Origin of the sequence: Tunturiibacter psychrotolerans (assembly GCF_051013365.1) — a bacterium.
Lineage (GTDB): Bacteria > Acidobacteriota > Terriglobia > Terriglobales > Acidobacteriaceae > Edaphobacter > Edaphobacter psychrotolerans_A.
This window is the reverse complement of record NZ_CP132941.1, coordinates 692059-749729: the sequence shown is the minus strand read 5'-3', so window position 1 is coordinate 749729 and position 57671 is coordinate 692059. Positions and strand designations below refer to the sequence as shown.

Sequence of the window (57671 nt, the reverse complement as noted above, 5' to 3'; positions counted from 1 at the left end):
GGAGCCTGAAGGCAAGGCTCTGTACTGAGGGCGTAAACGCCTTACTGCGCTTTTGTGAAGAACACGCCATACCTTACGAGATTTGCGGTAAGGTCATCGTCGCGACTTCACAGGATGAAAGCGCGCAGCTCGATGAACTCTATCTTCGCGGAATAGCCAACGGCCTAAAGGGGCTAAGAATGCTTACCGGAGACGAAATCCGTGAGCTTGAGCCACATGCTTCAGGCATTCGGGGTATACACGTGCCTAGTACGGGCATTGTCGACTATAAGACCGTCGCGAGGAAGTATGCCGAACTTATAGAGCGAGGCGGCGGTGTGATTCATGTTTCGCGCGAAGTAAAAGCATTGAAGCCTTCGGGGAATAATACGGTAATAGAAACAACTCAGGGGCCGATTGAGGCGCGGTTAGTCATCAATTGTGCAGGGCTGCAGAGTGACCGCGTTAGTCACATGGCAAATGCCAAACTCGATTTGACGATCGTTCCTTTTCGCGGGGAGTACTATGACCTGGTTCCGGATAAACACCACTATGTTCGTAGTCTGCTGTACCCGGTTCCCGACCCACGATTTCCTTTCCTCGGAGTGCATTTCACCAAGCGCGTTTCTGGCGGAGTCGAAGCTGGCCCGAACGCTGTGCTGGCATTGAAACGTGAGGGCTATACGAAGACTTCTTTTAATGCAGGCGACGTTTGGGAGTACGCTACCTTTCCGGGTTTCTGGGTTATGGCCGCGAAGTACTGGACCGTGTCCATAGACGAGTACTACCGCTCCTTGAACAAAGCCTCGTTCGTTCGATCTTTACAGCGGCTTGTGCCTGAGGTAACTGCTGATGACTTGGTGCCTGGTGGATCAGGTGTGCGCGCTCAGGCTCTGGGAATCAATGGGAAGTTAATTGATGACTTTCACTTTGCTTACACAAAAGGCGTCGTCCATGTGTGCAATGTCCCATCTCCTGCTGCCACAGCCTCGCTTGCGATTGGGAGACACATCGTAGAAACGGTCTTGCAACGCGACGATGATCTGCTGACGGTACATAGATAACTATCCAGCTTAACAGCGAGAGTGTCGGCTGTGACCGTGATCGGTGCCGTGACCACAGTGGCTACCTCTCTTTATTAGCGAAGGCATCGAACTGACGCAGCTAACTCATTTAAAGGCGACCATTTGCATAACCCATTGGCCGGAGGCCACTGTCGCTGTGGCACTGGTGCTTCCCGAAGTCGTTACAATCTTGTCTTCAGCTATATCTGCGTCCGGGGTTGTGATCAGCCGCTTGGTAAAGCCGCTTCCTGCCGCCTTCGTCGTTGTCGCTACGGTGTTTGCTCCAAAGATCAATTCGTTGGCACTCGTTGTCGTCGCGGCGCCACTGTTCGCGCTCGCACTACTTCCGCTCGCCCCCGCAACCACATCCAGCTTCGTCACTCCCTTGTACTCCAGGATGCGCACATCCGGATACACCGCCGCCTGGCTGAAGATTGCCGTTACCGTGTTGCCGCTGCCACCTGCAATGTTTGCCGCATAGTAGATCGATTGCCGCAATGCTGTACCGCTCGTCGGTCCGATGGCGAGGCTGTAGACATTCCCTGCGCTATCCTTGACCGATTGCACCGTCGCCGTAGTGTCGTTCCATCCCACCACTACCACGTTCAAGTTTCCTGGAGTCTGCGCTGCCGGGTAGCTCACGGTTACCGTTGCTGTTGGTGATTGCGGCGTCGATGAGTTTACCTGCGCGAAGCTAATCGCCGCTGTCGCGGTATAGGTGAACCCGTTGGCCAAGCTTCCGCTCTGACCGCCGGAGTTGGTCACCTTCACCGTCACCGCACCGGTGCTGCCCGGTGGCGTTGTTGCCGTGATCGTTGTGCTGTTCGCTACCGTCACATTCGTTGCAGCGGCACTGCCAAACGTCACCGTCGCCCCGGGTGCGAAGTTCGTCCCCGTGATCGTCACCGCGGTTCCGCCAGCAACTGGACCGTTGTTAGGCGACACGCCGGTTACCGCCGGCTGTCCTATATAAGTAAATGCACTGGCCAGACTCCCACTCTGGCCGTTCACCACTACCGCGACCGTCACCGCACCGGTACTGCCCGGTGGCGTTGTTGCCGTGATCGTTGTGCTGTTCGCTACCGTCACATTCGTTGCAGCGGCACTGCCAAACGTCACTGTCGCCCCGGGTGCGAAGTTCGTCCCCGTGATCGTCACCGCGGTTCCGCCAGCAACCGGACCATTGTTCGGTGACACCCCGGTCACCATCGGCTGTCCTATATAAGTAAATGCACTGGCCAGACTCCCACTCTGGCCGTTCACCACTACCGCGACCGTCACCGCACCGGTACTGCCCGGTGGCGTTGTTGCCGTGATCGTTGTGCTGTTCGCTACCGTCACATTCGTTGCAGCGGCACTGCCAAACGTCACTGTCGCCCCGGGTGCGAAGTTCGTCCCCGTGATCGTCACCGCGGTTCCGCCAGCCACCGGACCATTGTTCGGTGACACCCCGGTCACCATCGGCTGTCCTATATAAGTAAATGCACTGGCCAGACTCCCACTCTGGCCGTTCACCACTACCGCGACCGTCACCGCACCGGTACTGCCCGGTGGCGTTGTTGCCGTGATCGTTGTGCTGTTCGCTACCGTCACATTCGTTGCAGCGGCACTGCCAAACGTCACTGTCGCCCCGGGTGCGAAGTTCGTCCCCGTGATCGTCACCGCGGTTCCGCCAGCAACCGGACCATTGTTCGGTGACACCCCGGTCACCATCGGCTGCACCACTACCGTGAGGCTCACGGTGGCGATGTTGCTGTCGCCTGTTCCGTCGTTGGCCTTGAAGGTGAAGGCGTCGGAGCCGGTATAGCTTGTGTTCGGCGTGTAGGTCAGGTTCGGGGTAGAGCCGGTCAGCGAGCCATGCGTGGGCTCGCTCACCACGCTATAGACCAGGGGTAAGCCACCCGGCGACTGCGCTGTCAGTGTGATTGCTGCCGACGTTCCGGAGCTGACCGTAACCGCCTGGTTGAAAGCCACCGGTCCGACGGGCGCGGGTTTGAGCCCGACGACTGCGGTCTGCCAGCCGATGGAGGAGTTGTACTGGAAGTCGCCGCTGTAGGAGCCGGCGCTGAGAGCTGTCTGGGTCTCGTCCCAGAGATATGTGGTTGATCCGGTCTGGTCGAGGGTGTAGCCGTCGAGCGCGGTGGCGGTGGCATCGGTCTCGTTCTTCACCCAGCTGATTAGCAGAGTGTCGGCGGGGACCGTGATCGGCGCCGTGATTACGCTCGCCGAAGTTACACCCGTTCCCGGATCTGTGATGGCCGAGTAGATCGGCGGGCCGGTGATGTCTGATCCGGATGCAGCGAAGATGTGCATTACCAGCGGCGCCGGGTTGGTCAGCTGCACCGTCACCATGTGCGTCGCGCTAGTTGCTGGAACGTTCACATAATAAATCGCTCCCAGCATAGGCTCCGACTCGCCGATCCACGAGGTTGGGCCGGTCAGAACTTTCCAGCTGTTGCCCAGGTTGTCGCTTACCCCGCTGATACTTACTGGTTGACTGTTCCATGGGGAATGGCTACCCACGAACATCACCAGGGTGGATGCTCCTACTGTGTTGAACGCCGCAGTGGTGTGCGTGGTCAGCGCTGTCGTGTTGATGTAGCCCTGGCTGCTCACTCGCGATGGGGCCGGTGCCACGGTGGTCACGGTGAGACTGACTGTAGCTACGTTGCTGTCGGCCTGGCCGTCGTTGGCCTTGAAGGTGAAGGTGTCGGAGCCGGTATAGCCTGTGTTGGGGGTGTAGGTCCGGTTGGGCCCTGTCCCGGAGGAGACCTGCCCGTGCGCAGGCGGGCTTACCACGGTGTAGGTTAACGCATCCCCGTCGGCGTCGGTGGCGGTGAGCATCACTGCCGTTGGGCCTGCAACCGTCACGCTTGAGTTGCTGGCCACAGGTGCGTGGTTCGGCCCCTTGACCGTGAGGCTCACGGTGGCGATGTTGCTGTCGCCTGTTCCGTCGTTGGCCTTGAAGGTGAAGGCGTCGGAGCCGGTATAGCTTGTGTTCGGCGTGTAGGTCAGGTTCGGGGTAGAGCCGGTCAGCGAGCCATGCGTGGGCTCGCTCACCACGCTATAGACCAGGGGTAAGCCACCCGGCGACTGCGCTGTCAGTGTGATTGCTGCCGACGTTCCGGAGCTGACCGTAACCGCTTGGTTGAAAGCCACCGGTCCGACGGGCGCGGGTTTGAGCCCGACGACTGCGGTCTGCCAGCCGATGGAGGAGTTGTACTGGAAGTCGCCGCTGTAGGAGCCGGCGCTGAGAGCTGTCTGGGTCTCGTCCCAGAGATATGTGGTTGATCCGGTCTGGTCGAGGGTGTAGCCGTCGAGCGCAGTGGCGGTGGCGCTGCTCTCGTTCTTGACCCAGCTCAGTAGCAGGGTATCGACGGGCACCGTGATCGGCGCCGTGGTCACAGTGGCCGAAGTCGCACCTGTTCCCGGATCCGTGATGGCCGAGTAGATCGGCGGGCTGGTGATGTCTGATCCGGATGCAGCGAAGATGTGCATCACCAGCGGGGCCGGGTTGGTCAGCTGCACCGTCACCGCGTGCGTCGCGCTCGTCGCCGGAACGTTCACATAATAAATCGCCGACTGCTGGCCGTATTGGCTGCCCGTCCATGAGGTGGGGCCGGTCAGAACCTTCCAGCTGTTGCCCAGGTTGTCGCTCACCCCGCTGATACTTACTGGTTGACTGTTCCATGGGGAGTCCGTCGATACGAACATCACCAGGGTGGATGCTCCTACTGTGTTGAACGCCGCAGTGGTGTGCGTGGTCAGTGCCGTCCCGTTGATGTAGCCCTGGCTGCTCACTCGCGATGGGGCCGGTGCCACGGTGGTCACGGTGAGACTGACTGTAGCTACGTTGCTGTCGGCCTGGCCGTCGTTGGCCTTGAAGGTGAAGGTGTCGGAGCCGGTATAGCCTGTGTTGGGGGTGTAGGTCCGGTTGGGCCCTGTCCCGGAGGAGACCTGCCCGTGCGCAGGCGGGCTTACCACGGTGTAGGTTAACGCATCCCCGTCGGCGTCGGTGGCGGTGAGCATCACTGCCGTTGGGCCTGCAACCGTCACGCTTGAGTTGCTGGCCATAGGTGCGTGGTTCGGCCCCTTGACCGTGAGGCTCACGGTGGCGATGTTGCTGTCGCCTGTTCCGTCGTTGGCCTTGAAGGTGAAGGCGTCGGAGCCGGTATAGCTTGTGTTCGGCGTGTAGGTCAGGTTCGGGGTAGAGCCGGTCAGCGAGCCATGCGTGGGCTCGCTCACCACGCTATAGACCAGGGGTAAGCCACCCGGCGACTGCGCTGTCAGTGTGATTGCTGCCGACGTTCCGGAACTGACCGTAACCGCCTGGTTGAAAGCCACCGGTCCGACGGGCGCGGGTTTGAGCCCGACGACTGCGGTCTGCCAGCCGATGGAGGAGTTGTACTGGAAGTCGCCGCTGTAGGAGCCGGCGCTGAGAGCTGTCTGGGTCTCGTCCCAGAGATATGTGGTTGATCCGGTCTGGTCGAGGGTGTAGCCGTCGAGCGCAGTGGCGGTGGCGCTGCTCTCGTTCTTGACCCAGCTCAGTAGCAGGGTATCGACGGGCACCGTGATCGGCGCCGTGGTCACAGTGGCCGAAGTCGCACCTGTTCCCGGATCCGTGATGGCCGAGTAGATCGGCGGGCTGGTGATGTCTGATCCGGATGCAGCGAAGATGTGCATCACCAGCGGGGCCGGGTTGGTCAGCTGCACCGTCACCGCGTGCGTCGCGCTCGTCGCCGGAACGTTCACATAATAAATCGCCGACTGCTGGCCGTATTGGCTGCCCGTCCATGAGGTGGGGCCGGTCAGAACCTTCCAGCTGTTGCCCAGGTTGTCGCTCACCCCGCTGATACTTACTGGTTGACTGTTCCATGGGGAGTCCGTCGATACGAACATCACCAGGGTGGATGCTCCTACTGTGTTGAACGCCGCAGTGGTGTGCGTGGTCAGTGCCGTCCCGTTGATGTAGCCCTGGCTGCTCACTCGCGATGGGGCCGGTGCCTGCCCAACGGAAGGAATCGTTGCGAATGTTGCAAGCAAAATAAGAGCAAGAAGATCGCGCATAGATTTCGCGAGGGAATCCACGGATAACCTCCTAAGACGATCTTTCAGTTGATAGATTGCTTTCATAGGGGCACAAATACTAGTGCTGCTCAGATCGCCTTTTGAGGGTAGAAGAGCAGGGAAGGAATGGCAGCAGCGAGGAGTCTTGATAGCTGCAATTTCAACTGGGGCAAACTGAGGTCGGTGTAGGAGAGGCGGTTTACTACGGTCGGCGACGTAGTAATTGATTCAACCGTGTCAAACGCAGCTTAGCGAGCGAAATAGCTTTCGTCGAGAGAGGGCGTCGCTGAATCTTCAACATCGCGCATTTTGTCCTTCAGGCGCTGCGAACGCAAAATTTCCTTGATTTCTTCCCGAACCTGATCCAAGGAAAGCACGTATTTAGCCTTAATCCTATAGATGACATAACCATTGGGATCTGCCAATACGGATGAGATGTCACCAGACTTCAAGTTCATGATTGAAACTTGACTGGGCGGTAATGATACGCGCCTGATCAGCATGCTCGTGGCGGGCGTAGCAGTCTTGATTCCAGCAACCCGATAGGCATCGGCCTGTAGCTCGGTGAAGCCTTCGCCGGCAACCGCACGGCTATACAGAGTGGTTGCCTCGTTCTTCATCGCTTGTTGAGACTCCCCTGAGTACCTTTGTTGATCCGCATCACTTAGTTTTACGTCGGAAGATATAGGTGTAGATCGGATCTTAGGAACAAATACTCTATCTACCTCTGCTTTCTCGAATCTCGCAATGTTGTTGCGGTAATAGTCTTCGATATCACTGTCAGAGATTTGTGCAGCCCACTCCTGAATAAGCTTTTTTAGGTCCTGAGACAATATCTGAACACGAGCGAGTTTCATCTGCTCTTCATAGATCGCCCGTTTGTCGAGGCCCATTTGTTCTGCCTTGTTTGCCATTACCAGTGCATCCGCGTAACGCTCGGCAAACTCACGGCGTCCGCGTGCCGGCAGGTTAGGCTCGACGGCGTCTATGATCCTTTGGAACTGAGACTGGGTGATCACGGTTTTGCAGTTAGACGCCGCTGCTTTGCTGTTCAACGAATTGCTGCAGAGGCCGGTAATTGTGATTGCCGCCTTATCCGACGCGGTGTTTCCGGTTCTCGATTTCGAGTTCAAATCGTGAGCAGCGTCTTCAGCTTTAGGAGCGACCTGCCCTGCTAAAGCTGATGTCGAGTTCACTATCGGATATACAAATAGAAGCCCAAGCAATAGGCAAACCAACCCATATCGTGTCATGTTCGTTGACTCCCCATCCCCAGTTGATAGTTAGATTGGCAGTAAGCCACTGAACCCAGTTCATAGCCGCTGCCGCGTAGTCGAAGGTTGCCTAACTCTTTCTTAGCAGCTACGCATCCTAGTGACGCAACTTAACTCATTTAAACGCGACTATTTGCATGACCCAGGGACCGGAGGTCAACGTTGCCGTGGCACTGTTGCTTCCGGCCGTCGTCACGATCTTGTCTTCAGCAATGTCTCCGTCCGGCGTCGTGATAACCCGCGACGTAAATCCGGTCCCCACCTTCGTCGTCGTCGTCGCTACCATGTCCGCCCCGAAGATCAACTCGTTGGCGGCGGTCGTCGTCGCGGCGCCGCTATTGGCACTCGCGCTGCTCCCGCTCGCCCCAGCCGTCACATCCAGTGCCGTCACTCCCGTGTACTCCAGAATGCGCACATCCGGATAGGCCGCTGCCTGGCTGAACGTCACCGTCACTGTATTGCCGCTGCCACCCGCAATGTTTGACGCATAGTAGATCGACTGCCGCAACGCTGTCCCGCTGGTCGGCCCGATCGCCAGACTGTAGGTGTTCCCTGAGCTATCCTTCACCGACTGCACCGTCGCCGTAGTGTCGTTCCATCCCACTACCACCACGTTCATATCACCCAGCGTCTGCTCTCCCGGGTAGCTCACGCTCACCGTTGCTGTTGGTGACTGCGGCGTCGCCGAAGCCACCTGCGAGAAGCTGATCGTCGCCGCCGCGTAGGTGAACCCGTTGGCCAGACTTCCGCTCTGCGACCCAACGTTGGTCACCGTCACCGTCGCCGCACCGGCACTGCCCGCCGGCGTCGTCGCTGTGATCGTCGTGCTGTTCACCACCACCACGCTGGTTGCCGCAGTACTGCCAAACGTCACCGTCGCCCCGGCTGCGAAGTTGGTTCCCGTGATCGTCACTGCGGTCCCGCCCGCTACCGGACCGTTGTTCGGACTCACACTGCTTACCGTCGGCTTCACCACATACGTGAAGCCGTTGGTCAGGCTCCCGCTCTGCGACCCAACGTTGGTCACGGTCACCGTCACTGCACCGGCACTGCCCGCCGGCGTTGTCGCTGTGATCGTGGTGCTGTTCACTACCACCACGTTTGTCGCTGCCGAACTGCCAAATGTCACCGTCGCCCCGGCTGCGAAGTTCGTCCCCGTGATCGTCACCGCCGTTCCACCCGATGTCGACCCGCTGTTCGGGCTCACACTGCTCACCGTCGGCTGTGCAATATAGGTAAAGGCACTGGCCAGACTTCCACTCTGCCCGTTCGCCGTCACCGTCACCGTCACCGCGCCGGCACTCCCCGCCGGCGTCGTCGCTGTGATCGTGGTGCTGTTCACTACCACGACGCTGGTTGCCGCAGTACTGCCAAACGTTACCGTCGCCCCAGCTGTGAAGTTCGTGCCTGTGATCGTCACGGCCGTTCCACCCGCCACCAGACCACTGCTTGGCGACACCCTGCTCACCGTCGGCGTTGCGATATAGGTAAATGCATTGGACAGGCTTCCGCTCTGCCCGTTCGCTGTCACTGTCACGGTCACCGCACCGGCACTACCTGCCGGCGTCGCGGCCGTGATCGTCGTGCTGTTGACTACCACCACGCTGGTTGCCGCCGTACTTCCAAATGTCACCGAGGCCCCGGCTGCAAAGTTCGTCCCCGTGATCGTCACTGCCGTTCCACCCGAAGTCGACCCACTGGTCGGGCTCACACTACTCACCGTCGGCGCCGGGCCAGAAACAGCCGAGAACGTCACCATCTGCATGACCCAGGGACCGGCCGAGGTCAGTGTCGCTGTGGCGCTGTTGCTGCCCGCCGCCGTCGCCACCTTGTCCTCTGCTATATCTCCGTCCTGCGACGTGATGATCCGCGACGTAAATCCGCTCCCCGCCGCCCCCGTCGTCGTCGCTACCATGTCCGCCCCGAAGATCAACTCGTTGGCGGCGGTCGTCGTCGCGGCGCCGCTATTGGCACTCGCGCTGCTCCCGCTCGCCCCAGCCGTCACATCCAGTGCCGTCACTCCCGTGTACTCCAGAATGCGCACATCCGGATAGGCCGCTGCCTGGCTGAACGTCACCGTCACCGTGTTGCCGCCTGTCACACTGACCGGTGCATAGTAGATCGATTGCCGCAACGCCGTTCCGCTGGTCGGCCCGATCGCCAGACTGTAGGTGTTCCCTGCGCTATCCTTCACCGACTGCACCGTCGCCGTAGTGTCGTTCCATCCCACTACCACCACGTTCATATCACCCAGCGTCTGCTCTCCCGGGTAGCTCACGCTCACCGTTGCTGTTGGTGACTGCGGCGTCGCCGAAGCCACCTGCGAGAAACTGATCGCCACCGGCGCGTTGTAGGTGAAGCCGTTGGCCAGACTTCCGCTCTGCGACCCAACGTTGGTCACCGTCACCGTCGCCGCACCGGCACTGCCCGCTGGCGTTGTCGCTGTGATCGTCGTGCTGTTCACGACTACCACGTTTGTTGCTGCCGCACTACCAAATGTCACCGTCGCCCCGGCTGCGAAGTTCGTCCCCGTGATGGTCACCGCCGTTCCACCCAAAGTCGACCCGCTGTTCGGGCTCACGCTGCTCACTGTCGGCTGTGCAATATAGGTAAAGGCACCGGTCAGACCTCCACTCTGCCCGTTCGCCGTCACCGTCACCGTCACCGCACCGGCACTGCCCGCCGGCGTCGTCGCTGTGATCGTCGTGCTGTTCACCACCACCACGCTGGTTGCCGCAGTACTGCCAAACGTCACCGTCGCCCCGGCTGCGAAGTTGGTTCCCGTGATCGTCACTGCGGTCCCGCCCGCTACCGGACCGTTGTTCGGACTCACACTGCTTACCGTCGGCTTCACCACATACGTGAAGCCGTTGGTCAGGCTCCCGCTCTGCGACCCAACGTTGGTCACGGTCACCGTCACTGCACCGGCACTGCCCGCCGGCGTTGTCGCTGTGATCGTGGTGCTGTTCACTACCACCACGTTTGTCGCTGCCGAACTGCCAAATGTCACCGTCGCCCCGGCTGCGAAGTTCGTCCCCGTGATCGTCACCGCCGTTCCACCCGATGTCGACCCGCTGTTCGGGCTCACACTGCTCACCGTCGGCTGTGCAATATAGGTAAAGGCACTGGCCAGACTTCCACTCTGCCCGTTCGCCGTCACCGTCACCGTCACCGCGCCGGCACTCCCCGCCGGCGTCGTCGCTGTGATCGTGGTGCTGTTCACTACCACGACGCTGGTTGCCGCAGTACTGCCAAACGTTACCGTCGCCCCAGCTGTGAAGTTCGTGCCTGTGATCGTCACGGCCGTTCCACCCGCCACCAGACCACTGCTTGGCGACACCCTGCTCACCGTCGGCGTTGCGATATAGGTAAATGCATTGGACAGGCTTCCGCTCTGCCCGTTCGCTGTCACTGTCACGGTCACCGCACCGGCACTACCTGCCGGCGTCGCGGCCGTGATCGTCGTGCTGTTGACTACCACCACGCTGGTTGCCGCCGTACTTCCAAATGTCACCGAGGCCCCGGCTGCAAAGTTCGTCCCCGTGATCGTCACTGCCGTTCCACCCGAAGTCGACCCACTGGTCGGGCTCACACTACTCACCGTCGGCGCCGGGCCAGAAACAGCCGAGAACGTCACCATCTGCATGACCCAGGGACCGGCCGAGGTCAGTGTCGCTGTGGCGCTGTTGCTGCCCGCCGCCGTCGCCACCTTGTCCTCTGCTATATCTCCGTCCTGCGACGTGATGATCCGCGACGTAAATCCGCTCCCCGCCGCCCCCGTCGTCGTCGCTACCATGTCCGCCCCGAAGATCAACTCGTTGGCGGCGGTCGTCGTCGCGGCGCCGCTATTGGCACTCGCGCTGCTCCCGCTCGCCCCAGCCGTCACATCCAGTGCCGTCACTCCCGTGTACTCCAGAATGCGCACATCCGGATAGGCCGCTGCCTGGCTGAACGTCACCGTCACCGTGTTGCCGCCTGTCACACTGACCGGTGCATAGTAGATCGATTGCCGCAACGCCGTTCCGCTGGTCGGCCCGATCGCCAGACTGTAGGTGTTCCCTGCGCTATCCTTCACCGACTGCACCGTCGCCGTAGTGTCGTTCCATCCCACTACCACCACGTTCATATCACCCAGCGTCTGCTCTCCCGGGTAGCTCACGCTCACCGTTGCTGTTGGTGACTGCGGCGTCGCCGAAGCCACCTGCGAGAAACTGATCGCCACCGGCGCGTTGTAGGTGAAGCCGTTGGCCAGACTTCCGCTCTGCCCGTTCGCCGTCATCGTCACTGTCACCGCACCGGCACTCCCTGCTGGCGTTGTCGCTGTGATCTCCGTGCTGTTCACGACTACCACGTTTGTTGCTGCCGCACTGCCAAACGTCACCGTCGCCCCGGCTGCGAAGTTCGTCCCCGTGATCGTCACCGCCGTTCCACCCGCCACCGGACCGTTGTTCGGACTCACACTGCTCACCGCGGGCTCCCCCACCACATAGGTGAACGCGTTGGCCAGGCTCCCGCTCTGCGACCCAACGTTGGTCACCGTCACCGTCACTGCACCGGCACTGCCCGCTGGCGTTGTCGCTGTGATCGTCGTGCTGTTCAATACCACCACGTTCGTCGCGGCCGTCCCGCCAAACGTCACCGCTGCTCCCGCCGCGAAGTTCGTTCCCGTGATCGTTGCCACAGTTCCGCCTGAGGTCGATCCGTTGGTCGGACTCACACTGCTTATCGTCGGTTGTCCGATATAAGTAAATGCATTGGCCAGGTTTCCGCTCTGCCCACCGGAGTTAGTTACCGTCACCGTCGCGGCGCCGACACTGCCCGCTGGCGTCGTCGCTGTGATCGTCGTGCTGTTTACTACAGCCACGTTCGTTGCTGCAGTACCGCCAAACGTCACCGTTGCGCCTGCTGCGAAATCAATACCCGTGATCGTCACCGACGTTCCGCCCTTTACCGGGCCACTATTCGGTGTAATTCCGCTCACAAATGGTACGGTACTCGCAGCTGCCGCTCGGAACGTGACAGCCTGCATCACCCACGCCCCAGAAGCATTCAGAGGCGCCCAAGAGTGATAGCTGCCAGGCACGTTGACCAGGTAATCTGCTGCAAGGTCTGAGTTCGGAGACGTAATGGTTCTGATTGTGTAAGGCGCACCTGCCATGATGGTGGTGTTGCTGCTCACCATATCTGCCCCGACAATCAGTTCGTTCGCGGCAGTCGTCCCGAAAAACCCACTGTCGGCGACGTTGCTATTTCCGCTGGCTCCGGCAGATACATCAAGTGGATTCGACGTAGCCACTCCGCTATATTCCAAGATTCGCACATCAGGCTTGGTAGCGCCTTGATTGAAGATAACGGTCACTGTATTGGTGTTGCTGCCGACGATATTCGTCGCGTAGTAGATAGATTCGCGTAAAGCAGTGCCCGTGGTTGGGCCGACCGCAAGCGCGTAGTTGTTCCCAGCGGAATCGGTAATCGACTGCACGGTGGCAGCGCTGTCATTCCAACCCACGATTACGACGTTCAGGTCACCAGCCGTCTGCGGTCCCGTATAGGCCACAGGAACCAGTGCCGTAGTAGATTGAGGCGTGGCCGAAGCTACCTGAACGAACTGAACTCCCTGAAAGGGGGGGGGATTAAGGCCATAGACTTGTAACTGTCCAGAAAACGAAGCCGCGTACACTTTCCCGTTTGCGATTGTGGGCGGGACAAACTTGGCATAATTGCCTACGGCGTCACGTGTCGGGTTCTGTGTGCTGTCCCACAGTTCCGTCGCGAGGTCTGTGGCGTCGAAAGCCCGCACGACGCCAGGGACTGGAACGCCAGTCGCTACTCCAGAAAGGGGCGCCGAAGACCATACAATGCCTGAACCTGCAAGGCTCCCGCTGGCTGAGACAGAGAGGGCAGCCGCATTAGAGAATCCGGTAGAATTCTCTATTTTGCCTTCCGAAATGGCAGTTGTGTTAAAACTCGATCCTTTGAACTGGAAGGCTTTCAGAAAATCCGTCCGCCCCCAGACATAGACGACGGGGCCGTTGTTCGGACTGTTCCAGTAGACGGGCGAACTGAAGAAGGGTCCGGTTGTTGCCGTAAACTCCTGTGCATCATTGTCGACACTAGAGTTAAAGTGGCCCATATTGGTGGAATTCACCACGCGAAAGATCGTATCCTTGCCCTGCCCCACCAAAAGTGAAGTGCCGGGCATGAGCATGGGGCCGCCAGCGCCCAGATCAGTGTTATCTGCGTTCAACGTCGCCTGATTGGAAGGGGTGAAATAGTCCGCCACAGTCAGACTCGATCCACTAAACTTCACGAAAGAGTCGCCGTAATCTATGCCGCCTACGACATTTGCGGTGAAGTCTCCATTTCCGGTCATCGTATAGACGTTGCCTGAGGTGTCGCCAACAAGACCCTGCCCCACGGACCAAATGCCACCATCGTCTCCATCTGGCGTGACGTTGAAGATTCCCTCTGGTTGTAAATTGGTAGCGTTATAGCTCATCACCCATCCGTGCCACGTACCAATGTCTCCTTGCGAGCCAAAGGCGACGTAGATCACCCCGTTCTGAAGGAGCAAAGAGGGTCGCTGAAGATGATAAGTCGGATCGAAGGTTACTATACCTCCCTGGCTACCCGTGCCGGTTCCGCTCACCTGTCCAGTGATCTCCATCGGCCCACCGAGCTGCTCGATCCCGGACGTCACATCTAATGCGTGCAGAAAATAGTGATAGGTGTTGTTGCTGGTATTCTTGGTTCTGTTCACCACGTAGATGATTCCCGCAACCGGATCGATTACGGGCGTGCTGGTAATACCGATCTCTGGGCTGATGTCATAGTAAGGGCAATCGTTGGGATTAGTGTCGCCCGTAATGATGCAAATATCTTGACTGGGGACAGACGTCCCCAGGCTCACTTGCCATAAAGGCGCCGGGGAGTTGGGATTGTCGGCATCAAACGCGTAGACGCTGTTATGCTGCGTGGCAACGTAGACTACGTTGTGGGTCGCGCCTTGAATATTGAGCGATGGAACATACAACGGCTGTGCATAGATAAACCCGTCAACCGTGCGCCAAAAGATTTTGCCGAAACTGTTTTGGTTGACGTTTGAAGTGTTCAGGGTAGTCTCACTGAGGTTCTGTCCGGTCCGTGCGTTATCATTATGTTGAGTTAGAACTGGGACTTGTCCAAGTGCGATAATCCCCTGGAACAGGGTCAGGATTAGCAGGCTGATTTTAGCAACTCGCTTGATAGGGTCTTTCATTTTTCTTTGCTCAGAGGCGAAACCTACACTTTGCATCTCGTTGACCCCGCCTTTTTCTCTGCGTATCCCTGCTAAGAGTGAATCCGATTCCTGATCCACAGGGCGAGCGGTACTAGGGAGTCAAGACATTTCCCCTAGTCCGCCGATCCCCTTATGTTCGGGGCCGAGCCATCACTGCAAAAAGCATTTCGTGAAGCTGCATCGCGCAAATCAAGTAAATGTCTTGCGCATCGGACGGATAGTAATTTCCGTTACCTCGGCCGTTGGAGGGAGCAGCAGGGTATGAACAACGACAGAGGCGATGTCCTCTGGCTGCAACAACGCGTCTGGATGATATTCATGTCCTTCTTGTCGAAAAAGCCGCTCCTGCATCGGCGTTGCAGTGCGCCCGAGATAGACCGAAAGCACCCGAATCCCTTTTGGGTTGACCTCTTCGCGTAGACTTTCTGCAATCGCTTTCAAAGCGTGTTTCGTTGCGGCGTATTGCCCAATGTCCGGTCGTTTCGCCGCTAATCCGACGGTGGAGTTGATGAAAACAATTTGCCCGCGCTCGGCAATCAAGAGAGGCAGCAGACGTTGAGTCAATAAGTAGGGCGCGCGAACGTTGGTGGAATATTGCAAATCCAAATTCTCAATACGTGCGCGCTCCATCACATCCTGATGAATGACTCCGGCGCAGTGAATCAGAATATCAAGGCGGCCGGCGCTTTCCAGATGCACTAGAAGTGCTTGGAGGTCCTCTTCCAAAGTTAAATCACCTTGAAACTCAGTAGCTTGTGAATACTCCTGTGCTGCGGCGACCGTCTTCGCCAGGCCAATGGAATTTCTTCCCAAAGCACATACGTGAACGCCCTCTCGGGACAAAGCAACAGCAATAGCCCGCCCAATGCCGCCGCTCGCGCCGGTGACTACAGCTATACGCCCTGCCAGAGAACCGAGCTCTTGCGTTGATTCGCTACCCACGTCAGCCTCTATCTGAATGTTCTAAGCCGGAATGGCATTTATGCTCGCGATTACGGGTGACGATATTTCCTCGCATCCTGGTCCCGGATGGATATAAATCAGCCCGGATTCGGATGCTACTTCGTTTGCTGCTAAGCCGAGGCTGGGGCTTTTTCTTTCGTTGACAAAGATCCGATCAATTCGCGAAATAAACCTAAGTACAATGATCTCTGCGTGGCAACAGACATGAGGGCCCCGAGAAACGTAGTGAGAAGAATAGTGCTCTCGATAACGAGGCGGACTAGAGGAGACAACGATTGACAAAGAGCTAACCCCACTCCGAGAGCCACCCCCCCAGCCACCACGCTCGAAACGAGCGGTGAGCTTGCGGTTCGCACAACATCCAAGAAGGAAATCTCCGTGCCGTGTACGGCCCAGGTAATGAGCGGAATGAGCCAGAGGGTCATCACCACCGAGTAGGCACAAGCGACGCCCCTCGGGCCATACGGCAATCCGATGATGTAGCCGAGAATCATAATCGGTGCAATCACGAGAGACATTCTCATAAGCCGGCCGATCCGGCCGCTCGCAATAAGCAGCCACGATAACGGATTGGCTATCGCGAAGACTAAGATCGTCGGCGCGAGCCAGCGAAAAATAGGTGCGGCATCTTTCCACTTCGCCCCCAAGAGAACGAGCACCACATCATTCGCAAAAAAGGCGCACGCAATTGTGATAGGCAGGGTCAGACCTAGCACCAAAGAAAAGCCCTTCAGGAAATAATTTCTGCGGCGAGCGGGGTCGTCCTGGAGTCGGGACAACGCCGAAAACGCAACTTCGCCTGCCGCTGAATTCAGGTTGCTTGTAGGAATGTTAATGAGTTGGTAGGCCCGTCCATAGAGTCCGACAGCATCAACTCCCCAAAAACGGCCCAACAGAACTTTTTCCAGGTTACTGGCGACATAAACGATGAGGCCTGTCAAGGTAATGGTGCCGCCGAAACGCATCATAGAGCGGATTCCGACCCGTCTGCGTGGCAGCCCCGGAACCCAGGCCGTAGCCAGCCAGAACCCCACAGTACTTACTAGTGGAACTGTCACCGTCATCGCTACGATCGACCAATACCCAAAACCGGCCTTGGCCCCGGCTATAGCCAGAGCCGAACCAGCGATCAGCCCAACGGTATTTATGATCGCTAACGCGGTAAAACGCATTTGGCGTTGCAGAAGCACCGAGTGTTGTATTCCTGCCCCATTGAAAAGAAATCCAAGCGCCACGACAGCTGCGATCCCAGACAATCTAGGCTCGTGATAAAAAGCAGCGATAACCGGTGCGCCCGCTACCGCCAGAAGTCCAAGAAGTATTCCCACGGATAAATTGATCCAGAACAACGTCGAAATCTGCTCATTCGTAACTGTCGGACGCTGAATTGCAGCGGACGAGAGCCCAAAGTCCCGGAATAGTGTCAAGACGTCAGTGAAGGCTGTGACCATGCCCACCAAGCCGAAGTCTTTGGGCCCCAAGAGCCGAGCCAATATCATGAGGGAGATCAAACGAAGGAAAAAGTTGGCGCCTTGGGCGCAAAGTCTCGCCATTCCGCCACGTATTGTTTTCTCTTTCAAATCCTTCATGGGGCTTTTACGACGTAAACCGAGCATCCCATTGTCAATACTCTCTTTTAGTGGAACTCAGATTATTAGCTTGCGACAGTAAAACGCTTCGGCGTAACCGCTGGACGCGGCACACTCCATTCCTCGCAGTCGCATTAGAGAAAGAAAAGTTTCCGGGTGGAACCAATGTTTCGTCCGTTGCGAGTGGAAGGCCTCCATGAGGTAGCCTATTTTTTTTTCGCAGACTTCTTTCTCGAGCGGCACGAAAACGCTGGGCCGCCCCAAGTCGCCGTCGTATTTCGGAATTTCGTACTCTAAAATGAAATGACCACGGAAGGTATTCCAAGTGAGTTGCGAGATCAGGCGGTGGTCTTGATGAGCGTCATTACCATTGTGAGTGAAGATAAGGTCGGGGGAAAGCTGCTTCAGATCATTTTCAAAAACAGCTTTCACTTCGCCACCCACATATGGCATAAATCCGTCTTGGAATGATTTTAGCTGTGGGCCGTTCAGGCGAGAGCCGGCAAACAGCTGCGCCCCACGCCTGGCTTCGGCCTCTCGGATTCCAATCGCATTGAAAACAACCCAGTGAAACTCACATCCAGGGTATTGATCGGCCAACCGTAGGATCGTGCCCCCGCACCCAATTTCGATATCGTCGGAGTGCGCTCCCATACACAGAATCTTTAGGCCGCCCCCAGGTTTCACGTTCAAATTCAGATGCATCATACGTGCGCCGATACCACTATTTGCTGTTCCTTGCGCTGTTCGAGAGGCGGGCAGTTGCAGTCTACTGAGGAATTCGCGGCGCAATTCCAGACCTTCCACGGCGCCGAACCTTGGTTGAGTTCCTCCAGATGCTGCTTGTCTTTGAAAGTATCCATGCATTGCCAGAAACCGTTGTACTTGTGGGCAAGCAACGCCTGCTTATCGATTAATCGCTGGAAAGGCTCTCGAACCAGTTCCTCGCCGGGCAGAATATGACGGAAAATATCATTGCGCATAGCGAAGAATCCGCCGTTGATCCAAATATCAGTACGGGTTATCGGGCGGATTTCCCTCACCATCCCTTCAGGCCCCGCATCAACGATGTCGAAACTCGAGGTCGGCTGCACCAGCAGCAAAGAGGCGATGGCATTACTCTTCCGAAACGTGTCGAGCATCGTTGGAAGAGGTACATCGCTCAATCCGTCTCCATAATTAGCGAGAAACATCTCTTCTCCCTGCACGTAGGGTTCTATGGCCTTGAGACGTTGCCCAATGTTGGCATTCGCCCCCGTCTCGACAAAGGTAATTGTCCAGTCGTCCATGTCACGATTTAGAAGTTCGACGTTCTTCCCACCTTTCGACCAGACAAAATTATTGGAAACAGATTCATCGTAGTGGAGAAAGTAGTCTTTGATGCAGTTGCCCTTGTACCCGAGGCACAGGATGAAGTCTTTGTGGCCGAAGTGGGCATAGTACTTCATTAGATGCCACATGATCGGTCGCGTTCCAATTTGCACCATAGGTTTAGGTACATCATCAGAATATCCACGGAGCCTCATGCCCGATCCGCCGCAAAATAAGACTACTTTCATGACTAGTCACTCCTTACTTTTAGAGAATCGTCGCCTTGGGGATCGGCACTACAAACTTCCCGTCCCACTCACGGATGTACTGCAGTTGCTGCATGATTTCGTTTTGCAAGTTCCAGGGTAAGATCACCACATAGTCTGGCTTCGTCTCGCGGATTCGGTCGGGATGATAAATCGGAATGTGCGTGCCCGGCAAAAATCGTCCTTGTTTGTAGGGGCTTCGATCTACCGTGTATCCGATTAGGTCCTTTCCGATACCACAATAATGCAGCAACGTTGCGCTTTTGCCGGGTGCGCCATAGCCCGCTACACTCTTACCCGCACGAGCGGCGTCAAGCAAGAAGTCTAGAAGTGCCAATTTGGTCTCCTTTACCTGCTTGGCAAAACTCATATAGCCTTCTATCGTGCCAAGCCCAGCTTGCTCCTCGTCTTCAATCAAACGCGCAACGCTTGGCTCTACGAGGTGCGTTTTTGCCTCTACACGGCATGCGAACACGCGCAACGAGCCACCATGCGATGCCAACTCCTCAACGTCGAACACTCTAAGGCCATGTGCCTCCATGAGGCGCACCGTCGTCAACAAGGAGAAATAGGAGAAATGCTCGTGATAAATGGTGTCAAACTCATTGTGCTCAATTAGTTTTAGCAAATGCGGAAACTCGAGTGTGAGCACTCCTTCAGGCTTCAGCAGAACCTTCAATCCTTCGACAAAGTCATTCAGGTCCGGCACCTGCGCGAGCACATTATTGCCGAGAACGAGATCTGCGCTGCGGCCAGCACTCACTAGTTCCTCGGCCAGTTGCGTTCCAAAGAACTTCACTAGTGTCGGCACTCCCTTTTCCACCGCGACCTTAGCTACATTAGCTGCGGGCTCAATGCCGAGCACTGGCACATTGCGCTGAACAAAATACTGCAAGAGATAGCCGTCATTGCTGGCTACCTCGACGACAAAGCTTTCTCCGCGGAGACCAAATCGCGATTTCATGAGGGCACAGTAATTGTCTGCGTGCTTAAGCCATGAGTCCGAATATGACGAGAAATACGCGTACTCGCCGAAAATATTTTGTGGGCTTTCGTATTCTTCCAACTGCACCAAAAAGCACTTCCCGCAAACATACACATGAAGAGGGAAGTAGACTTCGCCGCGGTTTAGGTCAGCTGGAGCAGGGTAGCTTTCGCAGAGAGGGGACATTCCCAAGTCGACAAAAGTGTCCTCTAAACCGGCTCCGCAAAAACGGCATAGTCTAGCGGTAATTGTCTCTTGCTCTGTTGCAGCAGTCATAATCATCGTAGCCATAGGTGTTATCCGAGGTCATAAAATGAATTTCAGTGTATCTTTCAGGCGACAACTGATGCCTGGGCATACCGACTGGTCCATTGCAATGAACTGTCAAGTTGACCTGCGTTCACCAGCTTCTGTATTTGCGCAATTCGAACGTAGTGTCCCTGCTCTATATCCGTTGTAGTAAGCCGTACCGCACTGTATGCCTCATAGAGTTCTCGCGCACCTTCGAGAGCGGTCCACTGGGGCTGAAAACCCGGTAGCATTCGACCGATCTTGTCGAAGTTGACGCGATAGCAGCGGAGATCAGGACCACCACCAGGAGCGAACTCAATTTGGCAACCAGGAACGACTGAAGCAACAATATCGGCGAGTTCGCGTACGCGGAAGTTCTCCTGGTTGCGCCCGACGTTGAAGATCTGGTTGTGCACGGCTTCGCGCGGTGCATCAAGTACTGCAATCACTGCTGCGATAATGTCACGGATGTGGACGATGGGACGCCAAGGCGTACCGTCGCTCTTTATGTAAATCCGACCCGTGGTGAACGCCGACGCTACTAGGTCATTCAGCACGATATCGAGACGAAGGCGAGGCGAAACACCATACGCCGTGGCGTTGCGCATATATGTCGGGGTAAAGTTATCGTCAGCCAGGACCGCAATATCGCGCTCCGACAAAACCTTCGATTCTCCATATGGCGTGACCGGGTTCAATTCCGAATTTTCGTCGAGAAAAGCGTCTCCTGCTGCGCCGTACGTACTACAGGAAGATGCAAAAACAAAACGCTTAGTACCTGCATCTTTCGCAAGCTTTGCTAAATGCACGGAGGCCAAATGATTGATGTCGTAGGTGAGTTGAGGATTAAGGTTCCCCACTGGATCATTGGACAACGCGGCCAAATGCACAACTGCATTGAAGCCTTCGATGTCCGCGTGCTTCAGGTCTCGAAGGTCCTTGCGAATCTCAGGGACCTTTTTTTGATCCGCTCCAAAGATACAGCCTTCATATAATCCTGTATCGAGGCCAACCACATCGTGCCCCGCGGCGAGCAACATAGATACTGCTACTGAACCTATATAGCCTTTATGGCCAGTCAACAACACTTTCATAAGAGTCCTTTAAAAAAACTTCAACTTGATACGATCGATTGGATTTGTTGCTAATATGCTTGCGATGGGGAAAAGCACTCTTGATGGAGCGATTGAGATAAGGACGCGATAAGCGGAAGTTACAGCTAAGTCGCTTATTGTTCCGGTACCTGGGTGATTGCGAGATCCTGAAGTTCAAAAGTCTAGGTCAACGGAGACAACAGGCTAGCATCGCAAAGCAACCGAGCCGCTTCACTTATGGTGAAAAACGGTATTTTGGATCGCTCAGCAATATCTAATAGAGAATGGTCTCCATCAGAAAGACTAAGTACCCAAAGCCTGGCATTGATCTCAGTCCCGATGGAATCCCCGCCCGTAGCCCTGTAGAGATTTCGCTTCCCAAGCTGTGGTTCGCAGTAGGGGTTTTGATTGACGTATCGGCGATTGTTCTCGAGAACGTCCACAATTCCCAAACATGCATGAAGGGATCCAGCCAACGAAGCGGGTTGGATGAAATCGAGGTTGTCGGCGGAGGTGTGATACTCGGGGAAAGTCCCCCAAACGCTTCTCATTAAACAACCGACGGGAAGATTGAAACCTGGCGAACAGTACTGCCGTTCGTCATAGCCATACGGCGAGAAGTCTAGAATCTCCGATGATTCCCCGCAATCTCTGAGAACGCAGGCCACGGCCCTGTCGATCTCCGCATTTCCCCGGCGACTCTTCTTGTAATGAAATCCACCAACGTCCCCAATGCCCGAAAGCACTAAGCCATGGCGGATGTTTCCTACTGCCTTGCGGTTTTGCGCCAGCCAAGTAATAGCGCCGATGGTTCCGGGAATGAAGAGGAACCTGTAGGAGTAGCGGAGATCGCGTCCGGACAGATGACGTGCCAGAAATGTTGATACGGCTAATCCGGAGAGATTGTCATTCGCCAAGGATGGATGGCACGCATGACACGAGATCAAAACCTCGTCGGAGGAACGGCCGGCGAAGTAACATTCCCCATACGTCAAATGTCCCTCTTCGAGCGTAGAGTCGATGCATACCTCGTAGTCGCCGTCGTCGAGCTGCAACATCTGGTTATGGGACAGACAGAATCCCCAATCTTCCTTGTAGTATGACGTTCGATAAGGAATCCAATCTGGCTGCTCAGGAATTGTGGAGAGGTGCGGCCTGATCTCGTTCAATGGCAGGGTGGCGTGCACCGGCGTGCTGTAATTCATCACGTGCAGGTTGCATTGTTGGAAATCGACAACTCGCTTCCCGTCAGGCGCCTTGATATAGGCGTCCCGAATGTTCCACTCCTTGGGCACTCTCCAATCGAAGACGGGCGTTCCCGTTGGCACTTCAAAGATCTGCAGCGGAATCCGATTCTGAATCATCTTCAGGGTCTGGCGAATTCCGTTGCCGGTGATACTGCGGCAGATTGGGTAGAGGTCTGCCGCGAAGCGGTGCAATTCTCCGCCGAGCTCTGATACATTCCTACCGTCGAGTTCCTTCAGGAGATCCACGCTTTATCAAAATTCGGGTAAGTCCGGTCCCGGTCGGAAATCACTTCCACTTTTTCCGGCCAAAGTATCTGAAATGCCGGATCATTCCACCGTACTCCACGGGCGGATTCTACATCATAGAATTCGGACATTTGATACAGAACCTCTGTCTCGTCTTCAATGGTCAGAAATCCGTGCGCGCATCCCTCTGGGACGTAGACCATATGACGGTTTGCAGCCGTCAACGTGACCGCGACCCAGTCCCTGTAGGTTGGCGAGGACGAACGTAGATCGAGCACTACATCCCAGATCGCTCCTCTCGTGCAACGAACGACCTTGGCCTCCGAATGAGGCAGCGCCTGGAAGTGCATGCCACGGAGCGTTCCCTTCCACGTGTTGAATGAAATGTTGCACTGTACCAGTTTTGGGTTAAGTCCATGAGCCTCGAACTCCCTCTGGCACCAAGACCGTGCGAAGAACCCGCGGTTGTCGACATGCGGCTCAACGTGAATCTCGAACACTCCTGATAGCTTCGTTTCGTAAAAGAGCATGTGAGAGCGATATAGCCAACAACTCCGTAAGCGGCTACGAATTCCTCGGTGAACGGATAAAGAAGTATTCCACGCGAACATCCAACTGATCATGTAGATAAGATCGTACTCTTCTCCCCGGGCGATTCCGTTGAGCAGTAGTGCACCCTTGCCTCGGGTTTACCCAATTGGAAAACCGAGGCGTAACGGACACCCCAATGGGGTTTCCTGCGGTCGAATGGCTCCAAACCCCAGTATCTCCACGGCCAGTCTCGCCTCACGGAGGGATCGCCATCGTGTATCTCCTCGATCAACTCCTTAACGGGAACCCAGCCCAATTGGAGCGCAACGCTGGTTCTTAAGTCCAGATCGACTCCTGAAACAAAGAGATGCCCGCCCGGTCTTACCAGCTGCGCCACTCTGTGCAAACATCGCTCTGCCTGTGGTGGATTCATATGGCACAGGAATTTGTTTGCCACCACAATATCCAGTGCTCCCAGACGGAGAGCCAGTTCCCGATCTCCTGCATCTCCGACATGCCACTCGATATTGTCCTTGAGCCACGGCTGGACCTTCATCCAGCCCTCCTCCCGGTCGAAGATCTGCCCAATTTCCTCGCCCGTTAGCCGCTCGAAGATATTAGAACCGATGAGTTGCTGCATTTCCAGCGGGTAGAACCCCTGCTTGGCGATCTCCACAACCTCCCTAGAGATATCAATTGCATGCACTACAAGTTTCAAGTCCGGCCGCGCCGAGCGGATTGCCCAGACGATCGAATAAACCTCAGCTCCATTGCTGCAGGCCACAACGCCGATCTTCAGAGTGGCGCCCCTCTCGCAGTTGCTTGCGATCGCGCGCATCAACTCCAACTCCGGGCGATTGCGGAGGAAAAAAGTTCCGTGGTATTGCCGTCGCTCGGAACGTTGTTTGACAAGCCGATGCAGGAACATGCCATAACGACGGACTGGACGGGTGTCCCGGAAGGAAGACGGCAGACGATTCCAAGCCCATTCGTTTGCGCGCAACAAAGGCCTGCCTACATATGTTCGAAAGAGTCGAACGCTTAATATTCTCGCCAACACCGCTCCAGTTATCGGTTTCGCCACAGAACCGAATGTTCGACACAACCAGTCAATGGTATTTTGACGATTGGCCATTTCTCTAGCAATACCGTTCTCAAGTTTTCTTTTAGGAGCCACGAGAAGGGCATAGCGGCCGCTCGTTCTATACTCCGCTCTGAAATTTTGCGACTACAGTGGCAGAATTCGTCTTAGAAATCTGCGTACTCCAATGGATTTAGATGTCACCCCTCAAACATTTGAGCGTGACCTATAAATAAGGTTAAGCTTCAAGCGTATCCGTGCGGGGCTCTCCTCTTACCAGTTTGCGCGTCGCATCATCCAAGCTATAAACGAGCGAAGATTAGGCTATATTGTTTGTCCAACGCATTACCATAGTCCGCCACTTTCTGGCTAATCCTGCTCTTTAGGTTTTCGGCGTTCTTTTCGAGTTGGCAGAACTGGTCCATCAATATCTCTGCATTTAAGTGGTTGATGTCCTGGCAATATTCCGATAGTCCCATTTCGCTCATCAGGGAGGAGCATTTCTGATGAAAGGAAATGGCGATCGACGGCTTGTTGAGGAGCAACGCAAGGAGGACATTGTGGAAGCGAGTGCCTACCACGAAATCCGTTTCCGCCAATTGCGAGAGTAACTGCTCAGTGGAAGCCACCGAGTCCGTAAGAACCCGATCTTCTGCCTGCGCTATAGACCGCTCCCTCAGCCGAGCCTTAAACTCGCGCGTCACCGGTACGTCCATGAGGTCCCCGATCAATATTCGTACATCGTATTCACGGTCTATTAGCCAATTCACGAATTGCACGAGGGTCTCCAGGTACGCGGAATAATGCGCCTTCGTCGTCTTCTCGTCACCATACATCCCAACGTACTCCATTAGCCCTAGGCCAACAACTAACCTGCGCGCTTTCCTACACTGCCCGGTGGGCAACAGAGCAGGGGGCAGGCTGAATGCGAGGTCCGGATAGACAGGATCAGCGTGGGTCCGAAAGCCGATTGCTTTGAGATACTGTAGTGTCGATTCGTCACGGTAAGATCGGAAGTCTGCCAAAGAAAGTGCTGATTTTACAAGAAGCCTGCCGGCAGCTGACTGCAGGGGGCCCGCTCCGATGCTTACGAAGAAAAGCTGACAGCGGCACACTTTTGCAATCACCGACCATTTAAATGTGCTGTAAGGCCCCCAACCCGCAATGCTGAAGGCATCTGTTAGCAATCCAGTTCCCGGAATGATGACCACGTCCGTTCTCCGTAGCGTTAGAATGCCTTTGAGCCAACGATAGAACTCGCTTGGTACTCCAATGACGAGGTTCCGAATCAGTCGAACCAAGGGATTGCGTAGTTTCCACGGCTTAACCACAACTCCCCGCATTGGGACGACGGCGATGCCATAATCTGCTGCAACGGATTCTGGAGCAGTGCAAATGCAGGTAAGTTCGGCATGAGGCACACAACGATGCAAATGCCATAACATTGCTTGCAACGTACTCTCGTTGCCGAAATTCGCAGCACCAAAGTGGCCGAATAATGCGATCTTCGTCCGGTTATGTTTGTCTTGTCTGCTCAAGTCGTGGGATGGAATATTGTAAGACATCAGAACCAGAGGCCTCTTCGCCCAAAATATTGGGAGTGCCCGATCCTATCGGATCTCGTTGGTATGCATAGCCAATTGACTACCATCAGAGCTTTCCGTAACAGATTCCCCGTTGGAGGCGTTCCTGCGAATGCCCAGCTTTTCAATAGTCTCGTAGGGATTCAGCAAGGCTTTACATATCCTAGCCACTATTGCTATGGCCAGACGGGACCTGCTAAAGCCAAGAATCTCTGCTAGTTTCTTCTGATGATAGTCCCAGAACCTCTTGTCGCGGCGGCCCTTCAAAAGACTTACAGCAAGAAAATTATAATATTCGGTCAAAAGCCGATCCAAGCAGGCGTCGAACTCTTGCTTATTGAGAAAATCCGGGCCATGGGTCACTAGAACATATAACGTGCAATTGTAGTGGGTCATTAAATCCAAGGCCACAGTTGCAGTCAGCGATTGCTCCCCCAATCTCTTAAAGGTTAGTATCTGGTGGACAAAGCCAAAGTCGCATGTCTTTAAGAGTGTTACCGACGCCTCCCTATCAGCTAGAAAATTCGCCTCATTGTAGAAGGCATGTCGGCCTCTGATAAGGTCGGAGCGATATAGGACGGACGTCGACGTCCCAAATACGTAAATACCCTCCAGGAACGTGCGGCGGCAGATGTCGCGGCCTGACACAACCCTACTAGAATAGGGGAGCCCACTCCACGCGACTCTCTCCCCTTCCAAACCGTAAGCTCCAACGATCCCAACTGACGGATGTTCCTCAGCGAGATTTACCATTTCTTCTATACATTGCGGGAAGATCCAGTCATCGGCAAACACCATTTTACAGTACTTGCTCTTTGGGGAAATCTGACGTAACGCATGGTTATGATTAGGAATTGCCTTTAAGAACTGTTCGTTATCGTGAACTCTAATACGCGGGTCTCTCGCGGCATAACGTCGTGCGATCTCTCCCGATCTGTCCTTGCTACAGTTATTGACTATCGTATAATCCCAGTGCGGATAAGTCTGTTTGAGAACGCTTTCAATGCACTCCGCAAGATGCTCCTCGTTGTTATACACGGGAGAGACTATACTCACCAGCGGTAGCGACTCAAGATCCATTTCCTCTCCGGGATTCATATAGTTGATACAGAGTGGAACTATCCGCTTGCTCTCGCTATACGGGTGTATTCTCCGCTGAACGAACTCGTCCCGTGACCCATTCCTGTTTAACCGGGTCGAACTGTCGAACGATCATCGCCGGGTTGCCTGAAAGAACCGAATAGGGCGGAGCACTCCTCGTAACAACTGAGTGAGCAGCCACAACGCAATTGCGGCCCAAAACCAGATCTCCCCTCGAAGCTATGATGGCGGCTCCGTGCCCGATATATGACCCCTGCCCGATTCGAATGGTGCCACCTTCCGTAAATCCCTGGTCCACAATAGGGATTGTGATGTTCTCATACGCGTGGTTCTGGTCGACGATCAAAACGTCCTGTGCAACGAGGACGTCCCGCTCTAAATGGATCCGATTCTTGCCCCCAATTTGCGTACGCCAATGAATGACACAATTGTCGTCGATTACGATTACTGGCTCGCCATCCTCCTCGGGTGGAACACTCAAACCCAAACAGGTATCTTTTTCTATACGAATATGGTTGCCTAGCTTGATCCGGTGTGCATTTTTCCTGTCGATGAAACATGTCGGATGGATAGACACCTTGGAACCAATGGATTCGAATGGGTAGGTCATTCGTAGCCACTCAGTGTAAAGCCTCCTTAATATCCGAGGAATAAGTTTCAATGGGTCCTGGAGTCGAGCGCGAGATGCACTGCTACCGCTCATCGCGTCTACGCCGTCCTCGTTACCACTGTGAGCAAGCCTTATTTTGGGCGAGGATGTATACGATATTTTGTCCATATGGTTAAACGCTAACTATGTAAGATGCCCCTTTCCATTAAGTGCTGCTGTGCGATCCATCGAATCGGCGTCCACTCCATTCTCACAATCTGCCGAACTCCCCCTTTTCACCTGACCCATCCGCCAAGCTCGCTTTTCCGGATCGTATTGTCGAATGATTGTCGCGGGCATTCCAAAAACTACAGAGTAATCTGGGATGCTTCGTGTTACCACTGAATTGGCTGAGACTACACAATGACGCCCTATTCTCAGTTCACCTCTTGAGCAGAGGATGGCTGCTCCACGGCCGATCCAAGATCCTTCACCGATCAGGATTCGACCTCCTTCGGTAATACCTTGATTAATAATTGCCACGTCGATATCCTCATACGCATGGCTATGATCTTGGATGACGACATGCTGACCAACGAGTATGTCACGCTCTAGGTGGACGCTATTTTTGCCCGATATGATAGAGCCATAGCCTATGCTGCAGTTGTCGTCGATGACGACCGTGGGTTCACCGTTCGCGTCGTCAGTGGCTACATTGAGCCAAGCGTACTCCAACAGTCTTACGGAGTTGCCAAGGCTTATCCTGCCCGCCCGTTGCCGACTCACCTTGCTCGTGGGATGAAATGAGACGTTACATCCTATGGAGGCAAATGAATACATTCGTCTGATCCAGATGCCGTTCAATTTTGTAAGTCCCTTGGACAAAAAATTCAAGGGGTCCTCAAACGGTCGACGATTATCTGAATGATGCACGATCTCATCCTTAGGAGTTAATTCGTTTCTTTTTCTTGCGGAATACCGCGTGGATGTATTCAACCCGTACCCACTAGAGGAGTGATCGCGAGCAGGACCCGAAGAAATGCAACTGCACTGTACAAGGCATACCACAGGTTAATGTCAGGTGCCGGCGCCCAGCCAAGCGATTGAAGATGCGAAAGATAGAGTTGGCGCGACACAAGCAATCCGACGCTCTGCTCGACTTAGGATTGCAGCTCTGGATCTTTCCCGGAATCCATACGTAACGAGTCCTGGATACTGGATGGCATCGAAATGCTCCCGGATTGTGCAAGAACTGCTAAAGGTGGGTGCGGTGCACAGGTCTATCGGGCACCTCTGGTGGTTGAGACGGATGAAGTCGAAAATCAGAGTACGTCAACATCTCGACGAGAGAAAATGACATCGGACTGCCCCCCCTCCTGGATTTGCTCGATTCGTTTAGGCCGCGAGGGTGGTTTTAAGGAAATGCGAGATAGGTCACCGTATATATTTTCGATTTGGTAGGGATGAAAACCGAATCTCTTAAAATGCATCTGTACACTTCGGCAGGATTGGCCTTCTTGATGGAGGCTATTCGGGTTGAGCTCTAAGACGATCTCAAGATCCTCTCTACCATTTTCCATCAGCTCATTCATTCCGGAGACTACCCGCCATTCTGCTCCCTCTACATCAATTTTAACTATGCGAGCAGCGTTAATTTCCGCCGCTGTGAGAATCGAAGACAATGGTGCGCAGGGAACTATAACTTTACTCTTGAGGTCAAATTCATCGGCCCGACTCTTGAGGGCACTCGCGGTCCCAAAGATTCCTGTACTAGGCCCGAACATCTCAATGTCACCAAAAGAGTCCCAGACAGCCATGGGTACAATTCTGCCGTTGCGAATCCCGTTTAACTGGAAATTTGCTTTGAGTACATCGCATGTTCTTGGCATGCCCTCGATGGATACTACGCTTCCTTGATCTTTTACAATTCCTGCTGCCAAGGCAGAGAAATATCCAACATTGGCCCCCACATCAACGAACGTGTCTCCCGGACAAAGAGAACGAGTAATCCACGCGGTTAAGTTAGGCTCCCAAACGCCGAAGTAATAGATGCATCTTCCGACGTCGTCCTTAGGATCGACGCGGAGCTTACTCCCGAACAGAGTCGTCGCTGTTGTCCAAGACTCTAGCCATCGAACGTGGCAGGCTACGCTTTTCCAAAGGAAGCGCTTTCCGCCGCTCACCGGAAAGTATCGAAAATAGGATCGGACAGGAGAGAGAATTAAATTACGGCTCGCACTCCAGACAGCGGGCATTGCTTGAATTTTTTCTTTTAGGGCAACCTGGTTCATGCTTATGCTCAACAGTCTTAATCAAGAAGGGACGATGGCTTCGGGGGCTCCATACGGAGTGAGGGGTTGCGTGAGATGTTTACGGAACCTCGTCGTTTTAGAAGCCGGTGCATCTTGGATGCAGATGTCGACGGCTCATGTTCAAGCGGTTCTCCCTTTCGGAAGATCGCATGGATTGCTTCTCCTCCGCCCAGGATAGGCGCCACCGCCAGAAGAAACCGCAAAACAGTCAGGCGTACCAGCTTACGACCTGCTCTCCATGGGAGACTCGCCTGGCCGCGGTAAGCAACAGGCGTTCGTCGTATACCCACGGCGCGGAAGGCATCATCCCAGACATAGCGCAGGCTGGTTCCCACTGCAGGATTACGCCGGGATTCGAGGGCGACTTGCTGGAGTCCTGTTGATTCGGCCAGGAATCTGAGCGACTCAGGCGAATAGTGGAATAGGTGCCGCGGCAATTCCAATCCATGCCAATAGGTTCCGAAGGCACGCGCCTCGGCCGAATCAATGTTGGGGACCTGGACAAAAAAAATGCCCCCAGGCTTCAGCCATGTCGCCACTTTCTCCATCACTTGTCGAGGTTCAAAAAGATGTTCGAGCACATCGAAGCACGTAATCACGTCGAACGACTCAGGTGGGAATGGAGCATCAAGGATATTTCCGACAAATACTTGCGCGCCGCACCTAGCTTCCGCTGCCTTTGCACACTCCGGGGACATCTCGATGCCATACAGTTTCCAGGATTCGCTACGCATCGATTCCAGGAAAGACCCAGAACTGCAGCCCAAGTCGAGCAGAGCGCCAGACCGCTTTTGCTGTACCAGATCTGCCTTTCGCCCCTTCCAGCGCTTAACGGAGTTATCCCCTGCACCCGAAATTAATTTGTGATAAGCCTCTGTATAGTGCAAGTGCATTTCCTCGGGTCTCGGGGGAGAACTAAGCCAGACGAGCGAACATGCCGAACACCGTAACAGTGTGTACTCTTCTGTCCTGCCGTGAAGTCTGTCTGGTCCTTGTGCCCACAGATCCGCGTCGGCTACTCCGCAAATTGGACACTGCTCCTGGTCGCGCTCCCTAACTGCGCTCTCGCTGTTGGCGATAGGTTCCCGCCGTGCGACCGGGGCCAATAATGTACTTTTGTCCATAGTTTTCTCCCGAGCACTTTGTTATACGGTAAATGCCGAAGCTCTGTCATTTTCGCGGCGACGTGCAATTCGGAGGGCGAGCGGTGGACTAATCCAGGTCAGCAGCCACTTCAGTGCGACATTGAACGTTATTCTCATTTGCACTGCCTTGGAAGCGGCGGCGCGTGCTTCCCCGTACTGTCCATTTTTCAAATAGCAGTTGACCCATCCGCTATGAATGGAGCCGAGCTGCTGCCGGATCAAATTGCGAATCTTAGGCGGCTGGCTTTCAGTCAAACGCAAGAGCCCTTCGAGGCGGAGCTGACTATCCCGCAGCCAGAATTCGAAGTTGTTCCATTCTGATTGCACTCCTGTATGGCGAGTCTCCGCAGGCGATCGATCAAATCGTACGAGCGGAAGGTTGACGTAGCAGAAACCAGTCTGTAGCGCCAGCCGAAACAGGAATTCACTATCCTGGCTGTACAGCAGGGTAGGGTCGAATTCCCCCGCCTTTTTCAGCACATTTCTGTGCGCCAAGAAGGAGGATAGACAGACAACCATACCAGCTCCCCCGGGTCTCACCAGTAGTCGAAGTACATCAGGGTTCGTGCCGATCGCATCTTCGTGCCGGTAGCTCTCTTGTGTCAGGTGAAACATGGTGCGCGTTTCGGAGTTGTTATAGAACCGTACGTCGGTGTAACACGCAGTACACTGTGGGGCAAATCGCTCAAGGGCTTTGAATTGCCAATCGAGCTTCTCCTTTTCCCATAGATCGTCTGAATCGAGAAAGGCAATCCATTCGCCTTTCGCTTCCTCGATCCCCTTATTCCGCGCCACGCTGACGCCCTGATTTGGTTGGAAGTAGTAACGAATACGATCGCCGAAGGTATTTTTTAGTGTTTGGCCTGTGTCATCGGATGATCCGTCATCAACCACGATGACTTCCAGATCAGTAAAGCTCTGCTCCAAAACACTTTCGACGCTTTTCTGAACTTGCTCAGCCCGATTATAGGTCGGGATCACCACCGATACCTTTGGGTTCATATAGGCAACTCCTCTATCTGGTGTCGCACAAATCCATTGCGGCGTGGAAATCCTTCAAGCAAATTGGCTCGAGACGGATAGTAGCCAAATCAAAGGAAATTTAGGTCGATATGCCTACCGCAAAATCTTTATAGGCTGATTTTTGAGATGTAGCTATCGCTCGCGGATGCAATCAAGTCAAGTGTTTGCCGTCTGGAGAAGTAAGACGGGCTTAGTCTTTGCCGTCTTCGCGTGCGCAACTCTGACAGTCGCTGCACAGATGCAAGCCAGCAAAGGAAACAAGAGCAACTGCAGCTGAATCATGTAGTTGATTCCAAACTGTGCCACGACATTGGCAAAAAGGCAAGATCCCAGGCACCAGAGGAACCACTCTTGTTTGCCGTCCCCGCTCGCTCGCTTTCTGGCGTTGCCAATGGCTGCGAAGCTTCGTTTGAGAATCAGGATGTAGAGTACCAGCGTCAATAGACCGCCCCTCACTGCTACGTCAACAAACTGGTTGCATGTGTCCCACATTTCCCATCCCCACGTGCCATTGGTCCTTGTGCCCAAGATCCACCAATCTCCGAAGTGGTGTATCAGGGTGTCGATCAGCATATAGCGATGAAAGCTGGAGGAACCGCTGGTCAAGTCAATGTGCTCAATCAGGGACCAAACCGGCCCTTTCATCACAAGGTGCAGTCCCACCAGAGTCGCGACCAATCCCCACCGCAAGAATCGCATTTGTTTGCGCAGAGGCCAGAAGCCCAGCCCAAGGAAACTTGCGCCACAGGCCATGACCGCCGTACTTCCGCCCGACGTTATGACCATCGCCGTCGCTCCGGCGAGTCCCGCACCTGCGATCCAACGGGACTTTCTTTCCGCTCCAAGCCAGAGAAACAAAGGAACCAGGACACCTCCGAACGTCCCGCTCTGGATTGTGCCTAACACTCCACTTGCGCGCACTCTCCCCTCTCTCACCTCTGCATCGAGAGCACACCCTCCGAGATAGCCGAATACGTCCCTACGCGTGAAATGCTCGTAGACCATGCAGGCGCCGAGTATCAAACAAATCAGGCCAAATACTTTGATTGTGGTCCGGACTGCTTCGCCGTCGGGAATCAAAAACCTCACCACCAGGTAGCCACCCAGCGCGTCGATGAAATCCCCCACGAACTTAATCAATGCTGGTAACTCCATCCACTGAAGCGAGACTATGGCCAGGGCTGAAACTGTCCACATCACAACCGCCTGATCGACGGCATTGAAGCCCCCCCCGAACTTGTTCCGTGATGCCTCCTCCCGGTAAGTCATTCTTCGAAGCAATCCTGCCAAAATCAAGATGCGCAACGCCGGGAAGTGCAGGCCTCCGATTATCAAGACTTGGCCGAGAGGGATCGTGAAAAACGCCAAGAGAAATGGAGCGATCGCCTTCCGGCGTGGAAGGACAAAGATCAACACCATGGCGATGATCATCCACGCTGCCACCAGCGGATGCAGCAGCGTAGTATCCGCACCAGCTCCGAATCGAATGTTCGTTGGTTCCATGGATCGAGCCGTACCCGCGGCTTAGGGCTGGGTCTAAAGGCTTTCGTCTAGGTGTGATTTTGTCTAATGCTTCCTAAGAGGATCGGATGTATGCCCGTTCATTTTTCGAATCGGGCATACATGTAAACCGACCTAACGGCGCCTGGCTGACGCCTGCGCGTCCGTACAACAAGTAAAGAAGTTTATTGTGCCGTGAAAGAAAGATTGATGGGTGGTTGCAACTGCGAACTCGCGGCACCGAATTGAAACGCTCCCCTGTCCGTGGTGAACGTATTCCCCTCTGCGTCTACGTTATAGGGAGCACCCAGCGAAGCTCGGTTATTCCAATTGGAACCATCACTCGCCGGAGTGAAATTCCCTGTTGTCCAACTTGTAAACGGGTTTGCAGATCCACTGTTGCAAACGTTGGCGGTTCCGGAAGGACAGGATGTTCCCGACGCGAGATAGGAATTATGATCCTCTGTAAAAGTCCCCCCTGTTGCCAAGTCTCCAATCACCGCATCGCTGTACCAGATATTGTTCTGTACTGTAAAATTGCCACCTGTTTCGCTGTCTATCCCGGTTTGTGCCCCGCTTGGCATGCCCACAATCGTGTTGGCGCTCATTGTGACCCCATTGCAAGTAAATCCGTTGATACAAGCGAGCAAACCGTTGGCACTGGGAAACGCAGGGGTGAATCCGGGCGTGTTCCAGATCAGATTGTCGTAGTAAAGATATGGACCGTTTTCGACCTGGCCACTGCCAACCCAGGCCATCATGATTGCCGTGCCGCCCAGGTCGCGGAAAACATTACGAGCTACCGTGAAATGTCCGCTGTCGCCACCGCTTTCCAGGCATTGGCCATGCGCAGGATCTGATCCTACCGTTACCTGGTTGCGGAACATGTAGTTGTCGGTAAAAACAAAGTTGCTGGCCCCTCCAACGACGACACATACAGAGCCAAAGCGATGAAGATACATGTGCTGGAGTGTAGCCCCTGGACTGTTATCGGCGCGAATCAGATAATTCTCTGTGGTCGCATTTCCGGAGCCGTAGTACTCAACGTATTTCAACGTAAATGGGACGGCGTTTGCCCCATCGCTGATGCCATCCGTATTGCCTGACGCAGAGTTATCTACTTTGATCCCGCAATCGGCGGGAGTGGTTAGCTTGGCGGTAGGATCATTGCCTACCGCGCCACCACACCCTTGCGTGGTTTGCTGGCCATTTCCATTGATGATTAAGCCAGCACTCAGGATAGAGAATTGCCGATTCGTAGCGAAAACAGCCTGCGCCGAACCCATCGTGGAAGCGTTCCATCCTGTCGAAGTGCAGTTATCGTAGGTCTGGGCTTTGCGAATCTCGACCGCTGCCGTTCCTGATTGGCTAAATGTGTAACTGCCGTAACTTCCATCGGCAAGATAATAGATATCTCCCCTCGTCAGAGTTGCGGGTAGATTGGCAAGAGCGTTATTCCAATCAGCACCGGTCCCGGAACCGGAACCGGACGGGGTTACGGTATGGCATGCCGCGTGGAGATTGCCTGAAAGCAGGACGATCAACGCCGCACAACACAGGATCTTATTTTTAGAAAACGAATGTGTGGACCGTATTAAGAGGTTCTTGGCCGAACAGAATGCGATGTGAAAAAACATAAAACTCCCTGGATTGAATTGTTTGCCACTGCTCAAGTTACTTGAGCCTCAGCTTTCTACTAACCAGAGGGCAGATCTAGAACAGGGAAGTTAACCCGAAACCACACCGTCGATTCGAAACGAATCTCTTAGCATTCAACGAATTCCACCACCAGCTTCTTTTGGTCACCGTCGTAGTAGGAAACGAGAGGACAAATGATCGTCGTAGCGACCGATTACAGAACGCGAGGTGCAACTCCAAGTTCTTTAAATGGTAGCACAGGTGGTCCAGACCGCCATGACACCAAAGTGTGATCGAAAATGCTAAAGGATCTAACGAAACCCAAGCAGCGAAATGGAGTTTTTCGAAGAGACGATAACTGGGCGTCATTCCATTCCGCCACCTCAATAAATGCTCGCCCCCCAAAATTCGTCGCGAAAACGTCGAGGATACGATCAATTAGGTACGGATTCATTCCACGTCCGCGATAATGAGAAAACACGTGGAAATCGAAGAGGTGCACGTCATTCTGTGCCAATGGAAAGTAATACGGTTCGATCGTGCGTCCCTGCAGCGTCCAACCGAAACCAGCTAGGTGGGATTCGAATTCAACCAGCCAAAGCGAAGCTCCCTTGTCGAACCGCTCCCGAATATTTCGGCTTGCCAGCCTTGGGTTCCAAAAGCTGGTCATTTCTCGCAAATGCTCGGCGCTGAGTTCAGCTAGAGTGTTGACCCGTTTCACGGCAAGTATGTTTGGGACGCCAATTGGGCGCAGTCTTTGCTCATCGAGATTGCAGTAAAACACCACCATGCGACCTGCAAAAAACGCTTGTCTTCCGGCAACTCCGACGCGGCGTATCGTCGTTCCTAAACCGTGGCGCCTATAGTAATCGGCCAAGCGTGAAACGGAATTTGAAACACGCATGATGATGGCTGCCTTAGCCCTTGTTCGGAACGCTGTTGTACAACAGTTCCCGCAGACAAGCACTGCTCACTTGCTTCCGCACTTCGTATTGCGACTTCTTGTGGGAGCGCGCCGGTAGAGCCGCGATCCCGTAACGCAGCAAATGATGGAAAATCATGATGCTCCGGGCTCCAAGCACACCCAAGAACGTGTGGTGCTTAGTCCAATAGTGCAGTACGGAGCGCTGTTGCGCGACTGCAAAGCGAACGGGAAACGGAGCCGTGGTTTTGCCGCGGTCGTGAATAGCTCGCGCATCCGGACAAAAAGCTACCTGCCATCCGGCATTCCACGCACGCCGGCACCAATCGACGTCATCGCCATACATAAACAACCCTTCGTCGAGCAGTCCCACGTCATCAAAAGCCTCTCGACGAATCATTGAGAAACAACCCACGATGACATCTACGGTGACCGTCCGGTCATACGGGAAATAGAACATGTGCTCACCGGCGAAAAAAGGGGAACCCCTAAATATGCTTTCCAATCGGGTCGCGGAACAAAAATTGTTCCAGAGAGTGGGGAATCGTCGGCAGGTGCTTTGCTGAGTCATATCCGGATTGAAAACGCGAGGGCCCACATTCCCGACTTTCGGATTTTGATCAAGAAAGTCGGCGAGCGTGTCCAAGCAACCCGGGAACACTATCACATCCGGATTTACGAGCGCGATGTAGCGTCCCTGACACTGCCGGATAACCACGTTGTTTCCCTTAGCGAAGCCCAGGTTCTCCTTGCTCTTGATTAACTTCACCCAAGGAAACCTGGCTTCAGTCATTTCAACCGAATCATCCTCGGACGCGTTATCGATGACCAACACTTCCATGCTGCGTCGGGGAGGAGCTTCGGCCAAGCTTTCCAAGCATAACTCCAGATAGCGCTTAGCGTTCCATGCGACGATGACGACGGAGATATCCACGGACATGATGGAGGAGGACACTTGCTTAGCTTTTTGCCGACGTCTGTCCACCCGAACGGGCAAGGTTGAAACGGGCAACGCTTAGAGGTCTGAAGGAGGCGCGAAACGTGCGGCGGATCACCAAGCCCGCCTTAACCATCCCGGAAGAGACAGCGCTGTCTGATGCGGCGAATTGGCTAATCTGACAAACGTCTGCACCCGATAGCCCCTTTTTGAAATGATAGACACCCGGGTTTTCTTCGGGATCAATGCCTCCGAGGTCGTACGACCGAATGCCGCGTTCCTTGAGCCAACAAATCGCGGTCCACTGCAAGAGATAGGCTCCCTTGGAATTCAATCCGGCATCGCTGGTGGCGCCGAGCAAGTAAATAGCGGAATCGCCTATCGCCGAAACAACAAGGCCAGCCACGGGAACGCCCTTATCTAGACAGATTAGAGTATGCATGCGTTGGGATTCCGTTAAAGCTTCCTGTATGCGTCCGAATTCGTCAGCATCCACTGTAGTTTCAAACCTCTTGCGGTTGCGCATCTGGGAGTAGATCGCGCAGAAGGCCCTGTACTCTTCGCAATTCTGCCCGGAGACGACTGTAAGGTTATTTTTTTCAGATCGCGTAAGCTGATTTCGCCATTTCTTATCGAGCCTGCTCCGCAACTCTTCAAGAGAAGGAGCGAGATCCAGAACAAAAGTTCTATACGTCTTATCGCCTTCCCGTCGTTCTTGTGTGAATTTTGAAAAAGCACATTGGAACGCCTCGCCGCGTCGCGAACCGATAACCGCGTTAGGCAGGATACTCAAGAACAATCTCCTTACCTTAATGTATTCATCCTCGATGGCGTGTGCTAGGCGAGCGAGAATCTCGGGATCGAGCAGTTTACCGCGTCGCTCCCAGAGGGGCCCCCAGCGCAAATAGGCCATACCAAACCTCAGCGGAGTGGGGCGAACAATCCTGAGCTGTGCCATTCCCATAACATCGCCGTCTCGCTTCAACACAAGCCGACTGAGACTTTTCTCTCCCCAGCGAACTCCGCCGTACGCGGATGTCTGGTAAATGTTCGCGTCTTTAAAGAGATCAAGCATCTGCGACCATTCGGCAGCTGTCGCGCGATCGACTTCGATTTGCCACGTAGAATCGGTCATCGGAATTTAAATTGTCCGCGGGCCATATTTAAACTTGCGGTAGTGGCAGGTCTTCGCCGAAAGGATCAAGTTCAAGGATTTCGGAGTTGTCGGAGACATTGTCGGCTGCCAATTCGCGATCGTGACTCGCACCTGCTGGGTTAGTGATTCTACGAATGCACCGTGCTTCTTGCGTGTAGAACTGCGGGACGTCGTAATGCCACAGTTGCCGGGTTTCAGAGGCTCCTTCAACTTTAGTAAATCCGAGATTCATGTAATGCCCCGCAACCATAATGTTCTTTCTTGATGGTATATAGATGCCCACGATCCTGCGTATTTTGCGCGCCTGACACTGTTCGACCAGTGCATCAAACATCGTGAGTTCCATCTCGCGGCCTAAAACGCGACAACTCATAAGCCAAAGGTCGAGTTCAAGCGTTTCCTTCACTGCACGTCCAATCAGCACTGAAACCAAACCATTGTCGCCAAACCTGTCAGCCAGACGGCCATAGAGAGTTACAAAAGTCCGGTCTTGAGCAATGGCCATGACTTCAGCGCACGTGTACCGCCTCGTAGTCAGATTGAACTGATTCGTCTTGTTAATTAGCTGTGTGATTCGCTCGAAATACATAGTAGAAAAAGGTGCGATTTCAGCGGTCATTCCGAGCGACTCGAGAAACTCTCCATGGTCGCGGAAGTCGGCCTGATATGCGCTCCGTTGTGCGTTCGAATTGTAGTAGGCCGAACGGTTAAGGTCGTCCCGAACCACCTTGTGCACTTCGAAATAGCGCTCGGATTCTAGTATCTCCGCGAAACGGGCAACGCTGGAGCCCACGTCAGGCGACGCAACTTCAGGCAGTTGATCGGCGACCTGAGCCCGCTCAGCGGGGTTGTCATCGATAAACACTATGCTATCAAGACCAATGTTGAGTTCTGCAGCGATCTCGCGGATGTTTTCCGATTTCGAACTCCAGTTTGCTTTGAATGCGCTGAAATCGTCCAGCTTCAAGATGCTGTCGGGGTGTGAAAAACCCTCTTTTGCGTTTTCTATGTCGTTCTTCGAACATACTGCCAAGATTACGCCGCGCCGCTGTAAGTCTTTCACATATCGCTGGAAATCCAAGAAAGCTTCGCCAACCGGGTGATCATGGCCCAAAATGAGGTTTTGCACGCCATCGTCACCAACGACTCCGCCCCAAAGTGTATTGTCCAAGTCGAGGACTAGGCATTTCTTGGACCTTCCGTAGACAGATTTAACGATGGCGGCTACGTTTTGAGCCAGAGCAACTGTTGCCGTTGGACTCACAGCCATATGAAAGTTGTACCAATAAGTGTGACTGTGCCATGCGTCCAGACCCACTTGCGCAGAAAGGTAGAGAATATCGTTAATGAGGAAACGCGAGTGTCTGCGTGCGTAAGTTGCAAACTCGGCGTTCAACCTCATCAGGAAATTCAGGCGGCCAGACGACTCAAACGTCTCTAAATTTCCCAAAGGTCTGAGGCGCGGTAAGTCAAAGTTATTTTGGATGATCAACGCGCCGAGCTCCGAGTGAATTTTCTCCCAAAGAGATTCAAACCGGGCCATCTCCCGGCGGATACGCAGTTCAACCTCCTCTTCAGTCTCCATCAATTCAGGGAATTGTGAAACATTATGCCAAGTTGTGTAGATAAAGATGACGTCGGGTTTGAAATTCCACAGCTCTGGATTCTCGAACAGGATGTCCTCGGCGTAGCGATTGTAGCCGGCTTCGTAAAACGTTGGCTGAATTCCCTCGGCCAAGAGGAACAACTCCAACATGCTTGTAACTTCGCTTGTTGTTGAGCCACCCAGAATTGCGATTCGTGTCGGTACTAAATTAGGTTGCGTGAGCAGTTCTTTCTTTAGGGCGCGACGCCTTCGCAAAACATTCGCAGCTGTGATAGGAAACCGCATGTCCCTTAAAATTTCTGATTGCACGACTTTGCTCTCCTATGCCAATTGCAAGCGTTCGCAAAAAGGGTATCCGCTCATTGGGACGTCATCTGTTCGGCAAAGCCCTGAGAATGTCGTTACCTTCTTACCGCTCTTAGAGTTTTACGATTTCTTTGAGCTAGCTGACAGTCAAGAAGAGCTAACGTCCACGCGAGCCAGCCGCAGAAGATCGGCGACTGTCGAGCAACCAACGACGTCATCCGGGGAGATGTGCGCATCGTTCGTTGTTTCCGCCAAGACAATCAGTCCAATGAGTGAGGTCGAGTCCCAGTTCTCGAGTTCGTCCAGTTCCTCGTCGCCTCGAAGGGTCCCAGGATGCAGCCCAAGAATATCATCCATCTCCAAAAGGAATTCTTTACGGGTCATTGTTTTGCGATCCTCAAGCATGCGGTTGTCTCCTGTCGGCAGATTAGATGTAATTGTTCAGATCCACTACTCGTTGGTCCGCGGACGACGAATCCGGGCCGCCCGAATCGGCACTAAGTTGTAAGAAGTCGATTCCGTGTAGCACGAAGGCGAGGCAGAATTTCGATCTCGGAAAACAGAGCGGCATCGGTTTCGGCACAGGTACTGATCCTGTCAAGATGAAGTAGGTCAGGTCTTCGAGGATTTGCGACACTCTCGCTCAAAAACACAGCCTTGTGCCCGGAGCGCTCAAGATGCTCCTTCAACTCGGGCGTGAGATCCTTCGAAGAACCATAGGGTTGGCTGAACGACCGTATCTTTGTTCCAGACACAGCCTCCAATTCCGTCTTATTCCTGTCCACTTCTGAAACGAAATCTTGTTGCGATAAAGATCTGCAGTGTGTGTGGGTGTACGTATGGTTCCCTATCTCGAAATCGAAGGAGCTTAGGTCGCGTAGCTGTCTGCTGGTTAGGTATAGTTGTGCTTCATTCGCCACGCGAGTCTCGTTGATGCCTGAAAATTGTCGCAATGCATCAAGAAAGAGTTCCCTTTCGTCGAGCGAGATAGCTGGGAAAAAAGCACCAAAGACTTCAGCAAGCGAACACAATTCAAGGGTTTCATAGCCGGGTACCGCGCGAACAGCTGCATTGATAGTCTCCATTCCCAAGAGGGTTGCAACATAGCAGACAAGATTGTCCGGCGCCAGGCGCTGGTTATCGAGAAAAGCAGCGTTTACAAAAAAGAGGGCTGGCACACCAAATTGCTGGCAGAGAGGCGCGGCCCACTGAGCGACGGACGCATAGGCGTCATCGAATGTTATTAGCATGGCTCGCGGCGGTAAGCCACGGCCATCGCAATTAGTCAGAACATCTTGCAGATGCACAGGAGCATAGTACGCGGTTAGAAATCTCAGTGCGGCTTCGAACTTCTTCGGCGTGATGCTCACACTGATCCCGTTCATAAACGGCGACCGGGTTGCCGAAATATCATGGAAGACCAAGCACCTCAGTGAGTATGAATCACCGAGGATGCGCGCAATCCGGAAGGAGGCAGGCATGCGCCAGACCGCGTCCGCGGCCATAGTCATCGTGAGATGCAGAAATCTACTGTAGGACGACTTGTTCATTGTCCAAAAAAGTTCGTTGCCACAGCTCAAGGCTGAGGAGGGAAAAAATCTCTTTGGAGTAGTCGGCGCCGTTCGAGTTCGCCCGAAGTAAGCTCTCGACCGCGTCCTTGCGGAAATAGCCTCTGCTGATTGTCTTACCGTCCGTCAACACGTCCCAGATAAGATCTCTTAGATCGGTGCGAAGCCATGACTCGTAAGGCACCGGGAATCCAGCCTTCTTCCGATTGCGGATCTCACTGGGGATTTTCTTCGATAGTGCTTTCTTCAAGATGTATTTCGTATTGCGGCCGTTCAGCTTGAGTCCGGGTCGCAGAGACGCTGCGAACTCCAATACTCGGTGATCCAACAAAGGCACACGGAGTTCAATGGAATTGGCCATTGTCATTTTGTCCGCTTTGATCAGTAGATCATCCGGTAACCACGACTTGGTATCAATATAGAGCATCGCATCTAGGGTACTCTGACCTCGCACATGGTTTTGCAACCGACGCACCGGTTCCAGGCTCCGTTCACGGTCAATCGTTCGCGTAAAATCAGCAGAGTAGACTTTGCCCAGGGTGTTTCCGGTGAAGCTATGAGGGTTTGAAGTACGACTGTAGTAATAGTCGGGAAAGCGTTCATTCATCAAGGGTCCGTACTTTGAGAATCGATGGGAGCCAAACGCTGCGTCAGTGAGGGAAATACTCTTGGCGAAAGCATCGTTCAATGAACGACCGCCGACTTTGAGGTGTTCGAGCCAAACTAGGTTGCGATAACTGCTGTAGCCCGCAAATGCTTCGTCTCCGCCTTCTCCTGAGAGAAGCACTGTGACGTATCTTCTCGCTAACTTGGAAACGTAATAGAGTGCTATCGCTGGCGGTTCACACACAGGCTCTTCCATATGCCATATATATCGGGGCAGGAACGCCGCAAAATCGTCGGCAGAGATCGTCATGTCATAGTGCTGGGTTCCAAATTTCTCGGCGGCCAGCCTTGCATAGGGTCTCTCGTCCGGAACTTTGTCCCCCGAAAAGCCTACGGTAAAAGTACTAATTTTCTTGTCAGTGGCATTCACGGCGAGGCTTAGGATGCCCGTCGAATCGACACCTCCGCTCAAAAGGACACCCACAGGAACATCCGCCATCATGTGCAGATTGACGGTCTCGGCCAAAAGGCTCAATAACTCAGCTTCTGCGTCTTGAAGACTCGCTCCTTCAGACGGCACTCCAAAATGCAAATCCCAGTACTGGCGGATCACCGTTTTGCCATTGTTGGCGAGTAGGTAGTGTCCCGGGGCCAGCTTGGTGATTCCGTTGAGTAGCGTGTCTTCACCAGGCATATACTGGAACGTCAAGAACCTATCGATGAGTTGAGGGGTCATCTTTCTCTTGATCGAAGGATCGGCTAGTATCGCCTTGATCTCAGATGCAAAAACCAAAGACGAATCACCCAAACAATAGTAGAGAGGCTTGATTCCAACCCGGTCTCTTGCGAGGAGCAAAGTCCTCGCATTTTCATCCCAGATAGCGAAGGCAAACATTCCGCGTAATTTTTGGAGGCAATCAAGCCCAAACTCTTCAAACAGATGAACGATAACTTCCGTGTCGGTCTGAGTCTTGAAGACGTGCCCTTTGGCTAAGAGAAGCGTGCGGAGCTCTTTGTAGTTGTAGATTTCTCCGTTAAAGATGACCCAAATCGAGCCATCTTCGTTTGAAAGAGGTTGATGACCGCTCTGAAGGTCGATGATGGAAAGACGGCGGAAACCGAGCCCAACCGGGCCCGAGACATAGAACCCTTCGTCGTCGGGGCCACGATGGTGAATCGTGTCTGCCATCGCTTTGAGTAGCGCAGGCGACACCATTTCGTTAGCTCCGAAAGCAAATTTTCCACAGATTCCACACATAAGATCGAGATCGACGCTGATTCGAGGTGGTTATTTCCAGATTGTTTGCATCCCGCAGAGGCGCCTCAATTGCTGACCGCGTATGTATTCCAAATACGAGCGATCCTCTGGTCTCGGTTGGTGAGCAAATTGAGCCTTTAGAAAGCCGCATATAATCCCGACCGAACCCACGAGGTATGGTCTTTTGCCGAGCCGATGCAAGCAGCTTGCTGCTAGGTAGAGCGGGTGATACCCAGAAACATAACAGGCCACCCCGTGCTTCACCCTGTCGTGGAACAGACCTTCCTCGGAGCCCGTGAAACGATGATGAAGAAGTCGCAGGTCATGGAAAGCGTAAGTTTTCCAGCCCAACATGTTAGCTTTGACTTCATCGATGGTGTCCCATCCCGGTGCAGGCCAAAGCCCTCCGATTGCCTCCCAGCAAGCCCTCTTATAGATCTTGGTCGCTCCTCGAACATGGAATCTCGGATTTTCCTCGAGCTTCAGCTCTCCGGAAACGTTATGGTGGATCTCCCCTCCGCCGATGCCGAGTTCGGAATCTCGGCTGAAATATGCGAAACATTTTTCGAAATAGTCTGGATCGAAGCTCAAGTCCCCGTCGAGTTTTACAATAAAGTCCCAGCTATTGGCTTGTAGATTGTTATATCCCTCGAAAAATGCCTCCATTACCCCGCCACCGGATTTCCGGAATCCTCTGTTCTTGCGGTGTACGACCCGGATCCAAGAATACATCGCGGCATATCGGTCAGCAATTTCACCCGTTCGGTCGGACGAGCCATCGTTGACAATCACCCACTCGGCCGGACAAATTGTCTGGCACAGAACGGATCCGATGGTAGATTCGATGTACTTCTCCTCGTCACGAACAGGAGTGATGATAATGTACTTAGGATTCATCGAATAACCTCGTTTGACGTGGCGTTTCCAGAAAAAATCACTCGTTGAGCTCTCTCGCGATCGAGTGTTTGCTGTTCTGCGGCGAGTGTTCCTTGTCCCACGATTTCAGTTCTTTAGGCAGTGTGGAATAGTCGGATTCGATGAAAGCCGTCTTTTTGCAAACAGCCACAGTAGCCGGCACGTAGATGTTAGGGCGACTAGGAAGAGAAATAAACACCCAACTACTTCTACAGGCTTGAGCCGGTGCACATTGTAAAAACGGATGAATGCAAGACCAAAGCCTGATTTAGCCAAATAAATATCCCGGAAATCGGAACCCATTCGGAGCATGTAAACGACGATAGAGCCGTGCGACGCGTTGATGGGGCTTGATTTCAAATTGTTCGCATATCGGATCGCGATGCAGCGACTGCCACGCAACGGAATCGTCAAGATCAGACTAATTCGATCTTGTTGAATGGAGTACGGCTGGGCCAATCCGTCCACAGTGACGGCGTCTATTGTCTGGTCACCAATCTCCCGCTTTTGCACATAAAAAGTTGAGCTCTGGCTGGTTGTGTTTTCCAGGCAGATATCGTTCGAGAATGCCTGGACGTCGTAGTTGGAATCGTCCCTAAGTTTTACGACATAGAGATGCCTCGCGATGTCTCCTAAGCTGCGCCACTCAGTTGCCGGCTCAAGTTTGTTCACCTCGTCTGCCACCTGATCAAAGGCGCTAATGCCCTTCGAGAAAAAATCTGAGTGGGCGTAAAAAAAGAGAGGGTTATCAAGAAATTGATTTATTGCGATGTATGCTTCCGAAATCTTCATTTCCGTCGAGTAACGGCTAATGCTCGGAAATCCCTCGAAAGACAAGGTTACGGGCCGCAGTATTTCTGATAGATCCGCAGGCCTGGTGGCATTCTGAGGGACGTTTGACGAATTAACAGTGGCCAAGAAGTTATATGTCTTGAGGGCCCCCAACGTTTGCTCTGGGGCGATACTGTGCGGAAATATCATTACTTTGTCGTACGGGATCCCGGTTAGTCTCTGAAATCGTTCCATTCTAGCCAGCGCTTGTCGGAGGCCACCAACTTGATCAGCCAACGATTTCTCTCCATAGTCGGTGAACTCTTTGTGATCGTGGTCATTTCCGTGAATAGCGATCGAAAATAGATCGGAATGATTGCGAAAGAGTGAAACGACTTCGGGTTGGCTGCGTTTGTAATTCCACGGGATAAAGGCAATCGTGGTGTGAAAGTGATGCTTGTCCATTTCTCCCAAAAGACCTTCGTAGTTGACGTGCCCGTATGGTTCACGCAACCACGGATCGTCAATGGTGAAGTTCGCGTAGTGATGGAGCGCATGCCAGCTCCGTTCACCGGCCGAATATCTTACGAACATCATCGCAGGCGCGATTCGGAGAAAGGCACTCACTAGATCTTGATTGTCAGAAACGTTCCCTCCTTCGGGAACCGCGCACGCGAGGAAAACCGCCTGCTGTCCAATCGTGCTCTCGATGAATACAGGAAAAGTCTCACCCCCTCCGCGTATACTCTCAATCCGCTGAGCCATTCTGTTGTCTTCGAACGCAAGGTACAAAGTTTTTTTGTTGGAAAGCGGAATTTCAAGATTCGCTAACTGCCACGTCACACCTTGAACGCGATCGAACACATATCGCGATTTGGACGAACTTTCAATCGGGGCGCACCTAGTCGCTTCGCCGCCAGACCAACCCTTCAGAAGCGCAAGGCTTAGATCTCGCTGGACCCCAAGAATAAACAGCGGAATATTGCTGATAGCTCTACGGTTCAAAGCTCGAAACAACGACCTTTTGCTAACGGTAGCCAAGGCATTTGCCTCAATGGCTACCCCCACGGTCTCTTTATCCTCGACCGTCCTTCGAATCGCGAGGTCATCACCGCGGGAAGTTACTTTGACGACTTTGAGATTAAGTCCGTAAAAGGCAGCTGCTGCTTCGATCTCTTTTTGGTCATCAGATACGCTATGATCTGAGCGGATGAAAACTAAATCGGATGCGTAGCAGCATGAGGACGACACCAGAGCAAAGATGAGTGACGCCGAGGCAAACATGTAATGCAAACCGACTTTGCTCAGACGTAGCTCCATACTCTTCAAACTCTCGTTCGGTCTTACGCAGTCTAGCGCGTTTCCAATGCAGTACTATAGGCCTTGAGAAGAGCTGTCTTCTCAATTTTCCAATTCAAGCCTTCTTCGATCCTTTGTCGACCGCAGGCGCCGAGTTTTTTGCGAAGTTCCATGCAGTTGAGCAACTTGATTATTTGATTCGCAAAATCGATTGGATCGTTAGGCTGGGCATACAGAGCTGCTGATCCTGCCGATCGGCGACCCTCCTTCAAATCGAATAGGACTACCGGCAGTCCAAATGCCATATACTCAAAAATTTTGATCATGGTCGAGTTGTCGTTCATCGACGTCTTTGGATCAGGGGCCACACCTATGTCCGCATTGGACAGATAGTTGGTAACCTCGTCGTGCGAAACCTGACCTGTAAATGTAACGAAAGAATGCAATTCCTTTTTGGCCACAATCGACCGAAGCTCAGGAAGCATCGTACCGCCCCCAACCAGCAAGAAATTAGTGTCGCGTCGTTTCTCGTGTTTGACAATATGCTCGATCGATTCAAGCAACAGATGCAACCCATCCTGGCGCGCCATGAAGCCTACATAGAGGACCTGCAACGACTTCCCATACCTGACATCTCTTCGAATCGGCGTAGTGCGGAGTTTCGTCAAGTCGGGGCAGTTTCGGACGACGAACACATGTTCTGGACGCATTCCACCGCGCGTGATAGCAACCTCCTTAAAAGATTCATTGGTAGCGATGGAGACACTAGCGGCTTTAAACGAGAGCTTTTCCGCGAGGCGTGTTAGCGCAGCTAATGCTTGGCGCCGTTCTCCGAATTTAGCCTCGAAAAGTTCGGGGGCGAGATCGTGATGATCAAATATGAAGCGAACACCGAATGGCCGCAAAAGTAAAGCTAGCAAGAATATGGTGTCTGGAGGATTACATCCATGCAGAATCCTAAATCTCGTGCGGCGGAAGACCTTCAAAGTTAGATAGAGCTCGGCAATCAAAGCAACGCCGTATTCAAGTAAGTATCCGACTGAGTTCGAAGCTTCCCACGTGCGATGGCGATAGATATGTATTCCTTCGAGAATCTCGTACCTTGACGCAAGAAGATTCTTCCCCTTCGGGCAGATTACTGAAACTAAATAACCCGCGTCGCGCAATGCGAGCGCCTCGCTCCAGACGCGCCGATCAAGCGGCACTGGAAGATTTTCGACGATAATACAAACAGACGTTGCATGACCACCTTTAGAGTGTGCCGTGGTCTGTTGGCCCGAGAAATTCCTATTTTGCATTTGGCAAGTTTGGGCATTTGCCCGTTAGCTGATTGAAAAGGTTGAGTTTTGCATGCCCGGAAAGTGCAAACGGCCAGTCGAAAGTGGAAGGTCCCTATTTGATCGATGCTCTCGTTGTTGATCGAAATCACTGGGGAGTGATCGATCTGTTTGCGGTGCGCCGACCCTAGGCCGTTGTGGCTGACTGAACCGAAAGCGTATCGCCGATGCCTTCAAATGACGCAACTTCCTCTACTACCCTCTTTTGCTGTGACACAGTCAATCCCGGGAACATCGGCAAAGAGAGTATCTCTGCAGCCACGCTTTCCGCGATAGGAAAATCGCCTCGCCTAAAACCCATGGACCGATAAGCGTCCTGAAGATGCAGGGGGACGGGGTAGTGAATGCCTGTGCCGATGCCGGCCTCAGTCAGATGTTTCTGCAGTTTGTCCCGCTCGCCAGTACGAACTACATATAAATGATAGACAGAACGAGACCAGGACGGCTCGCGGAGCAGGGTAAGGCAAGAGCACGTTCTTTCCAAAAGCGCGTGGTAACCTGTGGCAGCTTCACGCCGCTGTCGGTTCCACTCAGTAAGATACCGAAGCTTGACCTGCAAAATCCCGGCTTGAATCGCGTCAATCCGGCCATTATAGCCTTCGACCTCGTGATAATATTTGCGCGATTGACCGTGATCTCGAAGTAATCGAATTTGACGAGCAATTTCGGGGTTGTTCGTAGTCACGGCTCCCGCTTCACCGCACGCGCCTAAGTTCTTTCCGGGGTAGAAACTGAAAGCAGCGGCATGCCCCATCGACCCTGCCTTCTTCCATCGACTATCCATTTTCGAGTAATACTCGGCACCATGGGCCTGGCATGCGTCTTCTACGACAATCAAACGGTAGCGTCTAGCCAATTCAAGAATCGGATCCATATCTACGGACTGACCGTAGATATGCACCGGCACTACAGCTGTGACTGGAGCATTCCATCTCCGGTGGATTGGCTTGCCGCTTATAGAATCGATTTTGCATTCTCGTTCAAGGAAATGCCGTAACTTCCGCGGATCCATACCGTGGGTGCGATCATCGATGTCTACGAAATCCGGTCTTGCACCGGTTTGGCTAATGGCTTCAGTGGTCGCGATAAAGGTGTGAGGAACGGTGACAACCACATCGCCAGGGCCGACTCCGGCCGCCATCAGTGCGAACCTTACCGCATCAGTTCCGTTTGCGACGCCAATACAGTGTGTGACGTCACAAAAATGTGCAAATTCGCGCTCAAACTGGTCGACCATCGGACCGCCAACAAACCCGGCTGTTTTTAACGCCGTCTGGAAAACCGATATCAATTCTTTCTCGAGTCCGTCGTGAAGGCCTACCAAGTCCAGAAACGGAATACTTACATTATCTGACATCTACGCGATCCCCTTGACTGTCATGTTGTCGAGATGCCTAGGTGCGATTTGGTGTTGTGGGTGCAGTTAGGTACTTATCTGAACCGATTCGGACGTGGGTCCGTCCCTCCAAGTACGAGCGCAGTCCATCCCGCCAATGCTTGCAGATATTCAAACCTCGGGCCTTCAAGGCTTGGTTCTCTAGCACCGAATACTTTGGTCGAGGAACCTTAGTAGGGAATTCTCCAGATTCAGCCGCCTTCAATCGAACCGGAGCATCAGTAAGTGCAAAAATCTCCTGTGCGAATTCATACCAGGAGCAACTTCCTTCCGCTGTCGCGTGATAGATCCCATAGGAGTCCGAACGACTCAACTGCACCAATTGCCGAGCCAACTCCACGGTGGACGTCGGCGAAACAACCTCACTGTCGACAACGCGCACCTCCGGCCGCTCCTTCCCAAGCTTCAACATCAGTTCTACGAAATTGAGGCCGTTCTTAGCTCGGCAGGGGTTCCTTCCGTACAGACCCGAGGTGCGAACCACAAAGTGCCTCTCCGAATTCGAACGGACGAAATGTTCGCCGGCTAGCTTGGTAATGCCGTAGGTGTTCAGTGGGTGTGGATTATCGGCTTCTGTGTACGGGCTTCCCTTGCTGCCGTCGAAGACGTAGTCGGTACTGACGTGCATTAGGACCGCGTTCAAACTCTGAGCGACAACGGCCAGATTCTTCGGCCCGAGACCATTCACTGCGAAGGCCTTCTCTGGCTCACGCTCGCAATTCTCGACATGATGCATCGCGGCGGTGTTAATGATCACATCCGGTTGAATCTCTTCAAGTAGGCACGACACCGAAGCGGGGTTGGCGATCTCGATATGAGAATGAGTTAACGCACGCACAGCATCACCGTTTGCTGTGAAGGCAGATACTAAATCACTGCCAAGCTGACCATCGCCGCCAATCACCACAATCTTCATCGTTAGAATGCGCTCGCCATGGCCTGCATCTCGATTCCGCTTTCGATCGATCTGAACGTTCCGATGTTGGAATATAGTGGGTTGTCCCAGTCCTGAAACTTGCTCATGTTCTCTATCAGGTCCGTGACAATGGACTTCAGATCATGGGTAGGATGGAAGCTCAGCACAGTTTTTGCCTTTTCAATGCTGACTTTGTAGTTCCGAAAGTCCTGAACATGCTTAATGACGAGGTGAATTGACACTGCTAATCGCTCCTCAATTGCCGCCTTGACCAAGTCGCCTACCTCTCCGACGGTGTAATTGCCCGAGGCGACATTAAACACGCCAGAGATACTATGATTTGCCTCAATGGCTCGGACATATGCTGTCGCAGCGTCCTGGATGCTTAGGATCGGCCGCCAGATCGAGGGATTGTTGATAGTGATCGTACGATCCTTCATGGCGTTCTTGAACATCGTGTTGATGATGAGGTCGAAGCGCATCCGTGGGCTATAGCCAGAGATGGTCCCCTTGCGCAGCGCAATGACGGAGAACTTCTCATCCGCGAGTTGCAGTGCGGCCTGCTCGCCTTGCAGTTTGGAAATCCCGTACGGATAGCTGGAACTCACTGGCTGAGTCTCATCATACAGTTCATTTTCTGTGTACCCATAAACGGAACAAGAACTGGCGTATACGTATCGTTTCACTCTGGCTTTCTTCGCCATGTAGGCGAGATATGACGGAGCTGCAGCATTGAACACAAAGTTCTTACTAGGTGAGTATTCCGCCATTGGATCGTTCGATAGACCTGCGAGAAAAACGACTTGGTCATAAGGCTCCAAATCCTCCTCGCAAAGTTGAAAGATATCTTTGTTTAAGATACCTACCTGCCGTGGCAAGTGATTGCCAAACCAAAATAAGTCCACGACGTCGACCTTGTAACCTCGGTCTAGCAGTTTAGGGATCAAAGTAGAGCCGACATATCCTGCGCCGCCTGCAATTAGCAGCTTCATGGTTTTTCCTTGATTGGGGATAGTTTGATCTAATAGGTAAAATTCTTGGACTCTGGTCGTGACAACCACTCGTCCAAAGTCTGTGCGGCTCGATCTTTTTCGGAAAGCAACACGTCAGGGATCGGCCACTTGATGCCAATTTTGGGGTCATCCCACCGAATACCGGCCTCTCCATCTTTGTTGTAGTTTCCCGTGCATTTGTACTGTATTTCCGCTTCATCTGACAAGGCGCAGAAGCCACGCGCAAAACCAGCGGGAGCCCAAACCTGCCGACGATTTTCGGAGGATGCTTCTACGCCAACCCACTGGCCCAGTGTTGGTGATCCCGTGCGGATATCGACAGCAACAAGGAAAGCAGTTCCCAAAGAAACACGCATCAATTTACCCATGGGCGGATCCCATTGGAAGTGTAGACCGCGTACAACACCGCGGATAGACCTCGAGTGGTTGTCCTGGGCAAAGTCGCACGGTAAACCATTCTCTGTGAAGACATCTTTGCGGAACGTCTCCATAAAAAATCCGCGGGCGTCCTTAAAGACGTCAGGAACGAGCACCACGACATCGCTTAGAAGCCTTGATTCGATCTTGATTTTCATCGTTTCCGAATAGTCTTCAAATCGTGAGCAGGAAGAGCGTCATTTCCATAGACGAGAATGATTCTGACGAGGTCATATCTCACGTTGGAAAAGTTCGCCTAATTGATTCAACATTTGGTGAAGGTGAAATTGAACGCAAGATTCTCGCCGGGTTACCGGCTACGATCACATTAGGAGGTATATTTCGCGTTACGATACTACCCGCCCCAACGATAGAGTTTTCGCCTATCACCAGGTTGGAAAGAATTGTTGAGCCTGAACCGATAGAAGCACCCTGCTTTACTATCGTTCGCTCGACGACCCAGTCTTTTTCGGTCTGAATCTTTCCGGTAATCGAGGTCGCGCGAGGATAGGAATCGTTGGTGAAGATCACACCATGGCCGACAAAAACGTTGTCCTCAATGGTTACACCCTCACACACAAAAGTGTGGCTCGAGATTTTGCAGCAGCGCCCGACTCGAGCATTCTTTTGAATTTCTACAAAAGCGCCTATCTTAGTTTCGTCGCCGACCTCGCATCCGTATAAATTGACGAATTTCGATAGCTGTACGTTTGCCCCGAGCTTTACGTCGTCCGTGATGCAGTGGTAAGAGTTCATAAATAAACAAGTGTTCCTCTTTTACTAAGTGATTCGCTCGCCGCTTCCAGCATTTTTACAACTCGTAATCCAGCGCATCCATCGTTAGAGGGATCTTGGCTGCTCGAAATGCAATCCACGAAGTAGGAAAGCTCCTGACGAAGTGCCTCGACCTGTTCCAGTTGCGGAGCCCACATGTCTCCTGAGCGATAATTCACTAACAGTTCGTAAACGCCTTCTCGGTTGGTGATGTCGACGCCCTTGTCGTACACCTTCACCTTTTCGTCAGCCTCAAGGTCGTTCCATACCAACATTCGCTTCTCTCCGCCCATGAGAGTGGTTCTAACCTTGACCGGTGAGAGCCAGTTGACATTAATGTGCGCTATGACCTTCTCGGGAAAATAGAGGGTCATGTATGCAACGTCCTCGTGACCGTTCAGATGTTTCTGCCCGGTCGCGACGACTGCTTCAGGGCTTGTTCTGATGAGGTGATCCATGATCGAAAGATCGTGCGGCGCAAGATCCCAAAGCACGTTGATATCGTGCTGGAAGAGGCCAAGGTTGACGCGGGTAGCGTCGTAGTAATAAAGCTTTCCTAGCGTTCCTTCGTCGAGTAATTGCGAGATTTTTTTCACTGCGCCGGTGAACAGGAAGGTATGGTCCACCATGATCTTGAGATTTTTTCTCTTCGCGAGGTTGATCAATTCCTCCGCTTGCGCTGTGTTGCTCGTGAACGGTTTTTCAACGAACACGTGTTTCCCATTCTCCAACGCAGCTTTCGCCAGTTCGTAGTGTGTCCAAACCGGAGTGACGACCGCAACGGCGTCAATCTTAGTCGACGAGATTACCTCAGACGCGTCCGAGGTGACGTGGATACCGGGATAAGACTTTTGCGCCCGCTTTCGCGCATTTGGGCTCATTTCCGCGATCGCAAGCACCTGGGAATCCTCAAGGCTCATGAGATTTCTCACGATGTTTGGTCCCCAGTAGCCGTATCCAATGACACCGAAATTCAAGGCGTTTTCACAAAGTTCATATCTTCAGATGATTTGAAGCGTGCTTTGAAAGAAGTCCAAAAATCGTATTTGAGCTGAGCAAACTTAGGCTGCATGGATTGGCACCAGGCGGCCATCTTTGTTCTATGCTATCTGGACACAGCAGCCAGGCACGGCTCCGCCCCGTGGGCTACAATTCTCGTCTTCTACTTTGCTGATTTGACACCCAAACAGTTTTGTAGTTAGACGGAATGTCGAATAGCACGTCGACGGCCATACCACATGACAGCAACAAGCCACTTAAGGCTATTTGAATTCACGAAAAGGAACCCTGCGGCCACAAGTGGGATTGTCTGTTCGCTATGTCGGACGAGAGCCTTGCATACATAGGAAACAATAGATTGCACACATTCCAGGTCGAAGTCAGCGGGCACCCGCGCCTCCAATTACTGCGCGAGGTGTGCGCATCAGGATTTTAATGTCGAGCCAGGGAGACCACGATGTCGCATATCGCAGATCTAGCCGAACCATTTCATCGAATTTGACACTGCTTCGGCCTGTGACTTGCCACAATCCAGTGATTCCAGGTTTAACTTCTAACACTCGTCGTCGATGCCAAGTCTGATAAGCGGCTAACTCGTATGGGATTGCCGGCCGGGGTCCGACGAGCGACATATCGCCTTTCAGGACATTCACCAATTGCGGCAGCTCATCCAGGCTGGTTCTGCGCAAAAATTTCCCGAGTCGCGTGATCCGAGGATCGTTCGCTAACTTATATACGCTCTTATCGTTACCGTTGGACGGCTTATGCTCCACGTCGCCGGCGATTAATTTGATCGCATACTCTTTATGAACGCGGTGATCATTGTCCGCGTGCATCGATCGGAATTTCAGGAATGTAAAACATCGACCGTACTGCCCGACTCGCTGTTGCCGAAATAGTACAGGACCTTTGGATGACGTTTTGATTGCGAGGGCAATTACCAAAAACAGAGGCGTGCAGAGCAGCAACAGTAGTCCGCTGCCTACAAAATCCATTACGTGTTTGACGCGTAACAGGGAACATCTGTCTTTATTCGGGATCAGGAGATCAGGATACAAGGAGGGATTGCTTGGGCGTCCGGGTTTGTCTTGGTCCCAGTCATCGGGGAAGAAGTGGAAAGAAATGCTGACTTGATTGAATTGGTCGCTTGTTAACTGATCTCGCAGGGTGGTGCTCACCTTGTTTAGGATTACGCTCAGAATTGAGTCTTTGTCGTTGCACGAGAGCCCGGTAAACATCACTCCAACGGCGGACCGATCTGTATACCATCCGATGACGTCGGTTTCCCGGATGGACATCGGCAGGACCGACAATATACTATCGAGAGCTTTTCCGCTCCTTTCCAAACTCTGGTGGTTGCCGGCCTCCAACAACATAAGCAGGAAAGGTTCCCTAGATCGCTCCGTTCTTTTACGCTCAACAGCGATCATCCGCTTGAAGGTCTCTTCTTTCAAGACCTCATGCGTTCCAGCAAAGGACCATTCGAGTAGGGGGTTGGCGAGATCAGTAGTTTTATCTGGGCGACGCAGAGTCACGACTAACTCCTTTCTCGGCGATTATGTGATTTTTTCATTGTCCGTTAGAGTAGAGGTCGACGTCTGCTTTTGTGTCTATGCTCTATTATGTGAAGAGAAAAACAGCGGATTGCGGTTATTCGTGTAAATGGGGAGTTTGTCTCGAAATAGGGGCCGCACTCGGAGTCAATCGTTGCGCCGAATAGCGCCCGGACTGTAATAGTAATCATCGGCGGCTGCGTTGTCGGAGCTATTCACCAACGCGCCAATCAGCTTTTTGGGATCGACCGCTTCCAGACCTCTAAGTAATTGCCGTTTCTCCGTACTTCCTTGACGCGTCGCCAGGAGAATTCCATCCGCTAGCCGCATCCAGACGCTCGTGTCAGCCAATGGCAACAATGGAGGAGAATCGATGATGATCCAATCAAACCATGCAGTCAATCGATCCGCCAGCGTCGACAGCCTTCCCGATTGCAAAAGTTCCAGTGCATTGCTAGGAGCGCTGCCTGCTGGCAATATCCAGATATCCGGCTCTTCAAGATGGTAGATACTCGACGCCAAACTGCATTCACTCTCCAGCCATTCACATAGGCCTGGATTTTTTCCGAGACCGAACATCTTCGACAACGAAGGCCGACGTAGATCTCCTTCTAACAACAATACCTTTTGTCGTGTTTTTAGAGCGAGTGTGCAAGCGAGGTTACCGGCAACCATGCTCTTACCTTCCTGAGGAATTGTGCTAGTGATCAGAACTTTCTTTAGCACTCGCTCGCGACGAAGATGTCGCAATCGTACCGTTAGTAAACGGAAAGCCTCCGCTGCTGGGCTGGTGTTCTCTGTGAGACTTACCAGTCGGCATTGAGGAGCGAGCGAAATCTGTAGCGCCTGAAATTGGCCGAACGGATTTAGGTGTTCTTCAGACTGCGTAAGCTCAACTACTGCGGAAGTTGCGGATAGCGTTGCAGTTGGCGGTGTACCCGGCAATTCGAACGATGCATCGCGACCTGCGCTTTTCGTCTCATCAGGCTGTTCGGATAAAACGGCGGTTTTCCATCTCGGCGGCGCGGCACGTTCCGCTCGCTGCGGCATTCCGGTTATTTCCGGTCGCGCCGATAAATCGACTTCAGAGCGTTCGGCTTCCGACCTCTTCAACGCGTCAAATATACGGCTCATGTTTGCTCGCTTCACGGGCCGAATGCACCCAGCTCCCAGTATCTTCCGTGCCAGATCTACGCAGGGCAGCGCACAAATTATTGATCAGCTTGTGATTCACCGATTTCCGGTTCCTTGAAACTCTCGGTTGTGAATTCCTAAATTGAATTTAGCCGTGCACATAGCTGAGAGCAGAACCAGCCAGGATCGTGGTAACGATTAGTGCGGCCACGGCCCATCCCAATATCATTCTCTTTCTTCTGGTGCTTTCATCCGATGGGCAGACGATTTCAGGGATCTCAGATAGGATCGGGATCGGAAGCAGAACTTTGAGCTCCTTTTCACTGTGCAGGCGATCGTCCATAAATTCTAGTCCAGCTACCACGGCGAGACCAAAGGCAAGACCGACGCCGATCCCGATTCCGCAAAATTTGAGGCGATTGGGGAAATCAGGTTTCACCGGCAAACTTGGAGGATCGATCATACTGAATCGCTCGCCCTGCTGCATATGTTCCATGCTGGTGGCCATAGCAGAATCATTTTGCTTTTTTAGGAGTTCATCATAGTTAGCCTTAGTTTGGTCATATCCGCGGGTCAGATCTGTCAACTGCTGCTCACGTGCAGGTGCCGAGTTCAAGCGATCCTGATAGCCGTTGACTCTCGCTTTTAGAGTGGCAATGGCCTGCTCACGATTTGCGATTTCTCCTTGGTTGGCTTGCAACTGGCCGTGGAGTTGCAGCAGAGGCGCGCTTTGTAAAGGATCCGTTCCGTCGTGCACAGCAGCGGTAGCGTCGTCGACCTGGCTACCAGCATTAGCTTTCGTCTTCAACTCAACAACTAGCACACTTCTCTTCTTTTCGAGCTTGGCTATTTTGTCCTTCAGGTCGTCGACCTCTGGGTAGCGATCGGTGTAGCGAGAGCTAAGGTCTGCGAGCTTCGACTTCAGTCTATCGAGTTCTTGATCGATCCCTGCCAAACCCGTCGGAGTACCGTCGGAGGATCGTAACGCCGAATGCAGTGCCCGGTATTGGTCAACCAGCGCCTGGAGATAGACTCGTTGCTGCTTGGCGGTACTAAGAGTATCTTGTTCGTTCTGTAGCTGCGCCTGAAGCCCACTCAAGATTTGGAGGTTGCTAGCTTCTTGAGACGGCAATTCGCCCACGTGCTCTCCTTTAAACTCCCGCACTCTGGCTTCCTGCTCGGCGAGACTGGCACGCGCATTCTCCAACTGGCTCCCGATAAACTTTGTGGTGTCTTCCGACTGTTGTTGGCGTACTTTCAGATTTTCGTTGATGAACAGGTCGGTCAGCTCGCTTGTCACTTGCTGAGCTACATGGGGATCATGCGCGGAATAGTAAATTTTGAAAGCAGTGATCTGGTCGCCATGAGAGTCACGCACAAGCTCGATGTCAGTATCTTTACGCATGAGCTCGACTTTTTCATCAGGTGTAATCTGGTGGTGACCGTCGTCATAGAGGTGCAACTTGTCAATGATCAGAAGAAGGCGAGTGCGGCTAAGAATTTGTTGTGTAATACTTTGCAGTCGGTTTTGCAAATCGTCGGTGACATTTGGCTCAACATAATTTTTCGGCATTGTGGGCTGCTCAACCAGAATTAGCGTACTCGACTTATAGCGCGCAGGCAGAATCCA

The 57671-nt window shown here is 53.4% G+C and carries 40 protein-coding genes (2 of these 40 only partly in view); 2 read left to right on the top strand and 38 right to left on the bottom strand.

Annotation, left to right across the window (positions count from 1 at the left end; genetic code table 11):
- Nucleotides 1-1043, top strand: partial view of an L-2-hydroxyglutarate oxidase gene (gene lhgO, locus RBB76_RS03050; protein ID WP_429634939.1) — the 3' portion only. Its footprint begins 184 nt before the window's first position; 1043 of the gene's 1227 nt are visible here — the last part of the coding sequence; its start codon lies beyond the left edge, outside the window; the stop codon is at nt 1041-1043.
- Between the two features lie 105 nt (nt 1044-1148).
- Here the strand turns inward: lhgO and RBB76_RS03045 are convergent, their stop codons facing one another.
- From RBB76_RS03045 to RBB76_RS02980, 14 genes are all read right to left on the bottom strand, one after another.
- Nucleotides 1149-6110, bottom strand: coding sequence for a beta strand repeat-containing protein (locus RBB76_RS03045; protein ID WP_433963512.1), 4962 nt, complete (start codon nt 6108-6110; stop codon nt 1149-1151).
- A gap of 248 nt (nt 6111-6358) precedes the next feature.
- A complete protein-coding gene (locus RBB76_RS03040; RefSeq protein ID WP_429634947.1) occupies nt 6359-7306 on the bottom strand; it encodes a peptidylprolyl isomerase in 948 nt (315 codons plus the stop codon).
- 193 nt (nt 7307-7499) lie between these two features.
- On the bottom strand, nt 7500-14642 hold the full coding sequence (locus RBB76_RS03035; protein WP_433963511.1) for a beta strand repeat-containing protein: 7143 nt from the start codon (nt 14640-14642) through the stop codon (nt 7500-7502).
- A gap of 210 nt (nt 14643-14852) precedes the next feature.
- Nucleotides 14853-15605, bottom strand: coding sequence for an SDR family NAD(P)-dependent oxidoreductase (locus tag RBB76_RS03030; protein WP_429632766.1), 753 nt, complete (start codon nt 15603-15605; stop codon nt 14853-14855).
- A 131-nt stretch (nt 15606-15736) separates the two neighbouring features.
- The gene (locus RBB76_RS03025; protein ID WP_429632768.1) at nt 15737-17215 is read right to left on the bottom strand and encodes a lipopolysaccharide biosynthesis protein; all 1479 of its coding nucleotides are present in this window, start codon (nt 17213-17215) and stop codon (nt 15737-15739) included.
- A 57-nt stretch (nt 17216-17272) separates the two neighbouring features.
- The gene (locus RBB76_RS03020; RefSeq protein WP_429632770.1) at nt 17273-17923 is read right to left on the bottom strand and encodes a PIG-L deacetylase family protein; all 651 of its coding nucleotides are present in this window, start codon (nt 17921-17923) and stop codon (nt 17273-17275) included.
- The gene (locus RBB76_RS03015; RefSeq protein WP_429632772.1) at nt 17920-18774 is read right to left on the bottom strand and encodes a sugar phosphate nucleotidyltransferase; all 855 of its coding nucleotides are present in this window, start codon (nt 18772-18774) and stop codon (nt 17920-17922) included. The genes RBB76_RS03020 and RBB76_RS03015 overlap by 4 nt, the downstream gene beginning before the upstream one ends.
- Before the next feature lie 19 nt (nt 18775-18793).
- Nucleotides 18794-20068, bottom strand: a complete 1275-nt coding sequence (locus RBB76_RS03010) for a methyltransferase domain-containing protein (RefSeq protein ID WP_429632774.1) — start codon at nt 20066-20068, stop codon at nt 18794-18796.
- Nucleotides 20069-20109: 41 nt separating this feature from the next.
- Nucleotides 20110-21162 (bottom strand): NAD-dependent epimerase/dehydratase family protein, encoded by a 1053-nt coding sequence (locus tag RBB76_RS03005; protein ID WP_429632776.1) that lies wholly within the window; start codon nt 21160-21162, stop codon nt 20110-20112.
- Nucleotides 21163-21344: 182 nt separating this feature from the next.
- Nucleotides 21345-22655 carry a DUF4910 domain-containing protein gene (locus RBB76_RS03000; protein WP_429632778.1) on the bottom strand — a complete coding sequence of 437 codons (1311 nt, stop codon included), beginning with the start codon at nt 22653-22655 and terminating at the stop codon, nt 21345-21347.
- The gene (gene rfbC / locus RBB76_RS02995) at nt 22643-23185 is read right to left on the bottom strand and encodes a dTDP-4-dehydrorhamnose 3,5-epimerase (protein ID WP_433963510.1); all 543 of its coding nucleotides are present in this window, start codon (nt 23183-23185) and stop codon (nt 22643-22645) included. The genes RBB76_RS03000 and rfbC (RBB76_RS02995) overlap by 13 nt, the downstream gene beginning before the upstream one ends.
- Before the next feature lie 89 nt (nt 23186-23274).
- Nucleotides 23275-24114 (bottom strand): CheR family methyltransferase, encoded by an 840-nt coding sequence (locus RBB76_RS02990; protein WP_433963554.1) that lies wholly within the window; start codon nt 24112-24114, stop codon nt 23275-23277.
- A 455-nt stretch (nt 24115-24569) separates the two neighbouring features.
- Nucleotides 24570-25832, bottom strand: a complete 1263-nt coding sequence (locus RBB76_RS02985) for a polysaccharide pyruvyl transferase family protein (RefSeq protein ID WP_429632781.1) — start codon at nt 25830-25832, stop codon at nt 24570-24572.
- Nucleotides 25833-25877: 45 nt separating this feature from the next.
- Nucleotides 25878-26930, bottom strand: a complete 1053-nt coding sequence (locus tag RBB76_RS02980) for a glycosyltransferase family 2 protein (RefSeq protein ID WP_429632783.1) — start codon at nt 26928-26930, stop codon at nt 25878-25880.
- A gap of 400 nt (nt 26931-27330) precedes the next feature.
- Between RBB76_RS02980 and RBB76_RS02975 the strand changes: the two genes are divergently transcribed.
- Nucleotides 27331-27474, top strand: a complete 144-nt coding sequence (locus RBB76_RS02975) for a hypothetical protein (RefSeq protein ID WP_429632785.1) — start codon at nt 27331-27333, stop codon at nt 27472-27474.
- A 1388-nt stretch (nt 27475-28862) separates the two neighbouring features.
- Here the strand turns inward: RBB76_RS02975 and RBB76_RS02970 are convergent.
- The 24 genes from RBB76_RS02970 to RBB76_RS02855 all read right to left on the bottom strand — a co-directional run.
- Nucleotides 28863-29831, bottom strand: coding sequence for an FkbM family methyltransferase (locus RBB76_RS02970; RefSeq protein ID WP_429632787.1), 969 nt, complete (start codon nt 29829-29831; stop codon nt 28863-28865).
- Nucleotides 29832-29848: 17 nt separating this feature from the next.
- Complete coding sequence (locus tag RBB76_RS02965; RefSeq protein WP_433963509.1) at nt 29849-30745, bottom strand: class I SAM-dependent methyltransferase; 897 nt, start codon at nt 30743-30745, stop codon at nt 29849-29851.
- A 252-nt stretch (nt 30746-30997) separates the two neighbouring features.
- The gene (locus tag RBB76_RS02960; protein WP_429632791.1) at nt 30998-31999 is read right to left on the bottom strand and encodes a glycosyltransferase family 2 protein; all 1002 of its coding nucleotides are present in this window, start codon (nt 31997-31999) and stop codon (nt 30998-31000) included.
- A gap of 177 nt (nt 32000-32176) precedes the next feature.
- Nucleotides 32177-33523, bottom strand: coding sequence for a hypothetical protein (locus tag RBB76_RS02955; RefSeq protein WP_429632793.1), 1347 nt, complete (start codon nt 33521-33523; stop codon nt 32177-32179).
- Between the two features lie 182 nt (nt 33524-33705).
- Nucleotides 33706-35157 carry a hypothetical protein gene (locus RBB76_RS02950; RefSeq protein WP_429632795.1) on the bottom strand — a complete coding sequence of 484 codons (1452 nt, stop codon included), beginning with the start codon at nt 35155-35157 and terminating at the stop codon, nt 33706-33708.
- Nucleotides 35158-35372: 215 nt separating this feature from the next.
- On the bottom strand, nt 35373-36062 hold the full coding sequence (locus RBB76_RS02945; protein WP_429632797.1) for a GNAT family N-acetyltransferase: 690 nt from the start codon (nt 36060-36062) through the stop codon (nt 35373-35375).
- A gap of 13 nt (nt 36063-36075) precedes the next feature.
- Nucleotides 36076-37020: a glycosyltransferase family 2 protein gene (locus RBB76_RS02940; protein ID WP_429632799.1), complete on the bottom strand. Its 945-nt coding sequence runs from the start codon at nt 37018-37020 to the stop codon at nt 36076-36078.
- A 19-nt stretch (nt 37021-37039) separates the two neighbouring features.
- Entirely contained in the window at nt 37040-38152 is a 1113-nt protein-coding gene (locus RBB76_RS02935) for a lipid II:glycine glycyltransferase FemX (protein WP_429632801.1), read from the bottom strand.
- 28 nt (nt 38153-38180) lie between these two features.
- Nucleotides 38181-40088, bottom strand: coding sequence for an HAD-IIIC family phosphatase (locus RBB76_RS02930; protein WP_429632803.1), 1908 nt, complete (start codon nt 40086-40088; stop codon nt 38181-38183).
- 144 nt (nt 40089-40232) lie between these two features.
- Nucleotides 40233-40469: a hypothetical protein gene (locus tag RBB76_RS02925; protein ID WP_429632805.1), complete on the bottom strand. Its 237-nt coding sequence runs from the start codon at nt 40467-40469 to the stop codon at nt 40233-40235.
- A gap of 113 nt (nt 40470-40582) precedes the next feature.
- Nucleotides 40583-41590: a polysaccharide deacetylase family protein gene (locus tag RBB76_RS02920; RefSeq protein WP_429632807.1), complete on the bottom strand. Its 1008-nt coding sequence runs from the start codon at nt 41588-41590 to the stop codon at nt 40583-40585.
- Nucleotides 41591-41612: 22 nt separating this feature from the next.
- Entirely contained in the window at nt 41613-43517 is a 1905-nt protein-coding gene (gene asnB / locus RBB76_RS02915) for an asparagine synthase (glutamine-hydrolyzing) (protein WP_429632809.1), read from the bottom strand.
- 30 nt (nt 43518-43547) lie between these two features.
- Nucleotides 43548-44414, bottom strand: a complete 867-nt coding sequence (locus RBB76_RS02910; RefSeq protein ID WP_429632811.1) for a glycosyltransferase family 2 protein — start codon at nt 44412-44414, stop codon at nt 43548-43550.
- Nucleotides 44415-44519: 105 nt separating this feature from the next.
- Nucleotides 44520-46523, bottom strand: a complete 2004-nt coding sequence (locus RBB76_RS02905) for a hypothetical protein (protein ID WP_429632813.1) — start codon at nt 46521-46523, stop codon at nt 44520-44522.
- A gap of 32 nt (nt 46524-46555) precedes the next feature.
- Complete coding sequence (locus RBB76_RS02900; RefSeq protein ID WP_429632815.1) at nt 46556-47707, bottom strand: glycosyltransferase family 4 protein; 1152 nt, start codon at nt 47705-47707, stop codon at nt 46556-46558.
- Nucleotides 47708-47966: 259 nt separating this feature from the next.
- Nucleotides 47967-49196: a DegT/DnrJ/EryC1/StrS family aminotransferase gene (locus RBB76_RS02895; protein WP_429632817.1), complete on the bottom strand. Its 1230-nt coding sequence runs from the start codon at nt 49194-49196 to the stop codon at nt 47967-47969.
- 37 nt (nt 49197-49233) lie between these two features.
- Entirely contained in the window at nt 49234-50151 is a 918-nt protein-coding gene (rfbD, locus tag RBB76_RS02890) for a dTDP-4-dehydrorhamnose reductase (RefSeq protein WP_429632819.1), read from the bottom strand.
- Nucleotides 50152-50153: 2 nt separating this feature from the next.
- On the bottom strand, nt 50154-51143 hold the full coding sequence (locus RBB76_RS02885; RefSeq protein ID WP_429632821.1) for an NAD-dependent epimerase/dehydratase family protein: 990 nt from the start codon (nt 51141-51143) through the stop codon (nt 50154-50156).
- Between the two features lie 29 nt (nt 51144-51172).
- Nucleotides 51173-51739 carry a dTDP-4-dehydrorhamnose 3,5-epimerase gene (gene rfbC, locus RBB76_RS02880; protein ID WP_429632824.1) on the bottom strand — a complete coding sequence of 189 codons (567 nt, stop codon included), beginning with the start codon at nt 51737-51739 and terminating at the stop codon, nt 51173-51175.
- Between the two features lie 79 nt (nt 51740-51818).
- Entirely contained in the window at nt 51819-52337 is a 519-nt protein-coding gene (locus RBB76_RS02875; RefSeq protein ID WP_429632826.1) for an acyltransferase, read from the bottom strand.
- Nucleotides 52334-53332, bottom strand: coding sequence for a Gfo/Idh/MocA family protein (locus tag RBB76_RS02870; protein ID WP_429632828.1), 999 nt, complete (start codon nt 53330-53332; stop codon nt 52334-52336). The genes RBB76_RS02875 and RBB76_RS02870 overlap by 4 nt, the downstream gene beginning before the upstream one ends.
- A gap of 402 nt (nt 53333-53734) precedes the next feature.
- On the bottom strand, nt 53735-54889 hold the full coding sequence (locus RBB76_RS02865) for a sugar transferase (RefSeq protein WP_429632830.1): 1155 nt from the start codon (nt 54887-54889) through the stop codon (nt 53735-53737).
- Between the two features lie 165 nt (nt 54890-55054).
- Nucleotides 55055-56041, bottom strand: a complete 987-nt coding sequence (locus RBB76_RS02860; protein ID WP_429632832.1) for a CpsD/CapB family tyrosine-protein kinase — start codon at nt 56039-56041, stop codon at nt 55055-55057.
- 148 nt (nt 56042-56189) lie between these two features.
- Nucleotides 56190-57671: the 3' portion of a GumC family protein gene (locus RBB76_RS02855; RefSeq protein ID WP_429632834.1), read on the bottom strand. Its footprint extends 132 nt past the window's final position; 1482 of the gene's 1614 nt are visible here — the last part of the coding sequence; its start codon lies off the right edge, out of view; the stop codon is at nt 56190-56192.

Excerpts from the sequence above, each read along its gene's own strand:
- RBB76_RS02860 (WP_429632832.1), bottom strand. The coding sequence starts at position 56,041 with ATGAGCCGTATATTTGACGCGTTGAAGAGGTCGGAAGCCGAACGCTCT.
- RBB76_RS02950 (WP_429632795.1), bottom strand. The coding sequence starts at position 35,157 with ATGTTTTTTCACATCGCATTCTGTTCGGCCAAGAACCTCTTAATACGG.
- RBB76_RS02940 (WP_429632799.1), bottom strand. The coding sequence starts at position 37,020 with ATGTCCGTGGATATCTCCGTCGTCATCGTCGCATGGAACGCTAAGCGC.
- RBB76_RS03045 (WP_433963512.1), bottom strand. The coding sequence starts at position 6,110 with ATGCGCGATCTTCTTGCTCTTATTTTGCTTGCAACATTCGCAACGATT.
- RBB76_RS02960 (WP_429632791.1), bottom strand. The coding sequence starts at position 31,999 with ATGAACCCAAAGGTATCGGTGGTGATCCCGACCTATAATCGGGCTGAG.
- RBB76_RS02875 (WP_429632826.1), bottom strand. The coding sequence starts at position 52,337 with ATGAACTCTTACCACTGCATCACGGACGACGTAAAGCTCGGGGCAAAC.
- RBB76_RS02990 (WP_433963554.1), bottom strand. The coding sequence starts at position 24,114 with ATGTTCCTGCATCGGCTTGTCAAACAACGTTCCGAGCGACGGCAATAC.
- RBB76_RS02910 (WP_429632811.1), bottom strand. The coding sequence starts at position 44,414 with ATGAATCCTAAGTACATTATCATCACTCCTGTTCGTGACGAGGAGAAG.
- RBB76_RS02935 (WP_429632801.1), bottom strand. The coding sequence starts at position 38,152 with ATGACCGATTCTACGTGGCAAATCGAAGTCGATCGCGCGACAGCTGCC.
- RBB76_RS02905 (WP_429632813.1), bottom strand. The coding sequence starts at position 46,523 with ATGGAGCTACGTCTGAGCAAAGTCGGTTTGCATTACATGTTTGCCTCG.
- RBB76_RS02975 (WP_429632785.1), top strand. The coding sequence starts at position 27,331 with ATGGATCCGATTCTTGCCCCCAATTTGCGTACGCCAATGAATGACACA.
- rfbD (WP_429632819.1), bottom strand. The coding sequence starts at position 50,151 with ATGAAGATTGTGGTGATTGGCGGCGATGGTCAGCTTGGCAGTGATTTA.
- RBB76_RS02970 (WP_429632787.1), bottom strand. The coding sequence starts at position 29,831 with ATGAACCAGGTTGCCCTAAAAGAAAAAATTCAAGCAATGCCCGCTGTC.
- asnB (WP_429632809.1), bottom strand. The coding sequence starts at position 43,517 with ATGTGTGGAATCTGTGGAAAATTTGCTTTCGGAGCTAACGAAATGGTG.
- RBB76_RS02925 (WP_429632805.1), bottom strand. The coding sequence starts at position 40,469 with ATGACCCGTAAAGAATTCCTTTTGGAGATGGATGATATTCTTGGGCTG.
- RBB76_RS03020 (WP_429632770.1), bottom strand. The coding sequence starts at position 17,923 with ATGATGCATCTGAATTTGAACGTGAAACCTGGGGGCGGCCTAAAGATT.
- RBB76_RS02885 (WP_429632821.1), bottom strand. The coding sequence starts at position 51,143 with ATGAAGCTGCTAATTGCAGGCGGCGCAGGATATGTCGGCTCTACTTTG.
- RBB76_RS02985 (WP_429632781.1), bottom strand. The coding sequence starts at position 25,832 with ATGTCTTACAATATTCCATCCCACGACTTGAGCAGACAAGACAAACAT.
- RBB76_RS02945 (WP_429632797.1), bottom strand. The coding sequence starts at position 36,062 with ATGCGTGTTTCAAATTCCGTTTCACGCTTGGCCGATTACTATAGGCGC.
- RBB76_RS03010 (WP_429632774.1), bottom strand. The coding sequence starts at position 20,068 with ATGGCTACGATGATTATGACTGCTGCAACAGAGCAAGAGACAATTACC.
- RBB76_RS03015 (WP_429632772.1), bottom strand. The coding sequence starts at position 18,774 with ATGAAAGTAGTCTTATTTTGCGGCGGATCGGGCATGAGGCTCCGTGGA.
- RBB76_RS02980 (WP_429632783.1), bottom strand. The coding sequence starts at position 26,930 with ATGGATCTTGAGTCGCTACCGCTGGTGAGTATAGTCTCTCCCGTGTAT.
- RBB76_RS02955 (WP_429632793.1), bottom strand. The coding sequence starts at position 33,523 with ATGGAACCAACGAACATTCGATTCGGAGCTGGTGCGGATACTACGCTG.
- RBB76_RS03005 (WP_429632776.1), bottom strand. The coding sequence starts at position 21,162 with ATGAAAGTGTTGTTGACTGGCCATAAAGGCTATATAGGTTCAGTAGCA.
- RBB76_RS02965 (WP_433963509.1), bottom strand. The coding sequence starts at position 30,745 with ATGCACTTGCACTATACAGAGGCTTATCACAAATTAATTTCGGGTGCA.
- RBB76_RS03035 (WP_433963511.1), bottom strand. The coding sequence starts at position 14,642 with ATGAAAGACCCTATCAAGCGAGTTGCTAAAATCAGCCTGCTAATCCTG.
- rfbC (WP_429632824.1), bottom strand. The coding sequence starts at position 51,739 with ATGAAAATCAAGATCGAATCAAGGCTTCTAAGCGATGTCGTGGTGCTC.
- rfbC (WP_433963510.1), bottom strand. The coding sequence starts at position 23,185 with ATGCTCTTTTACGAAACGAAGCTATCAGGAGTGTTCGAGATTCACGTT.
- RBB76_RS02895 (WP_429632817.1), bottom strand. The coding sequence starts at position 49,196 with ATGTCAGATAATGTAAGTATTCCGTTTCTGGACTTGGTAGGCCTTCAC.
- RBB76_RS03025 (WP_429632768.1), bottom strand. The coding sequence starts at position 17,215 with ATGAAGGATTTGAAAGAGAAAACAATACGTGGCGGAATGGCGAGACTT.
- RBB76_RS02920 (WP_429632807.1), bottom strand. The coding sequence starts at position 41,590 with ATGGCCGCGGACGCGGTCTGGCGCATGCCTGCCTCCTTCCGGATTGCG.